The 57671-nt window shown below is 52.2% G+C and carries 45 protein-coding genes (2 of these 45 only partly in view); 13 read left to right on the forward strand and 32 right to left on the reverse strand.

Going from position 1 to position 57671, the window contains the following annotated elements:
* Both J2T37_RS00555 and J2T37_RS00560 read left to right on the forward strand, forming a co-directional pair.
* On the forward strand, window positions 1-955 hold the 3' portion of the coding sequence (locus J2T37_RS00555) for a YihY family inner membrane protein (protein WP_253353240.1). It extends 287 nt beyond the left edge of the window; 955 of the gene's 1242 nt are visible here — the last part of the coding sequence; the start codon falls outside the window, past its left edge; the stop codon is at window positions 953-955.
* Window positions 956-1031: 76 nt separating this feature from the next.
* Window positions 1032-2810, forward strand: coding sequence for an extracellular solute-binding protein (locus J2T37_RS00560; RefSeq protein WP_253353241.1), 1779 nt, complete (start codon window positions 1032-1034; stop codon window positions 2808-2810).
* A 90-nt stretch (window positions 2811-2900) separates the two neighbouring features.
* On the opposite strand, the gene prmA is transcribed toward J2T37_RS00560, so the two are convergent.
* The 3 genes from prmA to accB form a co-directional block, all read right to left on the reverse strand.
* Complete coding sequence (gene prmA / locus J2T37_RS00565) at window positions 2901-3791, reverse strand: 50S ribosomal protein L11 methyltransferase (protein ID WP_253353242.1); 891 nt, start codon at window positions 3789-3791, stop codon at window positions 2901-2903.
* Between the two features lie 212 nt (window positions 3792-4003).
* Complete coding sequence (gene accC / locus J2T37_RS00570) at window positions 4004-5371, reverse strand: acetyl-CoA carboxylase biotin carboxylase subunit (protein WP_253353243.1); 1368 nt, start codon at window positions 5369-5371, stop codon at window positions 4004-4006.
* 129 nt (window positions 5372-5500) lie between these two features.
* Entirely contained in the window at window positions 5501-5968 is a 468-nt protein-coding gene (gene accB, locus J2T37_RS00575) for an acetyl-CoA carboxylase biotin carboxyl carrier protein (RefSeq protein ID WP_253353244.1), read from the reverse strand.
* Between the two features lie 352 nt (window positions 5969-6320).
* On the opposite strand from accB, the gene queA reads away from it, so the two are divergent.
* Complete coding sequence (gene queA, locus J2T37_RS00580; RefSeq protein ID WP_253353245.1) at window positions 6321-7349, forward strand: tRNA preQ1(34) S-adenosylmethionine ribosyltransferase-isomerase QueA; 1029 nt, start codon at window positions 6321-6323, stop codon at window positions 7347-7349.
* Between the two features lie 84 nt (window positions 7350-7433).
* Here queA and J2T37_RS00585 read toward each other — a convergent pair whose 3' ends face one another.
* The 24 genes from J2T37_RS00585 to pilM all read right to left on the reverse strand — a co-directional run bounded on the left by J2T37_RS00585 (window position 7434) and on the right by pilM (window position 35282).
* Window positions 7434-9626, reverse strand: a complete 2193-nt coding sequence (locus tag J2T37_RS00585) for a polysaccharide biosynthesis tyrosine autokinase (protein WP_253353246.1) — start codon at window positions 9624-9626, stop codon at window positions 7434-7436.
* Window positions 9627-9710: 84 nt separating this feature from the next.
* Entirely contained in the window at window positions 9711-10151 is a 441-nt protein-coding gene (locus J2T37_RS00590; RefSeq protein ID WP_253353247.1) for a low molecular weight protein-tyrosine-phosphatase, read from the reverse strand.
* A gap of 33 nt (window positions 10152-10184) precedes the next feature.
* The gene (locus tag J2T37_RS00595; RefSeq protein WP_253353248.1) at window positions 10185-11321 is read right to left on the reverse strand and encodes a polysaccharide export protein; all 1137 of its coding nucleotides are present in this window, start codon (window positions 11319-11321) and stop codon (window positions 10185-10187) included.
* A gap of 110 nt (window positions 11322-11431) precedes the next feature.
* On the reverse strand, window positions 11432-13333 hold the full coding sequence (locus J2T37_RS00600; RefSeq protein ID WP_253353249.1) for a polysaccharide biosynthesis protein: 1902 nt from the start codon (window positions 13331-13333) through the stop codon (window positions 11432-11434).
* Between the two features lie 261 nt (window positions 13334-13594).
* Window positions 13595-14770, reverse strand: coding sequence for a DegT/DnrJ/EryC1/StrS family aminotransferase (locus J2T37_RS00605; protein ID WP_253353250.1), 1176 nt, complete (start codon window positions 14768-14770; stop codon window positions 13595-13597).
* 37 nt (window positions 14771-14807) lie between these two features.
* Window positions 14808-15485 carry an HAD family hydrolase gene (locus tag J2T37_RS00610; RefSeq protein ID WP_253353251.1) on the reverse strand — a complete coding sequence of 226 codons (678 nt, stop codon included), beginning with the start codon at window positions 15483-15485 and terminating at the stop codon, window positions 14808-14810.
* A complete protein-coding gene (locus J2T37_RS00615; RefSeq protein WP_253353252.1) occupies window positions 15472-16446 on the reverse strand; it encodes an ATP-grasp domain-containing protein in 975 nt (324 codons plus the stop codon). The genes J2T37_RS00610 and J2T37_RS00615 overlap by 14 nt, the downstream gene beginning before the upstream one ends.
* Window positions 16433-17050: a sugar transferase gene (locus J2T37_RS00620; protein WP_253353253.1), complete on the reverse strand. Its 618-nt coding sequence runs from the start codon at window positions 17048-17050 to the stop codon at window positions 16433-16435. The genes J2T37_RS00615 and J2T37_RS00620 overlap by 14 nt, the downstream gene beginning before the upstream one ends.
* The gene (locus J2T37_RS00625) at window positions 17043-18215 is read right to left on the reverse strand and encodes a glycosyltransferase (RefSeq protein ID WP_253353254.1); all 1173 of its coding nucleotides are present in this window, start codon (window positions 18213-18215) and stop codon (window positions 17043-17045) included. The genes J2T37_RS00620 and J2T37_RS00625 overlap by 8 nt, the downstream gene beginning before the upstream one ends.
* A 13-nt stretch (window positions 18216-18228) precedes the next feature.
* Entirely contained in the window at window positions 18229-19299 is a 1071-nt protein-coding gene (locus J2T37_RS00630; RefSeq protein ID WP_253353255.1) for a glycosyltransferase family 4 protein, read from the reverse strand.
* A 25-nt stretch (window positions 19300-19324) separates the two neighbouring features.
* Complete coding sequence (locus J2T37_RS00635; protein ID WP_253353256.1) at window positions 19325-20587, reverse strand: O-antigen ligase family protein; 1263 nt, start codon at window positions 20585-20587, stop codon at window positions 19325-19327.
* Window positions 20588-20600: 13 nt separating this feature from the next.
* Complete coding sequence (locus J2T37_RS00640; RefSeq protein ID WP_253353257.1) at window positions 20601-21776, reverse strand: glycosyltransferase; 1176 nt, start codon at window positions 21774-21776, stop codon at window positions 20601-20603.
* 13 nt (window positions 21777-21789) lie between these two features.
* Entirely contained in the window at window positions 21790-23217 is a 1428-nt protein-coding gene (locus J2T37_RS00645; protein ID WP_253353258.1) for a lipopolysaccharide biosynthesis protein, read from the reverse strand.
* A gap of 207 nt (window positions 23218-23424) precedes the next feature.
* Entirely contained in the window at window positions 23425-24732 is a 1308-nt protein-coding gene (locus J2T37_RS00650) for a nucleotide sugar dehydrogenase (RefSeq protein WP_253353259.1), read from the reverse strand.
* A 537-nt stretch (window positions 24733-25269) separates the two neighbouring features.
* Complete coding sequence (ribD, locus tag J2T37_RS00655) at window positions 25270-26370, reverse strand: bifunctional diaminohydroxyphosphoribosylaminopyrimidine deaminase/5-amino-6-(5-phosphoribosylamino)uracil reductase RibD (RefSeq protein ID WP_253353260.1); 1101 nt, start codon at window positions 26368-26370, stop codon at window positions 25270-25272.
* Window positions 26371-26384: 14 nt separating this feature from the next.
* On the reverse strand, window positions 26385-26855 hold the full coding sequence (gene nrdR, locus J2T37_RS00660) for a transcriptional regulator NrdR (protein WP_253353261.1): 471 nt from the start codon (window positions 26853-26855) through the stop codon (window positions 26385-26387).
* A gap of 141 nt (window positions 26856-26996) precedes the next feature.
* Entirely contained in the window at window positions 26997-27839 is an 843-nt protein-coding gene (locus J2T37_RS00665) for a class II glutamine amidotransferase (RefSeq protein ID WP_253353262.1), read from the reverse strand.
* A gap of 145 nt (window positions 27840-27984) precedes the next feature.
* The gene (gene aroB, locus J2T37_RS00670; RefSeq protein WP_253353263.1) at window positions 27985-29064 is read right to left on the reverse strand and encodes a 3-dehydroquinate synthase; all 1080 of its coding nucleotides are present in this window, start codon (window positions 29062-29064) and stop codon (window positions 27985-27987) included.
* A 414-nt stretch (window positions 29065-29478) separates the two neighbouring features.
* Window positions 29479-30003, reverse strand: a complete 525-nt coding sequence (locus J2T37_RS00675; protein ID WP_253353264.1) for a shikimate kinase — start codon at window positions 30001-30003, stop codon at window positions 29479-29481.
* Window positions 30004-30123: 120 nt separating this feature from the next.
* A complete protein-coding gene (gene pilQ, locus J2T37_RS00680; protein WP_253353265.1) occupies window positions 30124-32229 on the reverse strand; it encodes a type IV pilus secretin family protein in 2106 nt (701 codons plus the stop codon).
* A gap of 20 nt (window positions 32230-32249) precedes the next feature.
* Entirely contained in the window at window positions 32250-32855 is a 606-nt protein-coding gene (locus tag J2T37_RS00685) for a pilus assembly protein PilP (RefSeq protein ID WP_253353294.1), read from the reverse strand.
* Between the two features lie 6 nt (window positions 32856-32861).
* On the reverse strand, window positions 32862-33560 hold the full coding sequence (locus tag J2T37_RS00690; RefSeq protein WP_253353266.1) for a type 4a pilus biogenesis protein PilO: 699 nt from the start codon (window positions 33558-33560) through the stop codon (window positions 32862-32864).
* Window positions 33560-34171 (reverse strand): PilN domain-containing protein, encoded by a 612-nt coding sequence (locus tag J2T37_RS00695; RefSeq protein WP_253353267.1) that lies wholly within the window; start codon window positions 34169-34171, stop codon window positions 33560-33562. The genes J2T37_RS00690 and J2T37_RS00695 overlap by 1 nt, the downstream gene beginning before the upstream one ends.
* Before the next feature lie 4 nt (window positions 34172-34175).
* Complete coding sequence (gene pilM, locus J2T37_RS00700; RefSeq protein WP_253353295.1) at window positions 34176-35282, reverse strand: type IV pilus assembly protein PilM; 1107 nt, start codon at window positions 35280-35282, stop codon at window positions 34176-34178.
* Window positions 35283-35434: 152 nt separating this feature from the next.
* On the opposite strand from pilM, the gene J2T37_RS00705 reads away from it, so the two are divergent.
* On the forward strand, window positions 35435-37840 hold the full coding sequence (locus J2T37_RS00705) for a penicillin-binding protein 1A (RefSeq protein ID WP_253353268.1): 2406 nt from the start codon (window positions 35435-35437) through the stop codon (window positions 37838-37840).
* Window positions 37841-37929: 89 nt separating this feature from the next.
* Here J2T37_RS00705 and yihA read toward each other — a convergent pair whose 3' ends face one another.
* Entirely contained in the window at window positions 37930-38589 is a 660-nt protein-coding gene (yihA, locus tag J2T37_RS00710) for a ribosome biogenesis GTP-binding protein YihA/YsxC (protein WP_253353269.1), read from the reverse strand.
* 137 nt (window positions 38590-38726) lie between these two features.
* Here yihA and J2T37_RS00715 point away from each other — a divergent pair, with 137 nt between their 5' ends.
* From J2T37_RS00715 to ccsB, 3 genes are all read left to right on the forward strand, one after another.
* Window positions 38727-39350, forward strand: a complete 624-nt coding sequence (locus J2T37_RS00715; RefSeq protein WP_253353270.1) for a c-type cytochrome — start codon at window positions 38727-38729, stop codon at window positions 39348-39350.
* A 270-nt stretch (window positions 39351-39620) separates the two neighbouring features.
* Window positions 39621-41582: a cytochrome c biogenesis protein ResB gene (locus J2T37_RS00720; protein WP_253353296.1), complete on the forward strand. Its 1962-nt coding sequence runs from the start codon at window positions 39621-39623 to the stop codon at window positions 41580-41582.
* Window positions 41566-42768: a c-type cytochrome biogenesis protein CcsB gene (gene ccsB, locus J2T37_RS00725; protein ID WP_253353271.1), complete on the forward strand. Its 1203-nt coding sequence runs from the start codon at window positions 41566-41568 to the stop codon at window positions 42766-42768. Before J2T37_RS00720 ends, ccsB begins: the two co-directional genes overlap by 17 nt.
* A 312-nt stretch (window positions 42769-43080) precedes the next feature.
* On the opposite strand, the gene J2T37_RS00730 is transcribed toward ccsB, so the two are convergent.
* The 3 genes from J2T37_RS00730 to ptsP are packed head-to-tail and all read right to left on the reverse strand — an operon-like array spanning window position 43081 to window position 48612.
* Window positions 43081-44814: a fructose-specific PTS transporter subunit EIIC gene (locus J2T37_RS00730; RefSeq protein WP_253353272.1), complete on the reverse strand. Its 1734-nt coding sequence runs from the start codon at window positions 44812-44814 to the stop codon at window positions 43081-43083.
* Window positions 44811-45752: a 1-phosphofructokinase gene (pfkB, locus tag J2T37_RS00735; RefSeq protein WP_253353273.1), complete on the reverse strand. Its 942-nt coding sequence runs from the start codon at window positions 45750-45752 to the stop codon at window positions 44811-44813. The genes J2T37_RS00730 and pfkB overlap by 4 nt, the downstream gene beginning before the upstream one ends.
* Before the next feature lie 4 nt (window positions 45753-45756).
* A complete protein-coding gene (gene ptsP, locus J2T37_RS00740) occupies window positions 45757-48612 on the reverse strand; it encodes a phosphoenolpyruvate--protein phosphotransferase (RefSeq protein WP_253353274.1) in 2856 nt (951 codons plus the stop codon).
* Window positions 48613-49569: 957 nt separating this feature from the next.
* On the opposite strand from ptsP, the gene prpB reads away from it, so the two are divergent.
* From prpB to J2T37_RS00765, 5 genes are all read left to right on the forward strand, one after another.
* Window positions 49570-50451, forward strand: a complete 882-nt coding sequence (gene prpB / locus J2T37_RS00745) for a methylisocitrate lyase (protein ID WP_253353275.1) — start codon at window positions 49570-49572, stop codon at window positions 50449-50451.
* Window positions 50452-50628: 177 nt separating this feature from the next.
* Window positions 50629-51777: a bifunctional 2-methylcitrate synthase/citrate synthase gene (prpC, locus tag J2T37_RS00750; RefSeq protein WP_253353276.1), complete on the forward strand. Its 1149-nt coding sequence runs from the start codon at window positions 50629-50631 to the stop codon at window positions 51775-51777.
* A gap of 106 nt (window positions 51778-51883) precedes the next feature.
* Window positions 51884-54490, forward strand: coding sequence for a Fe/S-dependent 2-methylisocitrate dehydratase AcnD (gene acnD, locus J2T37_RS00755; protein ID WP_253353277.1), 2607 nt, complete (start codon window positions 51884-51886; stop codon window positions 54488-54490).
* A 73-nt stretch (window positions 54491-54563) separates the two neighbouring features.
* Window positions 54564-55742, forward strand: a complete 1179-nt coding sequence (gene prpF, locus J2T37_RS00760; RefSeq protein WP_253353278.1) for a 2-methylaconitate cis-trans isomerase PrpF — start codon at window positions 54564-54566, stop codon at window positions 55740-55742.
* 110 nt (window positions 55743-55852) lie between these two features.
* Entirely contained in the window at window positions 55853-57061 is a 1209-nt protein-coding gene (locus J2T37_RS00765) for an acetate kinase (protein WP_253353279.1), read from the forward strand.
* An 86-nt stretch (window positions 57062-57147) separates the two neighbouring features.
* On the opposite strand, the gene J2T37_RS00770 is transcribed toward J2T37_RS00765, so the two are convergent.
* On the reverse strand, window positions 57148-57519 hold the full coding sequence (locus J2T37_RS00770; RefSeq protein WP_253353280.1) for a hypothetical protein: 372 nt from the start codon (window positions 57517-57519) through the stop codon (window positions 57148-57150).
* A 70-nt stretch (window positions 57520-57589) separates the two neighbouring features.
* Here J2T37_RS00770 and J2T37_RS00775 point away from each other — a divergent pair, with 70 nt between their 5' ends.
* A protein-coding gene (locus J2T37_RS00775) for a hypothetical protein (protein ID WP_253353281.1) crosses the window boundary here: on the forward strand, window positions 57590-57671 show its 5' portion. The gene runs 65 nt beyond the window's last position; only the first 82 of its 147 coding nucleotides appear in the window; the start codon lies at window positions 57590-57592; its stop codon lies off the right edge, out of view.

Raw genomic sequence — 57671 nt, forward strand, 5'->3', positions numbered from 1 at the left:
GGCCAAGGGGCTGACGGCCATCGGCAGCGTGATGTTGCTGTTTACCTCGCTGATGTTGATTCAGACCATTGATAATACGTTTAACCGCATTTGGCGCGTTTCGACCCGCCGCCCGCTGCTCATGCAGTTTTTGGTGTATTGGGCGCTGTTGACCTTCGGGCCGCTGTCGCTGGGTATCGGCGTGTCGCTGATGATAGGGGCGCTGGGCAGCAGCGGTTTGGAGCAGACTTCGCCTGAACTGGCCGAATGGCTGCGTATGGGCGCGTCTCTGCTGTTTAGCACGCTGCTATTGTGGGCGCTGTACCGCTTTGTGCCCAACCGCTTCGTTCCGGCGCGGCAGGCGCTGGCGGGAGCGTTTGTGACGGCGCTGTGTCTGGAAGTGGCGCGGGCGCTGTTTGCCTGGTATATGGGGCGGTTCAACGGCTACACCTCGATTTACGGCGCGTTTGCCGCCGTGCCGTTTTTCCTGTTGTGGCTCAATCTGCTGTGGTCGCTGATACTGGCTGGGGCGGTGCTAACTTCGTCGCTGTCATATTGGCAGGGCGAGGCGTTCCGCCGCAGCTTTGATTCGCGCGGGCGTTTTGACGATGTGTTGAAAATCCTGCTGCTCTTAGACGATGCGCAGCAAAACGGCAAAGCCTTGCCGGTTCAGGCGTTCAGACGGCATATCAATATGGGCTACGACGAATTGGGCGAACTGCTGGAAAAATTGGCGCGGCACGGCTATGTGTATAACGGCAAACAGGGCTGGGTGTTGAAAACCGGCGCGGACGCCATTGAGGTGGCGGAGCTGTTTAAATTGTTTGTTTACCGTCCGGCAGCGGCGGGGCAGGATCAGGTCAATGAGGCGGTGAACACCATTATGCAGCCGTGTCTGAACGCGCTGGATATGTCGCTGGCGGAATTCAGCCAACATGCGAAACGGCAGCTGAAAGGCGGCGATAAGGCCGTCTGAAAACCAATGATTCCGAGGCTGTTTTCAGACGGCCTTGTTATATAATCCCTTTTGTTCCGCCTTCTTATTTTCTACCATGAATTTCCGTTTATTCTTTTTCGCCCTACTTGCCGCACTCAGCGCCTCAGCCTACGCCGCCCACGGCATAGGTTTGGGGCAGACGCCGCAGTATCCGGCCGGTTTTACCGCATTTCGCTACGCCAATCCGAATGCCCCGAAGGGCGGCACGTTTACCCTGCCCATGCAGGGCGGCTTCGATACGCTCAATCCGTTTACCCTCAAAGGCGATCACGAAGCAGGCGTATCGCTGATGCTGGACACGCTGACGGAAAAAAGCTGGGACGAGCCTTTTGCCGTGTACGGCCTGCTGGCCGAAGACATTGCCGTGGCTTCAGACGGCCTTTCCGTAACCTTTAAACTCAACCCTAAAGCGCGTTTTCACAACGGTGATCCGGTGTTGGCCAAAGACGTGGCGGCTTCGTTTAACACCTTAACGCAAGACAAAGCTGCCTCGCCGATGTACCGCTTTTATTGGGCGGATGTGGTGAAGGTGGAAACCCCCGCGCCGCGCACGGTCGTCTTCCACTTTAAAAAGCGCAATGCCGAGCTGCCGCTGATTTTGGGCGAACTGCAAGTGTTTTCGCACAAAAGCTACCCTAAAGGTTTGGTGGCGGGCGCGGACAAATTGCCCATCGGCTCGGGGCCGTACCGTTTCGGCAAGGCAGAGAGCGGGCGCATGAGCGAATACCGCCGCGATAAGCATTATTGGGCGCAGAATCTGCCCGTGCGCAAAGGGCGCTATAACTTCGATACCGTGCGCTTCAAATATTACAAAGACGACAGCGTGCGAATTGAAGGCATCAAGGGCGGCCAATACGATTTTATGCAGGAAAACGTCGCCCGCAACTGGGCGCGCGCTTATCCCGCCGCCGTGTTGCAAAAGCGCGGTTTGTCCAAACACGAATGGGTGCACCACAGCGCCGCCGGTATGCAGGGCTTTGTGATGAACCTGCGCAGAAAGCCGTTTGACGACATCCGCGTGCGGCAGGCGATGGTGGAAAGTTTCGATTTTGAAAGCACCAACAGCCGCCTGTTTTACGGCCTCTACCGCCGCAGCAACAGCTTTTTTACCAACAGCCCGATGGCGGCAAGCGGCAAACCGCAGGGCGCGGAGCTGGCCTTGCTGAACACGGTGCGCACACAGCTGCCGAGTGCCGTGTTCACGCAAAACGTGCCCGAGCCGCCGGTGGTCAATCCGCAAACCGGCGTGCGCCCGAACTTGCTTAAAGCGCGCGCTTTGCTGTTGCAGGCCGGTTACCGCTATCAAAACGGCGTATTGGTGGACAAACAGGGCAAGCTGCTGGCGTTTGAATTTCTCAGCCCGAGCAAAACCTATGAGCGCGTGACCGCCAAATGGCAGCGCGATTTGGCGAAAATCGGTGTCACCATGACGGTGCGCGTGGTGGATTCGGCGGTGTACCAAAAGCGGATGAACGCGTTTGATTTTTATATGACGATTGTGGTGTACGCCAATTCCGACAGCCCGGGCAACGAGCAGACGGCCTATTTCGGCTGCGCCGCCGCCAAAACCGATGGCAGCCGCAACTGGGCGGGCGTATGCCAACCGGCGGTGGAAACCCTGCTCAAACGCTTTGAGAATTTCAGCAGCCGCAAAGAGCTGACCGTATCCGCCCGCGCCCTTGACCGCGTGATACGCCATCAATATATCGTCGTGCCCAACTGGTATGCCGACAGATACCGCGTGGTGTACCGCGATACTTTGGGTATGCCGCAAACCCTGCCGCTGTATTACAGCCCAATCGAATGGGCGTTGAGTACGGGTTGGCGCAAATAGGGTTTGATGTTCGGATTGAGATTACAACAAAGCAAAGGCCGTCTGAATTCAGACGGCCTTTGCTTTTCAGAGAATCAAGGATTTGGACGGTTAGCGTTTGACACCGCTCAAACGTGCCCAGCCGTCGATGATTTCGGCCGGTTCGATGTTGAACCATTGGCTGTAAATTCTGCCCAGTTCGTCCACTTGCTCGTCTAAGAGGCCGGATAAGACAATGCGGCCGCCTTGTTTGGTGCGTCCGGCCAGCATTTCGCCCAGCATACGCAGCGGGTTGGCGAGGATGTTGGCAACGACAACATCAAATTGGCCTTCCGGCAGGGCATCGGGCAGGTAAAAATGCGCGTTGACCTGGTTTTGCGCGGCGTTGTCGTTGCTGGATTTGATGGCCTGCTCGTCGATGTCCACGCCGGTGGCGGAGCCTGCGCCCAGTTTCAGGGCGGCGATGGTCAGAATGCCGGAGCCGCAGCCGTAATCCAATACGCTTTCGCCGCCTTTCAATTCGCTGTCCAGCCATTGCAGGCACAGGCGAGTGGTTGGATGGCTGCCGGTGCCGAACGCCAGACCGGGGTCGAGTTGCAGATTGACGGCTTCGGGATCGGGGGCTTCATGCCAAGAGGGGGTAATCCACAGGCGGTTGGAAATCTGAATCGGGTCAAACTGGGATTGGGTCAGGCGTACCCAGTCTTGGTCATCGAGAATCTCGCGGCTGTAAGGCGGCGGTTCGTCAAAGCCGCAGTCGGCGGAGGCTTGGGCGACGATGGTGTCGGGTTCGTCTTCGTTGGCGATGATGGCGATGATTTTGCTTTGGTGCCAAATCTGCTCGGCCGGCATACCCGGCTCGCCGAAGATGGCCTGCTCGTTGTCCGTACCGGCATAAGCGTCTTCAAGGGCGGCGGAGAGTGCGCCGTGATCCATCAGGGCGTCGGAGAGGCGTTCGGCCAGGTTGTCGGTGACGGCGATGGTAATCTGTTGATAGGGCATAATGGGTCTTTCTTTGGCTGAGGCCGTCAGAAAAAAGCGGGTCAACCGGTTTTCAGACGGCAAGGATGGTTTGGGCTTATATGTTTTAAGATAAGGCTGGTTTGGGGAAAAGCAAGGGTGGAACGGGTATGCCGCTGCGCAGACAAAGGCCGTCTGAAAAGCAAAAACGGTATCGTTCTACATTTCAGACGGCCTTTTCAGCCTGTTAAGGCTTATTTTTCTTTATCCAGCTTGGCTTTGCGCTCTTCCAGCCAGTGTTCCAGATAGTGAATGCTCACGCCGCCTTCGGAGAAGCCCGGATCGCGGAACAAATCGCGGTGCAGCGGGGTATTGGTTTTGATGCCGGTAATCGCCAGCTCTGCCAGCGCCACGCGCATTTTCGCCATCGCCTGCTCGCGGGTTTTGCCGTGTACGCAGATTTTACCGATTAGGCTGTCGTAGTTGGGCGGAATGCGGTAGCCTTGATAAATGTGGCTGTCCACGCGCACGCCCGGGCCGCCTGGCAGGTGGCAGGAGTCAATCAGGCCGGGGCTGGGAATAAAGTTGTACGGGTCTTCGGCATTGATACGGCACTCAAAAGCATGGCCGTCCAACACAATATCTTCCTGCGTGTATTGCAACGGCAGGCCGGCGGCTACGCGCAGCTGCTCTTGCACAATATCCACGCCGCTGATGAGCTCGGTGATAGGGTGTTCGACCTGTACGCGGGTGTTCATCTCGATAAAGAAAAACTCGCCGTCTTCATACAGAAATTCAAACGTACCCGCGCCGCGATAACCGATACGCTTACACGCTTCTACGCAGGCTGCACCGATTTTGGCACGCTCTTCGGGCGTAATGCCGGGTGCAGGCGCTTCTTCGATGACTTTTTGGTGGCGGCGCTGCATGGAGCAGTCGCGCTCGCCTAGATAAATCGCGTTGCCGTGTTCATCGGCCAAAACTTGGATTTCCACGTGGCGCGGGCGTTGCAGATAACGCTCCATATACACCATCGGATTGCCGAACGCAGCACCGGCTTCAGTTTTGGTCATTTCCACCGAGCGCAGCAGGTCTTCTTTTTTCTCCACCACGCGCATACCGCGCCCGCCGCCGCCGCCGGAGGCTTTGATGATGACGGGAAAACCGACTTGGTCGGCGATTTTCAGAATTTCCGCTTCATCGTCGGGTAGCGCGCCTTCAGAACCGGGCACGCAAGGTACGCCCGCTTCAATCATGGCGTGTTTGGCGGAAACTTTGTCGCCCATCAAGCGGATGGTTTCGGCGCGCGGGCCGATGAAGGTAAAGCCGGATTCTTCCACCTGCTCGGCAAAGTCGGCGCGTTCGGCCAAGAAGCCGTAACCCGGGTGGATGGCGTCGGCGCCGGTTACTTCGGCGGCGGCGATGATGGCGGGAATCAGCAGGTAGCTTTGCGGGGAGGGTGCCGAGCCGATACAGACGGATTCGTCGGCCAGCTTGACATGCAGGCTGTCTTTGTCGGCCTCGGAGTGGACGGCGACAGTGGCAATGCCCATTTCGCGGCAGGCGCGTAAAATGCGCAGCGCGATTTCACCACGGTTGGCGATGAGTACTTTTTTCAACATAATGATTTTCCTGTGGTTTCAGACGGCCTTTGTGCAAACAGACCTGCGGCAGACACCATGCGCCCGCCGGGAGGGAGCACAGACGTTTTCAGACGGCCTTTTGCGGGAAAAGGCCGTCTGAAAACGGGATTATTCGATGATAAACAGCGGTTCGCCGTATTCGACCGGTAAGCCGTTTTCCACCAAAATGGCGGTTACAGTGCCGGATTTTTCCGCTTCGATTTCGTTCATCAGCTTCATGGCTTCGATGATACACAGGGTGTCACCAGCTTTCACGCTTTGGCCGACTTCGACGAAAGCCGGAGTGTTCGGGCCGGGAGCACGGTAGAATGTGCCGACCATCGGTGATTTTTGCGCGTTGCTCAAATCAGGGCCGGCGGCAGCCGGTGCAGCGGGCGCCGGCGCAGCGGCGGCAGAAGCAGGCGCGGCAACCGGAGCGGGAGCAGCAGCGGCAGGCGCAGCGGCGGCGTAAACTACGGGTTGCGTTGCGGTGGCGCGGGTAATGCGGACTTTTTCTTCGCCCTCGGTCACTTCGATTTCGGCAATACCGGATTCTTCAACCAAATCAATCAGTTTTTTCAGTTTGCGCAAATCCATTTTTCATTCCTTGTTGAGACGGCGCAGCGGCCGTGTGATAGGGGTCTGGAGGTTTGACCATTCGGGGGTCGGCGCATAAGGCGGAAGTTTCCAGCCCCATGCGGCAACGGAAAGAAGACGGCCAATCGACCGGATTTAATCGGACTATTTTCCCGAACTTGCTGGTAAATGTCCAGTAAAATCTGTAAAAAAGACAGAATTTGGCTGTAAAACGCGGATTTCGGAAAAGTGTGCCGGAAGCGTGCCGCTAAGAGAGCATTTATTCTAATTTATTGGTTTTAGAAGCAAAGAGGCCGTCTGAAAAAAGCAAACATGCGTATAATGGCGGCTGTTTTGTAAGATGAATATAAAGATGGACATTTCTGATTTTGATTTCGAACTGCCGGAAAAACTGATTGCGCAACATCCGCCCGAAGTGCGCGGCAGTAGCCGCTTACTGGTGGCTTTGCCAAACATGCCGTTGCAAGACAGGCATTTTGCCGACGTAGCGGACTACATCGAAGCGGGCGACGTGCTGGTGTTTAACAATACCAAAGTGATGAAGGCACGCCTCTTCGGGCAGAAAGCCAGCGGCGGCAAAATCGAAGCCTTGATTGAACGTGTGTTGGACAACCATACGGCGTTGGCGCATGTGCGCTCGTCCAAATCGCCCAAAGCGGGTACGGCATTATGCTTTGAAGGCGGTATTCAGGCCGAAATGGTGGAGCGGGTAGGCGAGCTGTTCTGCTTGCGTTTTGCGGGCGAACAAACGGTTTACGAGCTGTTGGAGCAAAACGGCTACTTGCCGCTGCCGCCGTATATCGAACGGGCGGCCGATGAAGATGACGACAGCCGCTATCAGACGGTATATGCCAAACATCAGGGCGCGGTTGCGGCGCCGACGGCGGGGCTGCATTTTACCGATGAATTGCTGGCGGCTTTACGCGCGCAGGGCGTGGTGACGGCGGAAGTGACCCTGCACGTCGGTGCGGGTACGTTCCAGCCTGTGCGCGAGGATAAGATTGAAGAGCATAAAATGCACAGCGAGTGGTTTAATGTGCCGTCTGAAACCGTGGCGGCGATTGAGGCGGCGCAGGCGCGCGGCAATAAAATCTGGTCGGTCGGCACGACTTCCATGCGCGCATTGGAATCGGCAGCGCGGCAAACCGGCCGTTTGCAGGCGGGTATGGGAGACACGGATATTTTTATTACGCCGGGCTATCGGTTTAATGTGATTGACCGCCTGATTACCAATTTCCATCTGCCCAAATCTACCTTGCTGATGTTGGTCAGTGCATTTTCCGGAATGGAACACATTCGAGCGGTGTACCGCCACGGGGTTGAACAGGAATACCGCTTTTTCAGCTATGGCGATGCGATGGTATTGGGGCGTAAAGACTAATTAAAAGGTAATTATGTTGAAAAGGCCGTCTGAATAAATTTTCTTTTATTCAGACGGCCTTTTTATATCGACTTTACGGGTCGTTTAGCTTTTGGTGTTTTTTGCATACTTTTTGGCGTATTTCCTGCCTTCTTCGGTATTGCGATAACCGGCATAGCTGTAATAATCATAGCTGCTGCCCGCTTCACGCTGCATACCGTTGAGGATAACGCCTTTGATGCTGACTTTGCTTTGTTGCAAACGATCGACGCTGGTGTCCAACTCTTGTGCTGTGGTGTAGCCATAGCGAGCCACCATCAAGGTTGTGCCGGCATATTGGCCGACAATGGCGGCATCGGTGACAGCCAAAATCGGCGGCGTATCAATGATGACGTAATCGTATTTTTCCGAAGCGTAAGCGACCAATTCGCTGAAACGCTTGTCCATCAGCAGCTCAGACGGTTTTTTCGGATAACCGCCGTTGGAAATCAGGCTGAGGTTTTCTACATTGGTGGCTTGAACAGCTTTCGCCGGTGAAATGTTACCGGACAAAATATCAACCAAACCTGAACCGGTATTCATGCCAAACATTTGTTCCAAATAACCCTTACGCATGTCGGTGTCAATCAGCAAAACGGTTTTGCCGGATTGGGCGATAACGGTAGCTAAGTTAGCGGAAATAAAGGATTTACCTGCTTCCGGCGCCGCACCGGTAATCATCAATACATTATTTTTAGCCTCCATCATGGAGAAATAAATGTTAGTACGCAGTGCGCGGATGGCTTCGACGGCGATATCGGTTGGATCGTCTTCCGCGAGCAGGTAATTGGTGCGGTTGGCTAAAGATTTGAGTTTATTGGTGCGTACGTCGCGTTTTTGTTGCACTTTAGACAGCGGTACCAAAGCCGATACTTCCAGATCCAATTCTTCGATTTCATCAATGGAATTAATGGTCGGACGCGGACGGTTACGCATCAAAATCCAAACGGCCATCAACGCAGCCGCGCCCAGCGCGCTTAACAGCGTGATGATTTTTTTGCGCGGCGCAACCGGAATTTCCGGCTCAATGGCGTAATCGACAATGCGCACGTTACCCTGCGCACTGGCGCGCATGATGTTTAGTTCTTGCTGTTTGCCCAGCAGTTGCACGTAAGTGGCCTGATTGGTATCCACATCACGAGTCAGGCGGATGACTTCCTGTTGGGTATTGGGCAACTCGGCGATTTGTTGGTTAATTTTGTTCTTGGCATTTTCCAATACGGTCAATTTATCCAATACCGCTTTATAAGAAGGATGTTCGGGCGTATAGAGTTCTGCCAGACCAGCTTCTTCGGTGCGCAACAGGGTAATCTGGGTTTCAATGGAAGTCAGGCTTTCCAATGCTCCTTTAGATTCCAAAGGAATATCCAGAGAACCGGTTTTTTCACGATAATCGTTCAAACGGTTTTCCGCTTCTTGCAAACGCTCTTTCAAGCGGGGCAACTCTTCGCTGATAAAGGCTAAGCCGCTGGAGGCCACTTGTACGTCACGTTCGCGGTTTTGACCCACATAATTGTCGGCAATACTGTTTAACACGCGGGTAGTTTTTTCCGGATCGGTACCGTTGTAAGTCAGATTAATAATCGGACTGGTTTTGCCCTTGCTGATTACGCCCAAGTTCTTTTTGACGTTTTCAATCGCATTTAGGGTCGAATATTTGGTTAATACGAAATCTTGACCAGGCTCAGCCAAAATCGTATCAATTTTTAAAACGGTGTCTTTGTCAATTTTTAAAGCTGTACCAACGCGGCCTTCAACGGTTTTGTCATCTGGCAGGGTCAGGGTATAGGTTTTGCTGTCTTTAACTGTCAAGGCAAATGGCTCGTTCAGCCATTTTTCTCGTACATGAAAATCAGAAATTTTCAGTTCAGGTTTGACCCCACCGCCTAAGTTATAGAATAAGCGCCCTAAGATAGGGAAAAATTTAGGTGTGACCTGTTGATCCAGTTGCAAATCATCAACGGTTTTGTTGATAACCAAACGAGATTGCACCAAATCCACCTCAGCTTCAGAAGGTGATTGATCCGTAGAAAAAATACTGTTGATTTCTGTCAGGATCTGGTTTTGTTTGGTTTCGATTTCCAGCATGGCGTCCGCACGGTAAACAGGCGTGGCACTCAGGCTGTACAGGGCACCAAGAACACCGCCTGCCAGCAAAGCTAGGGCAAGCTTGGTTTTATGCGACCACAGACTGCGGAATTGCTGACCCAGGTCGATTTCGTCATGATTATTGGGTGCTGATGCGGTTTGTTTGCTCATCAGTAAAACTTTCTATCTAACTAAACTTGGATTAATACAGAATCACTATTGATGGATTCTGTCATTTTGACCGGTAGAAGCCAATCAGGACTGTCCGGTTAATTTTTGTACCCAGCTGTCGGCTGCTTCATCCAGTTGCTGATAAACAGCCTCAAACATCTCGGCGCTTTGGTGAAATGGGTCGGGTATGCTTTTTTTAGGCATCCATTGCGCAAAAAGCATGGTTTTGCTGCGTGCCGAAGGTTGGATATCTGCGACGCTGTCGATATGTTCCGGCTCCATCACCAATATCAAATCAGCCTGGTCACACATTTCCGGCGTTAATTGCCGGGCAGTATGACCGGCCACAACAACACCGTGTGCCAATGCTGTCTTAATGGCTTGAAAGTCGGCATCTTTGCCAACCAATGCTTTTATCCCTGCTGAGATAATATGCTGTTTGGGTAATTTCTGCTGCAAAATCCGTTCGGCAGTCGGAGAACGGCAGATGTTGCCGACACATACAACAAGAATATTTTGGAACATAGTTTCAGGTAGTTAAAAGGTTATAGAATCAAATCAGCCGCCTAAAGTATCGTCAACAGAGTTGACGTTGGTAACCGTATTGGTCAGATGGGAAATGACACGACCCCAACGCGCAACAGGAGCCGCTGTTACATAAACGACATCGTCAGATTTCAGTTTAAATTCATTACCCAACGCGAAGGCGGTTGCATCTTTCAGATTTAATTGGTAAATATGAATCGGTTTTTCTAAATCTTCCGGTGCGCGACGGACAACGAATACACCGGTTGCATCGGAATAACTTTGGTTCATACCGCCTGCATTACCCAAAGCTTGAGTCAGGTTTAAGCCAAGATTGCCAATCGGCAGGGTGGTTTGTTGTCCAACCTCACCCATAACATAAACTTTGCTGTTGCTGTTGTTCGGGATGTAAACAATGTCTCCGTCACTTAACAAATGGTTTTGCGACATGTCGCCGTATTGCAGAATTTTTTGCAGCGAAATGGTGCGATCCACACCGTTATGCGTCCATTTGATATGTTGGGTATCGGCATTGGAAGCTGCGCCACCGGCCAAATTGACAGCATCCAAGATGGTCATGGGCACGTTGGTAATCGGCAGTTCGCCCGCTTGCGCCACCGCGCCGGCAATGGAAACACGTTGTGAGCGGAAATCAGTCACGTTAATACTGACTTGGGGGTTTTTCAGATATTGGCGCAAACGGGTAGTCATGGCATTTTGCAGTTCGGCAATGGTTTTGCCTTTGGCGTACATTTGGCCGATTAAGGGGTAAGCGATGTAGCCACGCTCGTCAACCCATGTACCTCGGCTGACTTGGTGTGTTTGCGGATTACTCTGTTGAACCGGCGAGTTCAGGTCGTTGTGCGCCCAAACCATGATGTTCAATACATCACCGTTACCGATGCGGTATTGGTAATTGGCACGGCGCTGCGCAAGGATTGGGTTGTGTTGCGCCGTTACTTCCGGTTCGCGCATGCGTTCAATCAAACCCAAGGTAATGGGATAAACAGCGACACGGCTGTCTAGGTTGGTATCGGCTTTGCTTTCGTTTTCGCCATAAACGATGGTTTTATTGCGGGTGCTGATGTTTGAACCCGGGATGATGGTTGTGCTGCTACAACCGCTGATAAAAACCAGCAGGGACAGGCTAATAACGATAAGCTTTTTCATAAGAAAAGGTCCTTGTGAATCTTTTTAAGTCTTTTTCAGGCCGTCTGAAAAACGGCCGGGTCTGTTTGCCATGCACTTTGACGCGCCGTAACAAATAGACCCTATGCCGTTCAGACGGCCTTTTTATTTTCAGTCCAAACCAAATCGCAGATGTCGTCTTTGGGATTGAATCCGGCCGGCGCTTCCAATAAGAGTGCGCGTAGGGCGGTTTGGTTCATTTCTGTACAGGCGGTGTCCATGCGTGACAGTATGTCAGATAATTGTGACCACGGCAGCATGACTTCGCTGGCGGTCATAATGCGCGGATGAGTGGTCTTTTGCACTTCATCGCCGATGAGCAGCTCTTCATACAATTTCTCACCTGGGCGCAGACCGGTAATCTTGATTTCGATATCGCCGTCGGGATGGTTTTCGTCTTTCAGCGTCAGACCGCTCAACTTAATCATTTGTTTGGCCAGGTCGATAATCTTGACCGATTCGCCCATGTCCAATACAAACACATCTCCACCTTTGCCCATCGCACCGGCTTGGATAACCAGTTGTGCCGCTTCCGGAATGGTCATGAAGTAGCGGGTAATGTCTTGGTGGGTCAGGGTAATCGGGCCGCCTTCGGCGATTTGTTTTTCAAATACCGGCACAACCGAGCCGGAAGAACCCAGTACATTACCGAAACGCACCATGCAAAAACGGGTTTTTTGCCCGGCTTCGGCAGCCAGTGCCTGCAAACACAGCTCTGCCATGCGTTTGCTCGCACCCATGGTGTTGGTCGGTCGCACGGCTTTGTCGGTAGAAATCAGCACAAAAGTATCTACATTTGATTCAACAGCCGCTTCGGCGCACATCAGCGTGCCGAATACATTGTTGCGGATGCCTTCGATGGTATTAAATTCAACCATCGGCACATGCTTGTAGGCAGCGGCATGGTAAACCGTTTCGATACGGTAGGCCTGCATGACGGAAATCAGGCGGGCTTTGTTTTGTACCGAACCCAAAAGCGGCACGACTTCGACATCGGTACCGTGTTCCGCTTGGCTTTCGCGCAGCTCTTTATCAATGCTGTACAAAGAAAATTCAGATAATTCAAACAGCAGCAGTTTGGACGGTTTGCAACGCAAAATCTGACGACACAATTCCGAACCAATCGACCCGCCTGCACCTGTTACCATCACGACTTTGCCGGTTACGTCGGCACTCATCAATTCGGGAACCGGATCAACAGGGTCGCGGCCGAGTAAATCTACTACGGAGATTTTTTTCAACGAGCTGACGTTGATTTTGCCGTCCACCAAGTCTTTCATGCCGGGGATAGCCAAAACTTCGCAGTGGTACTGTTCCAAATTATTGATGATGGCTTTGCGCTCTTCTTGGGAAGCACTCGGAATCGCCAGCAGGATTTTTTCTACGCCGTAGCGGTCAATCAGCGTAGGAATTTCCTCAGGGCTGTACACGGCCAAGTCGTAAATCACGCTGCGGCGCAATTTCGGGTTGTCATCGACAAAGGCGATGGCGTTGTATTCTTTAACTTGTTTGATGGCTTCCAGCAGTTGGCGGCCGGAACGTCCGGCACCATAGATGATGACCGGCGCCATTTGTTTTTTGTGGCGGTCGGACAAAATCGCACGCACAATCATGCGCGAGCTGGTCACCAATACCACCAGCAGCAGGAAATAAACGATGGGCAGCGCCAAACGCAGGCGTTGCTCGAAAATCAGAATGCTGACGAAAAATACCACGGCGGATACCGCGCTGCCGAATACGGCCGCAGTCAGCACGCGGACGCTGACGAAGCGGGTAACGGCGCGGTACAAGCCCAAACGGACAAACAGCAAAATTGTGATGACGGCGGTACTGCCGAAAGCCAGCCAGTTGGCGGCGTTTGCCCACTCGTCCGAATAATTGACTTTCAGGCTTTGTGCAAACCAGAAAGCAATGAAAATCATCAGCACATCGTGAATCACAAAAAAGGTTTTTTTGAGATTCCGGGGGAGGCGTAATAAGGTTTCCAAATTCATTTTGGTATTTTCTGAGTAGTGTTTAAGCGGTGCGTATGTGGGGAAATATTGTTTTTTTCAGACGGCCTCAATCTAGGGTCTGTTGATATTTCATCACGCGGCATTTTTTCAGCGAAAAAACACAGCTGCTGTGTTGAAAATGCTCGCAAGGTGTCCAACCTTGCTGTGCTTTTCGCCTTGCATCCGCGTTCTTTCACTCGAAAATCTGCTTCTCGGATGAAATATCAACAGACCCTGGCGAGGCCGTCTGAATTTTGGTGCTTAGGCAGTTGCTTCGTTCAAAACGGCAGCAATGTGTTGGCAGCAGAGCGCGATTTCATCGTCGGTCAGGGTCGGGTGAACCAGGAACATCAGGCTGGTTTCGCCCAGCTCGACGGCGTTTTTCAAACGCTCTTGCGGACGCCACGGTGTGTTGTCGAAGGCTTTTTCCAAATACACTTCGGAGCAGCTGCCTTGATAGCACGGTACTTTCAACGCATTCAATTCATTGACGATACGGTCGCGCGTCCAACCTTCTTTCAGGTTTTCCGGTTTCACAAACGCATAGAATTTGTATTGCGCGTGTTCGATGTAATCGGCAACTTCGGTCAGGCGGATGCTGCTGAATTTGCCCAAGGTTTCGGCTAATTTAGCGGCGTGCGCTTGGCGTTTGGCGGTCCAGTCCGGCATACGTTTCAACTGGATACGGCCGATAATGGCTTGCATTTCCAACATGCGCCAGTTGGTACCGAAACTTTCGTGCAACCAGCGGAAGCCCGGCGCGTGTTCGCGGTGGTACACGGCATCGTAGCTTTTGCCGTGGTCTTTGTATGACCACATTTTGTCCCACAAGGCTTTGTCGTTGGTTGTGACCATGCCGCCTTCGCCGCCGGTGGTCATGATTTTGTCTTGGCAGAACGACCAGGCGCCGATATGGCCGATGGAGCCGACGGCTTTGCCTTTGTATTTCGCGCCGTGCGCTTGGGCGCAGTCTTCGATGACATACAGGTTATGTTCTTGCGACAGCGCCATGATGTCGTCCATTTCGGCAGGCATACCGGCCAAATGCACCACGATGATGGCTTTGGTGTTGGGGGTCAGCGCGGCTTTGATGGTTTCGGCGCTGATGTTTTGGCTGTTTAAATCTACATCGGCAAATACGGGATTGGCACCGGCGGTCACGATACAGGAAGCGGAGGCCAAGAAAGTGCGCGAGGTCACAATGACATCATCGCCTGCGCCGATACCCAAGGCTTTCAGGGCAACGTCCAGCGCCAGCGTGCCGTTGGACAGGGCGACGGCGTATTCTGTGCCGACGTAGGCGGCGAATTCTTTTTCAAATTCGCGGCATTCGGTGCCGGTCCAATAGTTGACTTTGTTGGACAGCAAAACGCGGGAAACGGCATCGGCTTCTTCTTGGGTGAAGCACGGCCACGGGGAGAGGGCGGTATTCAACATGTGTTTTTCCTTAAGAAGGTCGCTGCTTGAAAATGTTTCAAGCAATCAGACCGGATAATTCGTCTAATGTTCCAATCCAGCGGTGCGGCTGGTGTTCGGGCGGAAAATCAGCGGCACTATGGCGGTGGATATTGCGGGACGAGGCTTGCAGACCGATGGTCAGCCAGCCCAGCTGGTTGGGGGTGACAAAATCTTTTTTGATGTTGTCGCCGATGTAAATAAAGCGGCGGTTGTCAGCAGCATATTTATTTTGGAGCAGGACAAAACGCTTGTCACAAGGTTTTTCCGAGCGGTAGGCTTCCGAGATAAGGATGTCGTCAAACAACGGCAACAAGCCCAACGCTTCCAATTTGAGCCGCTGGCTGATGCTGCGGCCGTCTGAAATCAAGGCGGTGGCGGCAAAGTCTCGGGTCAGGTTTTCCAAAAATGACACGCTGCAATACGGCTTGATGTCGGGTTGGTGCAGGCGGTATTGCCACAGCAAGACCTGTTTTTCCGAATCGTTGAAACCGCACAGGCGGCACAAATCGTCCAGCCAGTCTTTACTGTCCGCAACAATCTGCTGCGCCAGCGCTGCCGCGTTAAATTCGGGATACAGCTCGGCTACGCGGCGGATAACGGCGCGGATACCGGATACTTTGTAATCGTATTCGGCGTACAGCGTGTCGTCCAAATCGAAGACAATCACGCTGTTGCGCGGATTAATCGTTTCCATGTACCAGCACCTTGGCATCATAGCGCAACATCATCAGGTTGTTTTCCCAACCGTCGAAAAACGGGATTTCTTCGCCGTAGAGGTATTCGCGGATGAGCCAGTTGGGGTAGTTGCCGCCGGCGGCGTAGGTCAGCGGGAAGCCGCCGCCGAAGCGTGGGTTGATTTCCACGCTGTAAAATTCGCCGGTGGCGTTGTTGTAGAAAAACTGTGCCGTCAGGCAGCCGCGCGCGCCTTCGACTTCGGCCATTTTTTCTACCAATACGTCATACAGATGGTTGCGGCGGGTAATGCCTTTGCTCACTTCACCGGTGCGCACTTCCAAGCGCTCGCGCGGCACAACGCATTTCAGACGGCCTTCGCGGGTGTAATACATATCCACGGTGAATTCGGTAAATTCATTGACGATGTCGATCAGTTGGCAGAACATCAGTTTTTCGTCGGCCATCATTTCCGGCGTGATGTCGGCGGCGGTATCGACACGTTTGGCGCCGATGGCGCGGCTGCCGTCGTAAGGTTTGACGAAGCAGGGCAGGGTCGGGTTGTTGCGGTCGTAAATGGCGGGCGACTGGATGCCGTATTGTTGGAACAGGCCGGCGGTCAGGCGTTTGTCGCGGCACAAATCAATCAAGGCCACGTCAGACACGATGATGTGGATACCGGCAGCTTCAAAACGGTCACGTGCTTCGGCCAGTTTTTTCAACTCGGTGTCGATGGTCGGGATAATCAGGCCGACATTTTGCGCCACGGCCAAATCGTAAATGCTGTCGATGTAGTTGTCGGCCTTAATCGCGGGCACGCTGAAAAAGCCGTCTGAAATGCGGCAGGCGGACGACATTTCCGGGTGCATATCGGTTGTTAATACTTTGATGCCGTCTGAAAACTTGGTGGCTTCGATTTTGAAGTCCTGCACCAGCTCGACGCGGCGGCCGGCAGAGAGAATAAGTACGTTATTTTTCTTCATTGTTGTTGCTTCCTGTAAAAAAAGGCATGGTGGCTTCGCCGGCGGCAGAAATGCCTTCGCGGACAAATACTTTTTTAACGGTTAAAAATAAAATCTTGATGTCGAGCCAAAAGCTGTAATGGTCGATGTACCAAACATCCAAGGCGAATTTTTCGTCCCACGAAATCGCATTGCGGCCGTTGACCTGCGCCCAACCGGTTACGCCCGGTTTCATTTCGTGGCGGCGGTATTGGAATTCGTTGTAAAGCGGCAGATAGCTCATCAAAAGCGGACGCGGGCCGACCAAGCTCATGTCGCCTTTCAAGACGTTCCACAATTCCGGCAGCTCGTCCAAGCTGGTGGCGCGCAGCTTTTTGCCGAACGGGGTCAGGCGTTCGCTGTCGGGCAGCGGATTGCCGTCTGAATCCACCGCATCGCGCATGGAGCGGAATTTAATCATCTTAAACGGCTTACCGTCTTTACCCGGTCGCTCTTGGGTAAAAAACACGGGCGAACCCAAGTTTTTGCGGATTAAGTAAATCAGCAGCAGAAATACAGGCGACAGGATAATCAGCCCGACAGCCGAGGCGATGATGTCAAACAAGCGTTTGAAAAGTTTACTCATTACCTAATCTCTCAATCATGGATACGATCTTCTGATACGCCACATCACGCTTGAAGCGGCGCACGATTTCTTCGGATTGGACGGGGTCGTCCTTGTGCGCCAAGATTTCTTTGGCGGCTTTGACAAAGCTGTCCACATCGCCCGATGTATAGTCGGCATGCGGCAGCAGGGTCAGGACTTCGGCCACTTCGTCATTGACTTGGCTGTTTAAAATCGGTTTTTGCAAAGCCATATAGTCGGACAGCTTGTTGGTAATCGACTGCATGGCATACGAATGAATCGGATTTACGGCAATATCGCAGCCTTTGGCTACCGACATCATTTCCGAATAAGGAATGTAGCCGTAAAACTTAATCGAATCATTGGCGTATTGTTTCAACTTTTCCAAGTCGGGGCCGCCGCCCATGATATGCAATTCAACGTTTTCGCCGGCATCCAGCAGCTTTTGCACACCTTTGCAGACAGTTTCGACGTCATAGCTGTAACTCAATGTACCCAAATAGAAAAAGCGGGTTTTGTCGTCACCGAAATCTTTGGCAACAGCCGTATTCAATTTTGGAAAATCGGCACCGATATACACCACTTCGCCGGGTACGTTCGGATTGGCTTCTTTGGCACGGTCAAGGTAGGTCTGTGATACGGCGACCAAACCATCGGCATAGTGGTAAGCCTGATTCGCACGGCCGGAAAACGGCAGCAGGTTGTGCGGAATCTTTTTTAATACCGGAATGACGGCGGAAAACGATTCCGGCCAAACATCCTGCACGTCGATAATCAGCTTGTAACCCAAACGGGCTTTGTGTTTGCCCAGCAAAATATTGGTGGCAATCAGCGGATAAGCTGAAAACACCACATCCTGTTCACCCGGTTGGCATTGTTCCAACCAACGCTCAAAGTCTTTGACGAAAACATGGTGGCTTTTCACGCGGTCAAGCGATACATTTTTGCTGTAACCGCTTTCATTCAACATCATCACTTTCAGACGGCCTTGTGAAGCAGCAACGGCATCTTCAGGCCGTCTGAACGATTTGTCGTAATGTTTGAAATTGCTGGTAATCAGCAATACATCGTGTTTTTCCGCCAAAAGCTCTGCCAAATACCAAAAACGGTTGAAATGCGGCTCGCTCGGCAACGAACAATAAGGCGCAACAATGGTAATCTTCATTTTTCAGACGGCCTTACATTGCATACGCAGCCATAGTGGTGCGGTAAATTTCTTCGTCGGAGCAGAGGGTGGCAACGTGTTGGTGCAACGCTTTACCCAGCTCGCTACGCAGTTCGGGGTTGGCAACCAGTTTTTCCACAGCTTCAACAAATTGTTCGTCTTCACCAAACGGAATGCAGAAACCGGTTTTGCCGTTAATAACCATTTCGGAAATACCGGCCATGTCGTAGGTCACGACAGGCGTATCGTATAAGCCTGCTTCCAAAATATTGTTGCCGACACCTGCGCCGTGGTCGCCGACGCAGTGAGGTGTGTTTACCAAAATATCGACGTCTTTGAAGTAAGCGGTCAAATCGCGCACACCGCCCAAGAAGGTAACTTTATCGTCAATGCCCAAACGCTTGGCTTGCGCTTTGAGGTTGTCCATTTCTTCGCCGATACCGGCCACATTCAGGCGCACGGGTACATTGCGGTCAACCAGTTTTTTGAAAATATCCAACATCAGATTCACAGCACGGACGGTGTCCAAACGCGACAGCGTACCCAGCATGATGTAGTCTTTGGGTGTTTTTTCAGGCACATAATCCGGTTTATGCAATGCGTTATAGGTATAGGTAATGCGGTTTGCCGGGAAACCGTAGCGAATCAGTTTTTCACGTTCGTGTTTGCAGTTGCCGATGATGTACACGCCTAATTTGTCAAACAATTTAGCGATTTTCGGATAGGTTTCCGGATCAAGGCCGCGCGCATGATAGAACACTTTGGTTTTCGGCGAAGCAATTTTGGCGGCAATGGCGCAAGCCGGTACGATACGTGCCATTTGGCAGTGGATAATGTCGGGCTGCTCGCGTTTGAGCATTTTCATGTAAGCCATCATGCCTTTGAAATAACCGAGCATACCACCTTGGTAAAAATCAATCGGTTGCCATTTGATGCCCAGTTGTTGCGCTTCTTTAATTAGAGGGCCGTCTGAAGAAGCCAATACAACTTCAACGCCTTCGTGGTTGAGCAAACGGCCCAAGCGGAAGGTTGCATTTTCAGTACCGCCCAAACCGGCCATGGATGTAGTTAAAATGACTTTCATAATGTCATGTTCTCTTAAAATTTAATTAAACTTTTTCGTTTTTCTGCACAATGCAGCTGCTGTAAATAAAAATCAGGAAGCAAGGTAACCAAATAAAAGGGATACGCAAAATGGTAGAGGGAATAAATCCTGCTAACAGAAAAATACCCATGCACACAAGCGCAATCACCCGTGATTTTGATTTCAAGTAACGGTTTATCAATATATTTTTTAAGTAAGTGACAACGTAAGCAATAAAACCCAGAAGGGAAAGTAGGCCAAATCCCAAATACAGCTCAATAACAAAACTGTGCGGGTTTTGGAAACCTAAACTGTCACTCAAGTGACCGCCAAAGTATTCGCGGAAATTTTTTGGACCGTAGCCAACGCCCAATAAGGGCGGATTTTCCCAGAAATAATTATAAATTTCTTGGCGGTAAGACACCGAGCTGTCACTGCCCATATCATATAAAAACAGGTATAGACGTGAAGAAAAACGCTCTAAGAATTGATTACTGTTCAGTGAAAGTAAAAATTCTTGGATGACCTGTGATGGAATGAGTGACAGCAATACAAATAACAGTCCGGCTACTAAAACGGTAATAAATCCATTTTTTTGATAAGCAATATAAACAAATAAAATCAGTAGGTAACAGCCGATGGCTGTGCGGGAAACGCTGGCAAAAATTGCCATTCCCAGTAATACAAATAAAAGCCATCCGAAAAGGATTTCTTTCTTGTTTCTTCCTTCCAGTTGAAAGAAAAACAAAATGGCAGGTGTAATACAAACTGCGGTCGTGGCCAGATTGTTTGGGTTAAAAAACAATCCCTTAAGCGAACCGGCATCAATAGCAAGTTCCTCGCTGGCTGTAACGAATTGGAAGCCGGTTGCTAATTCTAAAAATGGAGGAATCGCAACATACAGTACAAAGATCGTAAGAAATTTTTGAATACGTTTTAATGGATCCTCTTCACGAATCAATACCTGATAAAACAGATAGAAAAATCCAGGCAATACCATGAAAAACATGATATCCATGAATTGTGTCGGCGTTAATGAGGATATGGCTAAGTGTATGCCCGGCCAAAAGCACATGACGCATAACGCCAATAACATGTTGTAAATTTTTTTCGGTATCTGTTTGCTTTCAGCACAGAATACGATAAAGGTTCCAACGATGAACAATATTGATAACGGATTGTCGATACGCGGTACCCCGGCTCGGTATGCCAGCGTAGGGCCTAGCATATAGCCGAACAACATCAGGTATAAAACACCAACATAAAGACTAAGACGTTTGAATTTCACAACAGTCCTCAAATTAAGATATGGATGTCGTTATTTTTTCATAGGCTGCCGTAATTTGGCTGATAACGACATTTTCACCAAATTCGTTCAATGCATTTTTTCGTAAGGTCTGTGCATCGTATTTTTTTTGATTTTCATATAGAGAAATCAATGCTGCCGTTAATGCTGCTTGGCCTTCTACCGGCACAATAAGACCGTTGCTATCATTTACAATTGATTCAGGCCCGCCGCAACGGGTTGCAATAACAGGCAATCCTTGTGATAAGGCTTCAATGAAGACAACGCCGAAAGTTTCATGTCGGCTGGCCAATACAAATGCATCGCTGTGATACATCAAATCTAATACTTCATCGTTTTTTAATTTGCCTAGAAAAGTAACATTGTTTTGTAAGTTAAGTTCTTTAGCAAGGCCGTGCAATTTGGTTTCTTCATAACCGCCGCCACCGATTTTGAGCTGAAGATGAGGATATTCTTTTAAAGCTTCAGAAAAGGCGGGCAGTAGGATATCGTAGCCTTTTTTGTGCTGTAAGTGAGCCACCGAACAAAAAGTGAAATTTTCGTTGGGTACTTTATTGATTAAATCGACAGGTGCTTCAAATTTTGCGGATAAGATATTAGGGATATATTCCCATTTTAGGCCTTTGAACTCCTGCTCTAATAGTGCTGCAAAATCACGGCTGACAGCTGCACGTGCTCCGGCATGACTTGCTGCCTGTTGCATCATCGGGCGTTCCCAATCATGAATTAATTTACGGGCATAGGTTGTACTATGCTCGGTAATCATATAAGGAATGCCGGTTTGCTTGTGGATCTGGTAGGCAATCAGGCCGCCGTTATTGACACAATGGGCATGAATAACATCCGGCATCCCATGTTCGGCAACATAACGACGGAACAGTTTCATTCCGGCTAAAATCATGCGGTTGCGGTCAATATACGGAATATGAGGAAAGTAAAGCATACTTTGGTAGGTATAAGTAGGGATACCTGCCTCCACATATTCCTTCATTCCATGTTGTTTGCGGTCAAGCACAATAGAAGCATGAGTACGCAAGGAGCGAAATTGCGGTGCAATTACGCCAACTTTGACGCCTGCCCGTTGTAATGCTTGAGCCTGTAAGCGGAAGAAGATACCGTTTACATCATCAGGCGTTTCAGGATACCAAGAAGGGATAATGAGAGCGTGCATAATCAAATCTCTGTTAGTTATTATTTTTTTTCAGACGGCCTTTAATCATTTGTAAGGCATTTGCCAACTGTTGCTTGTGGGACATCACTAAAACGATTAAGCCGATAAGCCAAATAATGGCAAATAGCCAATAATTGCTGCTGTTACCCCAGTAGGTATAGCTTAGGCAAATCAATAGACAAACGGTTACGTTGCTGTAAATTTTCAACCGTGGCAGGGGTTGCCACAATAAAGAAGATAACTCTGTCTTACAGATGAAAAACAGCCAAAATGAGATGGCACTGGCCATTGCTGCACCTCTGGCTCCTAAGGATGGAATAAGCAAGTGGAGCAAGCTGAAATTGCAGGCAAATGCGACTAAGTTGACTAAGGTAATCAACCAAGTTTTACGGACAACATTCAAACCGATACCGCTGACTTCGGTGAGGGTGTACAGCAAGGGGAACAGCATGCTGGAGAGCAAAATAAACTGTACCGGTGCATATTGTTTGGGCAATATCCATGTCACAACCGGTGAGAAAATACCGACAAAGCAAACAATGCCGCTAATCAGCGCGGTCATCGAAAGGGTAATCCCGCCGATTTTATCTAAATTGGTATTTTCTTTAACCCATTTAAAAACCAGTGGCGCCCAGATAGTTGAAAAAACACTTTGAAAAATCAAAGCGACAGCGCCAAAGCTGACGGCCATGGAGTAAACGCCTAATTCTTCTAAGCTGGCCAATTCTTTCAGCGCGAAACGGTCAACCGAAGTAAAACCCCAGTAGGCTAAGTTACCGATGGCCAAAGGCATACCGTATTTCAAACCAGACTTTAAGATATCTGCTGATAGTGGTGCTTTGTGAATAGCCCGCAAATCTGTTTTAGTTTGAAAAATTAATACGGCCACCGTAATGACTTGCGCTGCGGAATAAGCAAAAACCAAGCTGACTGTATTTGTGGGTAAACTTAATACCACATAGGCCAAGACAAATACCAAAATAAAGAATTTAGGTGTTAATTGGCTGAATGAAAATGCTACAGCTCGTTCCTGCATTCGTAGGATTAAGGCTAAAAAACGGGCAAACAGTGAAGTTGCCAAAAAAACCAGGAATAAAATACCTAGCGAGTGATTATTTAAAGAAAAAACAATTTCAGACGGCCAAGCTGCGTTCCATAAGGCAATAATAATCGTCACTGCCGCAATAAACAGGCAAGGGAGGTAAGATAAAGATTTAAATAACGAGGCCTTGTGCTCGGAAGCGTAATATTCTCTGATATAAGCTTGATCAAGACCAAGTCCCAAAATCAAAATTGACAGAGAAGAAACCGTTTGCAATAAAACAATACGGCCAATGTCTTCAGCAGGGAAATACCATGAAATCAGCGGCAACGACACAATACCGAAAGCAGCGCTTCCGATAGGGCCAAGTGCGTAACCGAGTATTTTCCGTGCGTTCATAATGGTGGTTTCAGACGGCCTGAAAAGTTTAGGCGTAAGGGTTTATTAAAAATTTTATTATAATAAATATGATGATGGTTGTTGCGCCGAAGGATTTTATTTCAGCGGCTTTCTTTGAACGACCATTACTACAACTGCTGTTCAAAGAAAGCCGACTGGCCGTTTGTAAAGCAGGCCAATCAGCTTTTTGGAGGTCAATCCGGAGAATTATGCTTTTACAACGTTCGCATGTTTACCGGAGAATTTACCACGGGTATCTACAATCAGTTTTGCATGTTTTTGCAGAAGATCATAGTCAAATTTGTCATGGTCGGTAGTCAATACCACGCAATCGAATTTGGCGATGTTTTCAGCTGTCAGCGGTTCGCTCTGCAAATCGAAGTAGGTATGTTCCGGAATATGCGGGAATACCGGTACGTGCGGGTCAGAGTAGGCAACATCTGCGCCCAAGTTTGCCAAGCGCTCCATCACTTCAAGAGATGGGCTCTCACGCATATCATCTACGTTTTTCTTGTAAGCGATACCCAGTACCAAGACTTTGCTGTCTTTGATAGAACGATTATGTTCATTCAATGCCAAACCTACTTTGCTGATAACATAGTCGGGCATGTGGGAGTTTACTTCGCCGGCCAATTCGATGAAGCGGGTATTGACACCGTATTCACGTGCTTTCCAAGTCAGATAGAACGGGTCAATCGGGATACAGTGACCGCCCAAGCCCGGGCCCGGGTAGTATGCAACGAAGCCGAATGGTTTGGTTGCCGCAGCATCAATCACTTCATGGATGTCGATGTCCATTTTGTCGGCAACGATTTTCATCTCGTTGACCAAGCCGATGTTGACGGCGCGGTGGATGTTTTCCAGCAGTTTGGTCAATTCTGCGGCTCGGGTTGAGCTAACCGGTACGACTTTTTCAATTGCCGGTTGGTACAACGCAATGCCGACTTCCAAACATGCAGGCGTATGGCCGCCAATAACTTTCGGGATGGTGCGGGTTTCAAAGTTGGGGTTACCCGGATCTTCACGTTCGGGAGAGTAAACCAAGAATACGTCTTTGCCGACTTTCAAGCCTTTTTCTTCCATACGAGGCAGCAGCTCTTCTTCGGTTGTACCCGGGTAGGTAGTGGATTCCAAAGACAGAACTTGACCTGCGCGCAGATAAGGTTTCACGGCATCGGTAGTATCTACAACGTAGCTGATATCCGGTTCGCGGTATTTGTTCAACGGAGTCGGTACGCACAGGATAATGGCTTCTACTTCGCCAATGCGAGAGAAGTCGGTAGTGGCTTCAAACAGGCTGTTGCTGGCGGCAGCAATTTTATCGGCAGAAATATGCTCGATATAGCTTTCGCCTTTGTTGAGCTTGTTGACTTTGGTTTCGTCAATGTCGAAGCCTAAGACTTGGTAGCCGACTTCAACATAACGCAGCATCAGGGGCAAACCGACATAGCCCAAACCGACGATACCGATTTTTGCAGTTTTATCGGCAAATTTTTGAATGGTGGTATTTTTCATGATATTTTCTCATGTTATGGATAAAAACTTGGTCAATACGGGTACTGATGGTTGATGAGCGAATCCATGCCGGATATTGAATCCGATAGCCAGGAAAACTTCAGGTTTATTACTCACAGAAGAGAAATAGAACCGGAGTGTCTCTCTCTCATAGTATCGAAGCCATCATAAACATTCGTAAGATTCATCTCAAACGAAAAAGTTTTATCGCGCAAAAAAACAGTTATTCGGTAGTTATGCCTTCGGTTTAGGCTATTTGGATAAGGAAATTGGCAAAAATGACAAAGCAACCTTTTGATAAGAATGTAAAATTTGTTAATTGGAACAAATTGGTAAAAAGCGCTTCTGAATTTGAAAGGTTATAGTAAGTAATGATATTGTACTTTTATTTACTTTGGTTAACGAAGATTAATCTTTGCTTTGATTATTTATGAATAAAAATAAAGAAATTTATTTGGAATGACAAAGTAAATGCAAAAAAGCATGGCGATATTGTTGTCGCCATGCTTTTTTATAAGGATATTTTCTGAAGCCGGGTTATTTCAAACGTAAGACCCATTTGATGTCATTACCTAAAATTTCAGCGGATTGGCTGCGCCACTTACTGTCTTGTATCAGGGACGATGGGTTTTCCGGCAGGTCAAACAATCCGCGTCCGGGATTGCCCAAGATTTTGGGTGCTTGGTACAGCACGATTTCATCCACCAGCTCTTCCTGAATCAGGGCAGAAGATAAAGTAGCGCCGGTTTCTGCCATGACTTCGCCGTAGCCGAGTTCGGCCATTTGACGCAAGAGGTCGGGCAAGTCGATTTGCCCAGTAGCGTTTTCAGACGGCCTGATGATGCGGATGTGCGGGTGTGCCAGATAAGGGCGTAGGCGGTTTTCGTCGTCAACCAGGGTAGCGATGATAGTGGGGCTGCTGCCGTCTGAAACCAAGTGGCAGTCAAGCGGTGTGCGCAGTCGGCTGTCGAGTACCACACGGGCGGGTTGGCGCAGGGTGGGGAAGGCGCGCACGTTCAAGTAGGGATTATCGGCGAGTACGGTGCCGATGCCGGTCAAGACGGCGCAGCTTTCGGCGCGCAGCATTTGCACGTCGGCACGGGCGGCTTCGCCGGTAATCCATTGGCTGCGGCCGTCTGAAAGGGCAGTTTTGCCGTCGAGACTGGCGGCGCATTTGAGGCGTACAAACGGACGACCGCGTTCGATACGCGATAGAAAGCCTCGGTTGAGTTCGCGTGCTTCGGCTTCCAGTAAACCGCTTTCGGTTTGAATCCCGGCGGCTTGCAGCATGGCCAGCCCTTTGCCGCCAACCAGCGGATTGGGGTCGGTCATGGCGGCGACGACGCGGGCGACTCCGGCTTGAATCAGCGCTTCGGCGCAGGGCGGGGTGCGCCCGTAATGGCTGCAAGGCTCGAGCGTGACATAGGCTGTCGCGCCTTGGGCTGCCGCGCCTGCCTGCCGCAGGGCGTGTACTTCGGCGTGCGGTTCGCCCGCTTTGACATGAAAACCCTGGCCGACAATCTGGCGGCCTCGGGCAATAACGCAGCCGACACGCGGATTGGGAGAAGTGGAAAACCGCCCTTGTCCGGCAAGCTCAAGGGCGGTTTTCATCATTTGGGTATCGGTTTCGGTAAACATATTTTCAGACGGCCTTATTCAGCTTCATCGGTTTGGATTTGCGGCAGGGTGGCGATGGCCTGGGTAAATTCGGATACGTCGTTGAAACTTTTATACACCGAGGCAAAGCGCACATAGGCGACTTGGTCGATTTTTGCCAGCTCTTCCATTGCCATTTCGCCGACCATTTGTGAGGGGATTTCTTTTTTGCCCAGCCGGTATAAGCGCTGCTCGATTAGGGCGACGGTTTCGTCGATTTTTTCGGCAGAGACGGGGCGTTTGTGCAACGCCCGCTCCAAGCTGGTGCGCAATTTGTGCGGATTAAACCCCACGCGTGAGCCGCTGGTTTTGATGACCTGCGGCATGCGCATTTCGATGGTTTCAAAGGTGCTGAAACGCTGGCCGCAGCTCAGACAGCGCCGACGGCGGCGGATGCTGTTGGTTTCTTCCAGCAGGCGCGAGTCGGTCACTTGGGTGTTGGCGTTTTGGCAAAACGGACATTTCATGGCGGTCAAATCAAGGGGTTACGAGCAGTTATTGTAACGGATATGCGAATACCCGTATAGGGGACAGGGTTTTTGCTGCGTTGGCCGTCTGAAAATAAAAATAGGATGTTTTTTCAGACGGCCTCGGCATACCGTAAGCGGTTACACCGACACGCCGACGGCGCGCGCAATGCGCAAACCTTCTTCCGCACTTATATACACAGGATTTTCCGGCCGGTCGCGGTGGACGATGTCGCCTTGGCGGAACATCACCAATTCGTCCACCGCCAGCTGCTGCCAGGTTTCGTTGCAGGTCAGCGGCAGGGTTGCGATGACGGCCACTTTGTCGCTCGGTGTGGTGACTTCGGCAAAATCGACCATAATGTCTTCGTCCAGCAGGCGGGCTTGGCCGAACGGAGCTTTGCGCACGATGTAGTGCAGCAGCGTACTGGCGTGTGCAATCAGGGAATCGCCGTTGGACATGACGAAATTAAACAGGCCGTAGCTGCGGATTTCATGCGTCAACTCGGTAACGGCGGCGAAGAGGGTATCTTCGTCGGGCTTACGGTCGAAGCGGCAGCGCAGGCGGTTGAGCAGGTAGCAGAACGCGCGTTCGGAATCGGTATCGCCGACGGGGTGGTAAAATTCGCCCTCTTTGGGGAAAAAATCAAACAGATGGCCGTTGTGGGCAAACAGCCAGTATTCGCCCCACATTTCGCGCATAAACGGGTGGGTGTTGGCTAGCGAAGTCTGCCCCTGCGAGGCTTTGCGGATATGGGCGATGACGTTTTCGGATTTGATGGGGTAGGCGCGGATAAGGTCGGCCACGGGCGATTTGGCGCTGGGTTTGTCGTCGTGAAACAGGCGCACGCCCTTGCCCTCGAAGAAGCCGATACCGAAGCCGTCGGCGTGGTGGTCGGTAATGCCGCCGCGTCTGCGGAAACCTTCAAAGGAAAACATGATGTCGGTGGGGGTATTGCAATTCATGCCGAGCAGCTGGCACATGGTGTACGCCTTGTTGTGAAGTCTGTATAAACAAACGGAATAGCTAAAGTGTAGCAGTTTCAGCGTATTTAAGCGATAGGCCGTCTGAAAAGGTATGACAGAAATCATGGATTTCGTTTTCACACCTATTCAGACGGCCTTGTGTTTAGACATACGGTTGCAAAGTGCGGCGCAGAATGTCCATATCGGTGATTTCGGTAATATTGGCACGCCCCAAGCAGTCGAGACCGATAAAGCGCATCACGCCGCTACTGACTTTTTTATCGTGGCTCATGTGGGCAATCCATTTGTCGAACGCAAATTTCGGCGGCGCAGACGGTAAATTGGCGGCTTCGAGCAAGGCGGCAATGCGGGCGGTATCAGCGGCGGTCGTTTTGCCAAGCTCTTCCGACAAACGTCCTGCCAACACGCAGCCGGCGGCCACGGCTTCGCCGTGCAGCCACACGCCGTAGCCCATTTCGGCTTCGATGGCATGGCCGAACGTGTGGCCGAGGTTGAGCCAAGCGCGGATACCCTGTTCGGTTTCATCTTGCGACACGATGTCGGCTTTCATTTTGCAGCAGTGATACACGGCCTGCGCCAGCTTGTATTGGTCTTGTGCCATCAGGTCGGCCATGTTTTGCTCTAGCCACTCGAAAAATTCAATGTCGCCGAGTGTGCCATATTTGATGACTTCGGCCATGCCCGCTGACAATTCGCGCGGCGGCAGGGTTTGCAGCGTGGTCAAATCGGCCAACACCGCCTGCGGTTGGTAAAACGCGCCTATCATGTTTTTGCCGAGCGGGTGGTTGATGGCGGTTTTGCCGCCGACAGACGAATCCACCTGACTCAACAGCGTGGTCGGTACTTGGATAAACGGCGCACCGCGCTGGTAAGTCGCCGCCGCAAAACCGACCATATCGCCGATGACGCCGCCGCCGAGCGCAATCAGCGTGGTTTTGCGTTCGGCGCGGTGTTGCATTAGGCCATCGAAAATCAGGTTGAGTGTTTGCCAGTTTTTATATTCCTCGCCGTCGGGCAGGATAATGCTGAAATGTTCGACGCCCGCTTTATCCAAGGCCGTCTGAATTTTTTCCAAATACAGCGGTGCGACGGTTTCGTTGGTCACAATGGCGGCCTTTTTACCCAAATACGGCTTGAGCAGGGTGTCGGCTTCATCCAACAGATTTTGCCCGATGAAAATCGGATAGGGGTGGGATGGGGTTTGAACGGTCAAGGTGTGCATAATCAATCCTAAAAATCGGAATCGGGATTCAGAGGCAAATTCATTAATGTGGATTCGGGAAGTAACCAATAGCCCGTAGCTTGGGATGAAATGCCCAATGGAACGAGGCAATGTCGGGTTCAACACAACCTACACGGCTTAGTTGATTCTACTAAACGTGAGTTCGGGATAAGCGTTTTAAATATTTTCAGAACTATATACGATATCTCGGCAGATAGAAAATCGCCAGATTTTCGTCATTCCTGCGCAGGCGGGAATGATGAATCCTCGCGGATTCCGTCTGCAAAAAGAAACACGTTTCTGAAATTTAAAAAGATATTCTATCTGCTTATCCCGAACTCACGTTACTAAAGTAGATAAGGCCGTCTGAAAACAGCGTATTTTCAGACGGCCTTTGCTAAGGTCGCCGCCGGTTTAAGCGTCGGCAGGTTGTTTTAATGCGTCCAGCACATGTTGGATGGTTTTTTGATAATTGCCCGACTCAATTACCACATGCGCGGTATCGCGGTAGATTTTATCGCGCACGTTATACAGCTCTTGCAATTTCGCTAACGGATTTTCCACGCGCAGCAGCGGACGGTTGGTGTCGTAGCGGGTACGTTCCAACAAGACTTCGGGCAGGGTGTGCAGATAAATGACCGTACCGTGTTCGCGCAGACAGCGGCGGTTTTCCTCGCGCAAAACCGAGCCGCCGCCGGTGGAGAGCACGATATTTTCCTGCTGCGCCAGTTTTTTCAAAATGGCGCTTTCACGGTTGCGGAAGCCCTCTTCGCCTTCCATTTCGAAAATGGTCGGAATAGATACACCGGAAGCCACGCAGATTTCGTGGTCGCTGTCGTAAAACTGCCGCCCGAGCAGTTGGGCAATATGTTTGCCCAAGGTGGTTTTGCCCGCGCCCATCAGCCCGACTAAGATTAAGTTGCCATTGATTTTTTCCATGTGAAAGATTCTATATGATATTGGCAGGAAAATGTTTGATTTGGGCGATTGCCTGATATTAATGCAATAGTTTATCAAAAAAGGCATGCTTTTTGTTATAAGCATGCCTTTTTATGGGTTTTAGTAGCGCAAGTTGTTACCGTGGCCGTCCATAATGCGAGGAGTCAGGAAGACCAACAGCTCTTTGCGGGTTTCTTCACGGGAGCGAGATTTAAACAAATTGCCTAATACCGGAATATCGCCTAGCAAAGGAACTTTATTAGTGGTATTACTGTTTTCCTCTTCATAAATACCACCGATAATTAATGTACCACCGTCTTCTACCATGGCCTGCGTATTCAGGTTTTTGGTGCTGATACACAGCGTGGTCACGCCATCAGTAGTGCAGGATATAGGCGTGTCTTTGTTGATTTTTACGGTCATGATAATTTGACCGTCAGGTGTGATATTCGGCGTAACGGTTAAACCCAATACAGCTTTTTTAAAGGTCACGGAAGTGGAGCCGCTAGAAGTAGATTCTTGGTAAGGAATCTCCTGGCCGGATTCAATGGTGGCTTCTTTGCGGTCTTGGGTTAATACACGCGGATTAGAGATGGTTTTGCTTTTGTTTTGTGTTTCGGCTGCGGATAATTCTAATCCTAATGCACCGGAGGCAAAAGAGCGCACCAAGGCAATAGAGGTTGTTGCGGTATTGGTTGTCGGCAGACTGATGTTTGGGCTGCTGCTGGAAACGGAATATCCGCTCGTACTGCCAGACAAACTAGAGCCCCAACTATTCGAGCCGTTGGTACCGCTATAACCAAATTTAACCCCTAAATCACGTGAAAAACCTTCTTCTGCTTCCACAATACGCGCTTCGACCATTACCTGACGGGCAGGCACGTCCAGCTCATCAACCAGTTTGCGGAATTTCTCAATCACGCTGCGGTTATCGGTAATAATCAGCGTATTGGTGGCAGGGTCGATCAGAGCGCTGCCTCGGTTGCTCAACAGGGTGTTGCGGCCGTTGCCGGAATTACCACTACTGCTGCCGTTTTCTTCCAAGCGCAGGATTTTACGGAATTCTTCGACGTTTTTGTATTTCAGTTGGAAGGTTTGCGAATACAGCGGGCCGAGTTCGGCGATTTCTTTTTCGGCTTGCAAAAAGGCTTTGTCTTTTGCCAGCAGCTCTTCGCGCGGGGCAATGTTGATAATATTACCTTGGCGGCGCATATCCAAATTACGCGCCTGCATGACCAAATCCAAAGCCTGATCCCAAGGTACATCTTTCAACGACAAAGTCATTTTGCCGTTGACGGTATCGCTGGCGACGATATTGATACCGGACTCTTTGGCTAAAATCTGCAAAATTGTCCGCACTTCTACGTCTTGGAAATCTAAAGAAATGCGGCGTCCGTTGAAGGACTTGTTGGCGTTGGCATTCAAACCGCGCGACTCAGCAGGCGTGGCTTTGGCGGCAATTTCAAAGGTAAAGCGGCCGGCTGCGGAGCGTGTGGTAACGTCCCAATTACCGTTGTTGCGGATAATCAGTTGGGTGGCATTGCCAATGCGTTTGAGCGTAACATTTTGTACCGGCGTGTTGAAATCGCCTACATCCAAGCTGCGCTGGGCTTGAGTTGGCAAAGGATGGTTTTTCAGCGTGATAACCAGGCGGTCATTTTGCTTTTTGATTTCCGGGTCGCCAGAGAAGGTCGGGGCGGTCAGCTCAATAATGCCGGAATTGCGTGTACCTTTGCGAAAGTCGATATTGGCCGAGGTTACGGTTTGGCTGGTTTGAGTGGCGCGAGGTGCCGGTTGCGGGACATATTCAGCGGTTTGCGCCGGAATAGCGGCAGTTTGGTCGGCGGTTTCGCTAACGAATACCCATACTTCGTTGCCGCGAATTTCGGTATTGTATTGGCTGCTTTTGTTTAAACCCAGCATGATACGGGCGCGGTTGTTGTTTTGCGCTGCTGTGATTTGGTTTAGCAGCGGGTCGGCATATTCTAAAACGGGTTGCGGTAGCTGGATGGTGGTGTTGGCAAAATCCAATGCAATACGCGCGGGAGTAGTGGTGACAAACCCGCTGGGGCTGGTTACGTCGCGGTCAAAGCGGATTTTGATGATTTTTTGGTTATCCGGCAAAGTGGAAACATTGATGTCGGTAATGTTGCCCGCAAAGGCCGTCTGAAGCATGGAGCTCATGCTCAGGCCGGCTAGGAATTTGGTAATGTACTTGGTTTTCATAAAAGTGAGACCCCTTAAAATCAATTTGGAACCGGTGCGGCATGATTGGCAACGGCAGGCGCTTGTTCCGGCGGATTGGCCGGTGCCGCTGAATTGGGAACGGGCATGGCAGCGCCGTTTTTATCGGATGGGCTGCTTAATGGTAATTCCGCTTTCCGGTGCACCCAGTTGCCGTAGCTGTCTTCAATCAGCTCGGTCAGGATGATTTTGTCTTCGGTAATGCTTTGGATACGACCGTGATTTTGACCGATATAATTGCCGGGTGCAACTGTATAGACGTGACTATCCGCTTGAACAAAACCGGAGATTCTGCCGTTGCTGGAAAGGTTGCCGACATAACGCAGGCTGTCAAGGCTAAAGGATTCCAACACTTCTTTGCGGCGGTTGGGATTCGGGGCATTGCCGCCTTTGGGTGCGGATTCCAAACGTCTGGGATCAAAGGCATTCAAACCGCTATATGCGGGAGGATTGTAGGCTGCAGGCGGTGTGACGGTAGGTGCTTCAAACGGAATGGTTTGGGATTTTGCCTGTTTGCGGGTTTCCTTCATCCATTGGTTTAAATCGTCGTAAGTGGGTGTGCAGGCTGTAATGCAGAGGACGCTTGCGAGTAAGAAAGTATGTTTCATCATTGCCTAGCCTTTTTTCTTTTTATTTTTCTTGGATTTATTTGAGCCTTTTCCATTAGCCTTGTCTTGCTTTTCTTGGGTTGCTGCTAATTCAGCAGCTACTTCTTCCGCTGGACGGGCTTTATAGGTCGTCGCTGTGGCACTGAGTGTCAGCGAGTCATTTTTACTGTCTTTATTGTTTTTTCCGATGTTGGGTTGAATTTTGATGGAATCCAAGGTAATAATGCGCGACAGTTCGCCAACATCTCGGGTAAATTGGCTGATTTGCTGGTATTTGCCGGTTACAGCGATTTCATAAGGCAGCTTTTGAATCGGGCCGTCGTTAGACGGGCTTTGAGGAATAACGCTATCAAGGCGCAATCCGTTATCCGAACCCGCTTGATGCAACTCTTGAATCAGGTTCGGGATTTCTGCATCAGTGGGTAATTGGCGCAATAAAACATCGAATGCGGAACGAATAGAGGAGAGCTCGGCTTTTAAGTTGTTCAAGCTACCCGCTTCAATGCTTTTTTGGGTATAGGTTTCTTTGAGTTTGGTTTCTTTGTCTTGCTGTTGCGTCAGGGTATCCAGCTGGCTGCGAAACAATGCGGCATAGCCTAAAGCTAATACGATGACAACAATGAGGCCTGCCAAAGCTAATTGTGATGGCATATTGAGCTGGTATAAGTTTTGCACATCTAGATTTTTTAATTTCTTCGCGGCCATTATTCTTGCTCCTGTTCCGGCTGTTCAACCGTAGCGTCCTCAGGGAAGGCCGCAGGTGTGGCTGGTGTGCTATTTTGGTTGAGCGAAACTTTTAATGTAAACTCCTGATACCTATCTACTTTTTTAATGCTGATTAACTCAGGTTGAGAGAAAATACCGGTGCTGGGTAAGGTGCGCATAAACATAGCGATTTTGTTGTCGCTGACTGCTTTGCCGGTAATTTTGTAGAGGGTTGGTGTTTCGGCTTCCAACGAGGTCAGGTAGGTGTTGTCAGGTGTCAGGACATTCAATGCATCCATGATTTGAGCGGCTTGATAGCGTTTTTTCTGTAATTCTTCAACTTTTTGCTTTTTGGCTAAGAAGCTTTCTTTTTCCTGTTTTAATTTTTTAATTTCGCCCAAGTCTTTATCGAGCTTTTCAATTTCGGTTTCTAAGAAACGGTTACGACCTTCTTGGTTGTCAATGGCGCTGTTGATGAAGAGGTAGGTCAGCACAGACAAACCTAAGCCTGCCAGCAATCCGCACAGCATTAAAATTTTGAATTTTTGCTTTTGGTGTTGTCTGATTTCTTCCCGGTAGGGGAGAAGGTTGATTTTGGTAAGTTCTATCATGCTGTTACAGCCCCCTTAAGGCCAGGCCGAATGCCAAAGTTAAAGACGGTACGTCCAGTTGTAATTGCGGTAAGTCGATTTTGCTGCTTCTTTCGGCATACGCAGCGGGATGGGCGCATTGTGTTGCCGTATTGGTTTGGGAAAAGATACTTTCCGCCAATCCGCTTTGTTGAGCCGCCAACCCTGTTAACAAGATATGTTTAATACCGGAGAAGGTATCAGAGGATTGGGTGGTGTAGTAAAACTGCAATACGCGTTGGATTTCTTGGGCAACTTGTACGTTGAAGCGGTCGGTAATCTGCGTTTGGTAGTCGGACGGTTTGGTCGGCGAAGAAATTATCTGCGCGGCTTGTTCTTCCGTTACCTGATAGGTACGCTGGATAAGCTGGTTAAGCTGCTCGGTGCTGACAGGTGTTTCTTGCTTGTAGAGGATTTGATCATTTTGCATGATTAATGCATACATCTGCGTTGCGTAAATACCGAAGATGGCAATTTTTTCATTGGTCAGCTCCGGCGCATGGTTGTTTATCCAAAAAGCAAAGGCATTTCGTTGTGCCAATAAATCCAAATCCATTGCTGATAAGGTCAACCCTGCATTTTCAAACATCTCAATGCGGGGTTCTACGTCATCTTTTTTGGCGGCTACGGTCAGCAGTTGTTGGCCTGCGGGTGAAACGGAAGTGCCGGTAATCTGGTAGTCATAATTGAGCTCTTCAACCGGGCCGATTTGCGCCACTTCGGATTCGGCAAACGCTTCCAAATCCAAACCGGTATGGTTCGGATTGTAGATGGCTTGTTCAACCGTTGCTTGGCTATTAGGGATGGCAGCAATAAAATTTTTACAAGAACTGCGTAATTGGGTGTAAGTATGTTGCAGATATGTAACAAGATGGTCATAATCTTGAATTTTGTTGCCTTTAACAATATTCTTAGGCAGTTTGGTAATAACGTATTTTTCCAACTGGATTTGGTTTAAACTACGGCTTGTCAGCTGTACCATTTTGATGGTGTGCTGGCTGATGTCAATGCCGATGGCCGTGCGGCTGCCTTGTCCGCCCGTTGTTTTATTGGTTTGGGCGGTGGTATTTTTTGTGCTTTTAAATAAGCGCATCATATGACTTCCCTGTATCATTAGAGTCGTGGGTTACGATTCCAGTATCCGTAAGCGATGGAGTCTCTTTGCACGGTAGTAACTGTGTTTTATCGAAACCGTCAGCTATTTTACTTTATTTAATGCTTGTAATGGCAAAATATTAATTAGTCATGATTAAAAAGATTATAACGACCTGTATCGGTCTGATGTTCGGTTTGGCTCTTTTCGGAGTAGGGCTGATTGCCATCGCAATCTTGGTCACTTACCCGAAGCTGCCCTCATTAGACAGTTTGCGGCACTACCAGCCCAAGATGCCTTTAACCGTTTATTCTTCAGACGGCCAAGTAATTGGTTTGTATGGTGAAGAGCGGCGGGAGTTTACCAAAATCGAAGACTTCCCGAAAGTGTTGAAAGATGCCGTGATTGCGGCGGAAGACAAACGCTTCTACGAACACTGGGGCGTTGATGTGTTTGGGGTGGCGCGTGCGCTTGTCAGCAATTTGGTGGCAGGCGGTGTGCAATCGGGTGCCAGTACGATTACCCAGCAAGTTGCCAAAAACTTCTATCTGAGCAGCGAACGCACCTTTACGCGTAAATTTAACGAGGCGCTGCTGGCTTATAAAATCGAGCAGTCTTTCAGCAAAGATCAGATTTTGGAGCTGTATTTCAATCAGATTTATTTGGGACAGCGCGCTTACGGTTTCGCTTCGGCCGCCCAAATTTATTTTAATAAAAATGTCAAAGACCTGACTTTGGCTGAGGCTTCTATGCTGGCAGGTTTGCCTAAAGCGCCTTCTGCTTATAATCCGATTGTGAATCCGGAACGTGCCAAATTACGCCAAACCTATATCCTGAATAATATGCTCGAAGAGGGCATGATTAATGTGCAACAGCGCGATCAAGCATTGAAAGAAGAGTTGCACTACGAGCGCTTTGTCCAAAAAATCGATCAAAGCGCATTGTATGTTGCGGAAATGGTACGTCAGGAACTGTATGAGAAATATGGCGAAGACGCTTACACCCAAGGCTTTAAGGTCTATACCACCGTCAACACCGAAAATCAGAAAGTCGCTACCGCCGCCTTGCGTAGGGCTTTGCGCAATTTTGACCGGGGCAGCAGTTACCGTGGTGCGGAAGATTATATTGATTTGAGCCAGTCGGACGACGTGGAAGAAACCATCAGCCAACATCTTTCCACTTTATATACGGTGGACGGTATGGTGCCGACCGTGGTGGTGGATACTTCGCGCAAGGGGGTGCAAATTCAGCTGCCGAGCGGCCGCAGGGTTTTGTTGGGCAGCGGCTCGTTGGGTTTTGCCGCTTCTGCGGTTAATAACAAAAAATTAGGCGACAACCGTATCCGTCGCGGTTCGGTGATTCGTGTCAAAGGCAGTGGAGATAGCTGGTCTGTCGTACAAGAGCCGTTGCTGCAAGGTGCATTGGTGTCTTTGGATGCCAAAACCGGTGCTATCCGTGCGCTGGTCGGCGGTTACGATTACCACAGCAAAACATTTAACCGTGCAACACAAGCCATGCGCCAACCGGGTTCGACGTTCAAACCGTTTGTGTATTCCGCCGCTTTAGCCAAAGGGATGACGGCCAGCACCCAAATCAACGACGCGCCGATTTCCCTGCCGGGCAAAGGGCCGAACGGCTCGGTATGGCAGCCGAAAAATTCAGACGGCCGTTATTCGGGTTATATTACGCTGCGTCAAGCTTTGGTGGCTTCCAAAAATATGGTTTCTATCCGTATCTTGATGTCCATCGGTGTGGGTTATGCGCAACAGTATATCCAGCGGTTCGGCTTTAAGCCGTCTGAAATTCCGGCTACTTTGTCGATGGCTCTGGGTGCAGGTGAAACTACGCCGTTGAAAATGACGGAAGCGTATGCCGTGTTTGCCAATGGCGGCTACAAAGTCTCCGCGTATGTGATTGATAAGATTTATGACAGCCAAGGCCGTCTGAGAGCGCAAATGCAGCCTTTGGTCGCCGGTGAAAATGCGCCGCAGGCGATTGATCCGCGCAATGCGTATATCATGTACAAAATCTTGCAAGACGTTGTGCGTTTGGGTACGGCAAAAGGTGCCAATGCCGTTGGCCGCTCCGATGTGGCGGGTAAAACCGGTACCACCAACGACAATAAAGACGCATGGTTTGTCGGCTTTAATCCGAGCGTGGTGACGACCGTGTATATCGGCTTTGACAAACCGAAAAGCATGGGGCGCGCAGGTTATGGTGGTACGATTGCTGTGCCGGTATGGGTTGAATACATGCGCTTTGCGCTCAAAGGTACAGACAGCAAAGGCATGAAAGCACCTGACGGTATCGTGACCAAGGGCGGTGACTACTACATGAAAGAGCGCCAAGTCACCAATGCGGATTTGGCGTTGGATAACGGCGGCAATGCCCCGCGCCCGAGTGTGCGCCGCAGCCGACCATCATCGAATAGCGAAACCCGTTCGCCGTCTCGCAGTGCAGGTTCATCCAAACCTTCCGCTGCGGCTCCGGCCGGTGAAACACCTGTTTTGCCGAGCAATATCGGTGGTGGCAGCAAACAGTTGGATTCCTTGTTTTAAACTGTCAAAAAGGCCGTCTGAAAATTTTTCAGACGGCCTTTTTTATAGCATGTCGAGTAAAAGACTAATGCAGAAATGTAATTATCATATTACAATTCAAGAGGCTTTTCCGCTGCCGTTTCCGCCTGCTGCAAACCGGCTGTTTCCGCGTCATGAGCCGCGAACCAAGCGCCGACTACTTCGTTGACCTCGTCCATACCTTGTTTTTTCAGGCTGGAAAAAAGTTGCACGCTGATGGTTTGGCGTTCCATATACGGCTTGAGGGCTTTTTTTACTGCGCCCAGCGTTTTGATTTGGTCGTTTTTAGAAAGTTTGTCGGCTTTTGACAACAGAATATGCACGGGGCGGCCGGTAATGTGGAAAAAGTCCAACATCTGAATGTCCAGCGCTTTGAGCGGATGGCGCGTGTCCATAATCAACACCAAACCAATGAGTTGGCGGCGTTGTTGCAGGTAGTCGCCTAGGAGTTTCACCCAATGCGCGCGCACGGCTTCGGGTACTTGCGCGTAGCCGTAGCCCGGTAAATCGACCATAAAATGACCGCTGGATAGCTCGAAAAAGTTGATGTGTTGCGTGCGGCCGGGGGTTTTGGAAACGTAGGCCAGGCGAACATGATTGGTTAACGTATTGATGGCGCTGGATTTACCTGCATTACTGCGGCCGACGAAAGCGATTTCGGCCGGAGTATCGGGCAGATCTTTCAAATGGTTAACTGTGGTGAAGAATTTTGCGTTTTGAAAGAGATTCATAGTAGTAATTTAATGTAAATTTAGTATAGAATACCATGTTTATAGAATTATCGGTTTTAATCGGGTAAAATTTTACCCGGTATTTGAATATAAAAAGGGCATTGGCACGGTAGCAATGCTGTAATCAGGAGCACTCCATGAAACGATTGACTTTATTGGCGTTGGCCGTGGCCGCCGGCGCGGTAACAGCCGCGCCGAAAGCCGATGTAAACAAAGGCAAAGAAATTGCCACCAACATCTGCGCGGCCTGCCACGCTGTTGACGGCAACAGCGGCATCGCCATGTATCCGAAACTCTCGGCGCAACACACTGCCTATATTTACCGACAAACCGCCGACATCAAAGACGGCAAGCGCACCACCGGCGCGGCAGCTTCCATGCGCCCGATGGTGATGAATCTATCTGAGCAAGACATGCGCGATGTGGCTGCTTATTATGCCAAACAACAGCCGAAAGCAGGCGAGGCCAACCCGAAAGAAAATCCCGAGTTAGGCGCGAAAATCTATCGCGGCGGCATTGCCGATAAGAAAATCCCGGCCTGTATGTCCTGTCACGGCCCGAGCGGTGCTGGTATTCCGGGCGGCGGTACCGATATCGTGGCTTACCCGCGCTTGGGCGGTCAACACAAGGCTTACATTGTCGAGCAGTTGAATGCCTATAAATCCGGCCAACGTACCAACACCATCATGGCCGATATTGCCAACCGCATGTCTAACGACGAAGTTAACGCTGTGGCCAACTTTATCCAAGGTTTGCAATAATCCCGCCGGAATTGCCATCCTGCCTGAAGGCCGTCTGAAAAATGTGTTTACACAGGTTTTTCAGACGGCTTTCATGCAGTTTCAAGGTAATAGATTGTAATCGGAATGATTGGCTTTTTTGCCGGACAAGACCCGCAAGCTGTTTTACCGATTTGCTTTTCTGCCTGCCATTCTTTAGATAACTTTATCTTTTAAACGCCATTTGCTATGACCCGACCTGCCCAAACCGTTCCGCTTATCCGTCACCCGTGGTTCGCTTTTTTAAGCTCCATGCGCTTTGCCGTGGCTTTGCTCAGCCTGTTGGGTATCGCCTCGATTATTGGCACGGTGTTGCAGCAAAATCAGGCGCCGGTGAATTATGTGGTGAAATTCGGGCCGTTTTGGGCACCGATTTTTGATTTTCTCGGCCTGTATGATGTGTATGCCTCAGCGTGGTTTGTGGTGATTATGCTGTTTTTGGTGTTGTCCACCAGCCTGTGTCTGATTCGCAACGTACCGCCGTTTTTGCGTGAAGCGCGTTCCTACCGCGAGCAGGCTAAAGAGAAATCGTTGGCGGCCATGCGCCATTCGGTGTTGCTGAACGAGCCGTTAGCGCCGCAGATTGCGCAGCGTTATCTGGAAGTGCAGGGCTTTGCCGCCAAAACCGTTACCCGCGATGACGGCTCGGTATTGGTGGCGGCGAAAAAAGGTGCGATGAATAAATGGGGCTATATTTTTGCTCACGTTGCGCTGATTGTGATTTGTTTGGGCGGTCTGATTGACAGTAATCTGCTGCTGAAAATCGGTATTCTCACCGGCAAAATCGTGCCGGACAACAACGCCGTTTATGCCAAAGATTTCAAACCCGAAAGCGTGTTGGGTACGGGCAATATCTCGTTTCGCGGCAATGTGAACATTACCGAAGGCCAAAGCGCCGATGTGGTGTTTCTCAACAGCGGCAACGGTCTGCTGGTGCAGGATTTGCCGTTTGAAGTGAAGCTGAAAAAATTCCACATTGATTTTTACAATACCGGTATGCCGCGCGATTTTGCAAGCGACTTGGAAGTAACCGACAAGGCCAGCGGTAAAAAAATCGAGCAGACCATCCGCGTCAACCATCCGCTGACGCTGCACGGCATTACCATCTATCAGGCCAGCTTTGCCGACGGCGGCTCCGATTTGAAATTCAAAGCTTGGAATCTGGCCGACCCGAGCCACGAGCCGGTGACGCTCAAAGCCACCTCTATGCGCAGTTTCCCGCTGGATTTGGGCGGGGCGCAGTATCAGCTGGAATTTGATCAGTTTACCGCCATGAACGTGGAAGACATGAGTACGCCGTCTGAAAAAAATCATAATCTTCAGACGGCCATCAACGATGTCCGCGCCGTGTCGCAGGAAGGTAAAAAATACACCAATATCGGCCCGTCGATTGTTTATCGCGTGCGCGACAAAGCAGGGCAGGCGGTTGAGTATAAAAACTTTATGCTTCCGCTCAGACAAGACCAAGATGATTTTTTCATTACCGGTACGCGCAGCGGCCTAGACCAACAATACCGCTGGCTGCGCATTCCTGCTGACAAAGCCGGTAAAGCCGATACCTTTATGGCCTTGCGCGAACTCTTGCGCGATGAAGGGGCGCGTAAAAAGGTGGTGCAGCAGGCAACCGCCGGTGCGCCGGCCGAAATCCGCGGGCCGTTTACCCAAGCAGCCGAAAACACCTTGAATATTTTTGCCCAAGGCGGCTATTTGGCGCTGGATGCGTTTGTGACACAAAACATTCCGCAGGCCGAGCAGGAAAAAATGAAAGGGTATTTCTATCAAATGCTGTTTGGCGTGATGAACGCCGCGCTGGACGAAACCCTGACCCGTTACGGATTACCTGCCTGGCCGCAAGATGAAGCGCGCAACCGCTTCCTGCTCAACAGCATGGATGCCTACACCGGCCTGACTGAATACCCCGCACCCATGCTGCTCCAGCTCGACGGTTATAAAGAAGTACGCTCTTCCGGCCTGCAAATGACCCGTTCGCCCGGCGCCTCACTGGTGTATTTGGGTTCGGTATTGCTGGTATTGGGCACGATTTTTATGTTTTACATCCGCGAAAAACGCGCCTGGCTGCTGTTTTCAGACGGCAAAGTCCGCTTTGCCATGTCATCCAGCCGCAACGAGCGCGACCTACAAAAAGAATTTCCACAACACACCCAACGCCTGCAACAGCTGGCTCAGGATTTGAACCATGACCACACCACATAAAGCCTTGTCCGAAAAGGGCGTGCCGCAGCACGAACTTTTAACGCAGCGCTCCTTTATCCGCAGCCTCGGCGCAGCCGACTGGCTGTTTGCTCTTGTTATCGCCGCCGTTGCCCTGTTTGCGCAAAGCCAAATCAGTCATCAGATGGACGTTTACGAAACCGTCATCCTGTGGGCAAGCGCGGGCATTACCGTATTGCTGGGCTGGTTTTTCAAACCCATGCGCTGGTTTGTGCCGCTGTGTCTGCTCTTGGCTTACGCCGCCCTGGGGCTCTACGGCGGCGACATCAAACACGGCGACAGCTTTTTGCTGAAATATTTTCTCAGCAGCCAATCGGCGATTATGTGGCAGTGCGCCTTTATCGTATTTGCCCTGTTTGCCTATATTGCAGGCGGCCTCTTGGCGGTGAAACAAAAAAACGAGCGCAATACCCTGCTCGGTATGGGCACGGCTTTTGCCTGGGTGTCGGCCGTGGCCGGATTTACCGGTTTGCTGGTGCGCTGGCACGAAAGCTATTTGCTGCGACCGGATGCGGGGCATATCCCCGTGTCCAATTTATATGAAGTATTTATCCTGTTTTTGGTGATTACCGCGTTGATGTATCTGTATTACGAAGGAAAATTCGCCGTGCAGAAGTTGGGCGGTTTCGTGTTTACCTTTATGGCCGTGGTGGTGGGGTTTGTGTTGTGGTACAGCGTATCGCGCGAGGCGCACACCATACAACCGCTGATTCCTGCGCTGCAATCGTGGTGGATGAAGATTCATGTCCCCGCCAACTTTATCGGCTACGGCGCGTTTTGTATTGCCGCCATGCTCGGCATAGCCGAATTGTGGGCGATTCGGCGTGAAGAAGCGGGCAAAGCCACTTCGCTGCCCGCCTCGCAGGTGATTGAAGAAGTGATGTACAAAGCCATCGCCGTGGGTTTCCTGTTTTTCACCATCGCCACTATTTTGGGTGCATTGTGGGCAGCCGACGCTTGGGGGCGCTACTGGAGCTGGGATCCGAAAGAAACCTGGGCCTTTATCGTCTGGCTCAACTACGCCGTGTGGCTGCACCTGCGCCTCGTCGCCGGCTGGCGCGGCAAAGTGTTGGCATGGTGGGCGGTGGTCGGCCTGTTTGTAACCGCCTTCGCCTTTATCGGCGTGAATATGTTCTTAAGCGGGCTGCATTCTTACGGAACGCTGTAAGGCCATTGGCTTGAGACAGAAAAATGCCGTCTGAAAACGATTGGGTTTTCAGACGGCATTTTCATTTTTATGCAGACAGTCAGAACAAATGGTTGCAGAGAAAGTATGTGGCTAAGGTACTTATCACCAAGAAACACTATTTTGCATACAGTTGGCTGAGCGTAGTCAAAGTCGCAGACAGGGCTTCGACTACGCTCAGCCAACTGATGTTTGTATGCATTTCAAGATTTTTAGTTGCATTATTTGTTATTAGCAAGAAGGCCGTCTGAAACGGAATTCCGTTTCAGACGGCCTTGGTCTCTACAAATTCGATTAGATTACTGTCGCGCTTTCGGCTTCGGCTGCTGCCTGTTCGCTGTCTTTACGTTTCAACAGCGCGTACAACACGCCGGTGAGCAGGCTGCCTGCGGCAATCGCCAGCAGGTACATCAGCGGTTTGTTGATGGCATTGGGAATCAGCAAGACGAAAATACCGCCGTGCGGGGCGTGCAGCTCGTTTTGGAATACAGCCACCAGCGCACCGGTCAGGGCACCACCGGCGATACAGCTCGGAATCACGCGCACAGGGTCTTTGGCGGCAAACGGAATCGCGCCTTCGGAAATAAAGCACAAACCTAAGACAAACGAGGCTTTGCCCGCGTTGACTTCGTTGTCGCTGAATTTGCCTTTGGCAAACATGGTTGCCAGCGCAATGCCGATGGCCGGTACCATGCCGGCCGCCATCGCCGCCGCCATCGGGAAATAGCTTTGGGTGGTGAGGAGGCCGACGGAGAAGGTGTAGGCCGCTTTGTTAATCGGGCCGCCCAAGTCCACGCACATCATCGCGCCGATAATCACGCCCAGCAACACCGCATTGGCCGTGCCCATGCTGCTCAAAAAGGCATTCATGGCGGCGAAGAGCTGCGCCACCGGTTCGCCGACGATGTAGAACATAATCAGGCCGACCGCCAGCGTGCTGAGGAGCGGCACAATCAAAATTGGTTTCAAGGCTTCCATCGTTACCGGCAGCTTGATGTATTTCACCAGTGCCAGCGCGAGATAACCGGCGAGGAAACCGGCGACAATGCCGCCCAAAAAGCCCGATTGCAGCTCAACCGCCAAAAAGCCGCCGATTAAGCCGGGCGCGAGGCCGGGGCGGTCGGCGATGGAATAGGCGATGTAACCGGCCAATACCGGCACCATCAGGCCGAAGGCGGCCTTACCCGTGCTCATCAATACCGCCGCCAGCGAGCCTTTGTCTTCAAAGGCATTAATACCGAACACAAACGACAGCGCAATCAAGAGGCCGCCCGCTACCACTAAGGGCAGCATAAAGGATACGCCGGTGAGCAAATGTTTATACACGCCGGATTTTTCTTTGGTCTTTACTGCGCCCGCAGCGGCGGCGGTATCGGCTGCGCCGCCTTGCAGTTTGGCGGTACTGACCGCTTCGGCAAAAGCCTTGTCGGTTTGTTTCAGGGCAAAGCCGGTGGCGCAGCGGTACACTTTTTTCCCGGCAAAACGCGAGGCATCCACTTCAATATCGGTGGCGAGAATCACAAAATCGGCGCGCGCGATGGATTCGGGCGAGAGAATGCTTTTCGCGCCGACCGAACCTTGCGTTTCCACGTCTATGGTGTAGCCGAGTTTGGCCGCGCCCTGCTTGAGCGCGTCGGCGGCCATAAAGGTATGCGCGACACCGGTGGGGCAGGCGGTGATGGCGACAAAATGCAGCGCACGGCCGTCTGAAACGGCGGCGCTTGCTGCTCCGGCTGCGCCGTCGGCAGCTTGTCCGCACAAAGCGCGTTGCAGCGCGGCTTGCGCGTCGGCGGCGGCTTCGTCCAGCGTGACCACGCTGACTTTGTCTTCTGGATAACCGGCATTGTCGGCGGGGCGGCTGCCGACGAAGACGACGCGGTCAAATTCTTCCGGAATCACGCCGTCGTCTTGGATAACGCGGGCGCTCAAGCCTTGATTTTGCGCCAGCGCAGCCAGCTTGTGCGCCCAAACCAGCGCGTTGGCAGCCTTCTCGGGGAAAGGAATGAATAAAACAGATTGGATGGTCATGATGGAATACTCTCTGTTTGAATGGTGACGGATTGTTTGAGTTCGTTCAGACGGCCTGCGTCGGGTACGCGGAAGCCGACCTGAGAGACGGCGTTGGCGGCCAGTGCGGCGGCGGTGCGCAAGGTGTCTTCGGGGGTAAAGCCCGAAGCGAGGCCGTGCAGCATACCCGCCATCAGCGTATCGCCCGCGCCGACAGTGCTTTTCACTTCAACTTTGGCGGCGGAGGCGTGCAGGCACAGGCCGTCATGCAGCCAGTTGACACCGTGTTCCCCCATAGACACGACGGCATGGGTAATCTCGGCGCCGGTATCAGCCAGCAACGCAGCTTGTTCGGCTGCATTGCCGGCCGCGCCGCCGAAGCTCTCGTGTAATTCGTCGGTATTGGGTTTAATCAGATACGGATTGCAGGCCACGGCTGCGGTCAGCGCCGCGCCGCTGGTGTCAACGGCAATGTGCGGATTGGTGTTTTTCAGACGGCCTAACAATTCCTGCAAATCCTGCGGCGCAAACTGCTGCGGCAGGCTGCCGGAAACGGCGACAAAATCGGCTGCGGCGGCTAGTTCTTCTGCTAGCGCCAAAAGCGCGGCTTTATCGGCGGCGGAAACGGCAAAACCCTTGCCGTTGATGTCGGTCATGCGTCCGTTGGCCTCGGCGATTTTGACGTTGGTACGGGTTTCGCCGTCAACATACACAAAGCGGTCGGAAAAGCCCATCGCGGCAAAATGCACTTGGAACACGGCGGCGTTATCACGGCCGAGAAAGCCGGACACGGTAATCTCGTGCCCCAAATCGCGCAACACCTGCGCCACGTTCAGCCCTTTGCCTGCGGCATGGCTTTGCGCCGACTGCTGGCGGTTGACTTCGCCGACGCGCAGGCTGTCGAGGCTGACGGTAAAGTCGATGGCCGGATTGAGGGTGATACACAAAAATTTAGCCATGATGTTATCCGTTTCTGCTGCTCAAGGAGCGCACTTCGGCGGCAGTGGCGCAGGTCAGCGCTTGTTGCGCCATTTGGCGGCATTCGATCAGATTCAGCGTGCGCACTTTGGCTTTCACCAGCGGAATGCTGGCGGCGGACACGCTCAATTCGTCCACGCCCAAGCCCAGCAAGACCGGCACGGCTTTGCTGTCGGCAGCTAATTCGCCGCACACGCCCACCCATTTGCCGTGCGCATGCGCGGCTTTGACGGTACGGTCAATCAGCGCCAATACGCTTGGGTGCAGGCCGTCGGCTTCGGCCGACAAAGCCGGATGGCCGCGGTCGATGGCGAGGGTGTATTGGGTCAGGTCGTTGGTGCCGACACTGAAGAAATCCACTTCTTTAGCCAAATGTTCGGCAATCAGCGCAGCAGAAGGCACTTCAATCATAATGCCCACTTGCAGGTTGTCGCACGGCACTTGCGCGCGCACGTCATCCAAAATCGCTTTAGCCGCGTGCCATTCTTCCAGGCGGCCGATCATCGGGAACATCACGCGCAGCGGGCGGCCGTCGGCGGCTTTAAACAGCGCGGCCAACTGCATACGCAACAGTTGCGGGCGGCGCAGCGTCAGGCGGATACCGCGTTCGCCCAAGAAGGGGTTGGCTTCTTTGGGCATGGGCAGGTAGGGCAGCGGCTTGTCGCCGCCGACATCCAGCGTGCGCACCACAATCGGTTTGCCGTCCATCGCGTCAAACACCACGCGGTAGTCTTTTTCCTGCTTCGCCTCATCGGGCGCGTTGGCGTGCGCCATAAACACCAATTCGGTGCGCAACAAGCCGACGGCTTCTGCGCCGCGTGTGACGGCTGCGGCAGCGTCCTGCACTTTGCCCAAGTTGACCGCTACTTCTACGCGGTGGCCGTCTGACGTGACCGCTGCTTCCATGCAGTGCGCTTCGGCTGCTGCGCGCTGCTGCTGCATGATGTCGCGCTGGCGCATGGCTTCTTCCACGCGGGCGGGCGCGGGGTTGACGAAAAACGCGCCGTCTTCGCCGTTGAGCAATAAGGTGGTTTTTTCAGACGGCAGCGCCAACACCGCTTCGCCCGCGCCGACTACGGCGGGCATGCCCAGCGCACGAGCAACAATCGCGCTGTGCGAGCTGGCACCGCCGGCGGCTGTCAGAATACCGGCCACGCGGTTTTTATCCAAACGCGCCACCACGCTGGGCACCACGTCTTCCATCACCAAAATATACGGCTCGTCGGGCTCGGAGGCCGTCTGAACGCCGCACAACACCGCCATTACTTTATTGCCCACGTCGCGCAAATCGGCGGCGCGTTCGGCCAGCAGGGCGTTGTTGAGCGATTCCTGCTCTTTGGCTAAGGCTTCGATACGGCTGTGCCAAGCTGCGGCGGCGGTCAGATTTTCCTGCAAACCGTCGTTTACCTGTTGCAGCAGTTCGGGGTCGTCGAGCAAGGCGGCATGCGCTTTGAAAATCTGGCGCACGGCTTTGACTTCGGTGTCTTGGATGGTTTTGCCCAAATCGGCTTTGACCTGCGCAATCGCGTCTTGCAGCTTAATCCGTTCGGCAGCGGCATCACGCGCCACGCGCTCGTAAGTGAAATGCTGCTCGGCCACTAGATGGATTTTGCCGAAGGCCAAACCCGCAGAAGCGGCCACGCCCTGATTACGCACGTCGTCCTGCAATTTTACCGGTTCGACAAACAGCGCGGCGGTGTCGGCATTGCTGCCGTCGTTTTCTTCCAGCGCTTCCACTTCGTCGCCCAAACCGCTTTTCACCGCCTGCACGATTTGCGCCAAAGCCGCATCGGTATCGCCGACCGGTTCGATGATAAAGGTCAGCGTCTGGCCGCGTACTGCGCCCAGCGACAATAATTTGGTCAGGCTTTTGGCCGACACATACGCGCCGCCGTCCACGCTCACGCGTACTTCGCCCGGAAATTCTTGGCACAGGTTCGCCAGCGCCGTCGCAGGGCGGGCGTGCAGCCCCAGCGGGTTGGGCAATACCACCGACACCGACTGCCAGTCGGGGACGGTTTCCGCACCCACCGCCAGCGCGATGTCGCGGCGGGTATGGCTGTTTTGCAGCTCGGACTGGCCGAACAAAATGCCCATCAGTTTGGATAATTGCGTCATGTCCAGCTTGTCGTTGGCGGCAATGCACACCAATACCGTCAGCTTGCCGCCGTTAAACGGCACGGCCTGTTTCGGCTTCACAATCGCCACCGCCGGTTGCAATACATGCTTTTCGCCGGTCACGCACCAAATCTCGCCTTGCACATTAACCGCGTCGGCCGGATTGAGGCTGCTGATAAAGCCAGCCTCCACCATTTTTTGTTTTTTCAATAAGTTGGCGGCTTGATACAGCACGTCATCAGCGTCGGCGGCCTCGGTATCGGCGGCAATCAGATTTTCATGCAGGGTCAGCGTTTCTTGTTCGGCGTTGAGCAGCGACAGGATTTCTTGCGGCGTTTGCGCCGCGCTGAGTTTGTCGGCAATGTCTTCCGACAGAGCGCGGGTTAAGAGTTGCAGGATTTGCAGGTGTTCGTCGGACTTGGCGGCGATGGCGACCGCCAAATAAATTTTGTTGACCCCGTCCCACACCACGCCTTCGGGAAAATGCACCAAACGCACGCCGGTGGTGAGGATGGAGCTGCGCGATTCGGGCGTGCCGTGGGGGATGGCAATGCCCTGACCGAGGTAGGTGGAAGTCTGCGCTTCGCGGGCTTTGAGGCCGCCCAGGTATTCGGGCAGGGTCAGGCCGTCTGAAGAGAGCGTATCGGCAATGATTTGCAGGGCTTCTTCTTTGTCGGCCGCACGGCGGTTCATGCGGATGTGTTCGGGTAACAGGGTCAGCATGGGTATCCTTTCGTTTGACAAGGGAGTAAGTGAAGCGGGCTGATTCGGCGTAGTGCGCCGTAACTTTACAACTTGTGCGTTATACCAATGATTCGGGAAAAAGGGAATGGGAAAAGATTAACGTCGGTCAAATGTGATGAAACAAATTGCCAAAGTCCGAACGGCAAGACCATGCGCTAGCAAGGAGGGAGGAAATCCGGCATACCGTGCGGATATTAATGATTAGGCGGGCGGGCAGGAAAATGCCGTCTGAAACAGCGTATTGTTGCAAACGGCATGACTTCAGAAAGCGCAAACAGTAAGTGCGGACCAAAAGCGGGGCAGGCGTTATTCCACTGATGTTTGACCGGTATGCTATCCCATACGCAGTTTTTGAGTGGCGCATTATCGGGCAAACGGCTGCTGTTTCTGCGGATATTATCAATTTTCAGACGGCCTCGAGTTTGGCGGATACCGCTTGGCAATCAGGTTTTTCGTTTACTATCATTCCGCCTGCTTCCATTCGCATGTTAAATCATTAATATCGAATAAAAAATTTCTGCCGAAATCTTGCAAAAAGTGTTTGACAGCGTGGAAATTATCGCTTAGATTTTTCAAAACATAAAACTACATCAAACTACAAAGGAACATCATCATGACCGCCAAGCTCATTTTCCCTTTCTCGCCGCCAATCTTCCGCATGGCGGTTGCTTCCGCAGTCGTCCGTTCCGCCGCCATCCGAGCGGCCTGTCTGCCGGTCTGACCGACATTCCCTTCCTGACTTCCAACCGTCCCTATAGGGCATAATCGTATCTGTTGTATTTGGTAATACATTGTTTTAAAATAGAAAAATAATTTAACCAGAGATTATTGCCGCTTCTCTGTTTCACATATTGTTTGAATGAATCCGCACTACTTGCCGTTACAGTGGCGGCAAGCTGTTTCAATAAAAACCGATATATCAAAGGAGAAAACATCATGACCCGACCATCCGCTGGCCTGCTGTTCTGTCAAGCCGTTGAAACGTCGCATCCCTTAGCCGTCGCCGGCTGCGTCAACGCCTATTTTGCGCGTTTGGCCGAGCAGAGCGGTTTCAAAGCCATCTACCTTTCCGGCGGCGGCGTGGCGGCCTGCTCGTGCGGCATTCCCGATTTGGGCATTACCACCATGGAAGACGTGCTGACCGATGCGCGGCGCATTACCGACAATGTCGCCACGCCCTTGTTGGTGGACATTGATGTCGGTTGGGGCGGGGCGTTTAACATTGCCCGCACCATCCGCCAGTTTGAACGCGCAGGCGTGGCAGCGGTACACATCGAAGACCAAGTGGCGCAAAAGCGTTGCGGCCACCGTCCGAATAAAGCGATTGTTTCTAAAGAAGAAATGGTTGACCGCATTAAGGCTGCCGTGGATGCCCGCACCGATGATAATTTTGTGATTATGGCGCGAACCGATGCGCTGGCGGTGGAGGGGTTGGAAGCGGCGCTTGAGCGGGCGCAGGCTTGTGTGGAGGCGGGCGCGGATATGATTTTCCCCGAAGCCATTACCGAATTGGGCATGTACCGGCAGTTTGCCGACGCAGTCGGCGTGCCGGTATTGGCAAACATTACCGAATTCGGCGCGACGCCGCTTTATACCCAAAGCGAGCTGGCGGACAACGGTGTGAAGCTGGTGCTGTATCCGCTGTCGAGCTTCCGCGCCGCCAGCAAAGCCGCGCTGAATGTGTATCAGGCGATTTTGCGCGACGGTACGCAGGCAAACGTGGTCGATACCATGCAGACACGCGCCGAACTGTACGAACATTTGGGCTACCACGATTTCGAGCAGAAACTCGACCGCCTGTTCAGCAGTAAATCCTAAACGACAATTATCCAAAACCGCGCGGTAGGGATACCGCAGACAACGGCATAACCGTTGGTGTGTTTGAGCTTCGCAGAACCCGCAAGCCCGCTTTCAGACGGCCTCGGCCATCATTCAAGGCCGTCTGAAAATTGAAAGCCAAGCTGCAAAAAGAAGAGAAACCATAGGAGAAAAATTATGACAACCGCCATCCAAACCCCGAAACCGAAAAAATCCGTTGCCTTGTCAGGCGTGGCGGCGGGCAATACCGCGCTGTGCACCGTCGGCCGCAGCGGTAACGATTTGAGCTATCGCGGCTACGACATTCTCGATTTGGCGCGTTATTGCGAATTTGAAGAAGTGGCGCACCTGCTGATTCACGGCCACCTGCCGACCAAACACGAGTTGGCGGCCTACAAAGCCAAGCTCCGCGCCATGCGCAATCTGCCCATCCGCGTGATTAAGGTGTTGGAAAACCTGCCCGCCCACACCCACCCGATGGACGTATTGCGTTCCGGCGTATCCATGCTCGGCTGCGTACATCCCGAGCGCGAAAGCCAGCCGGTGAGCGAGGCGCGGGACATCGCCGACAAGCTGATTGCCTGTTTGGGCAGCATTCTGCTGTATTGGTACCAATATTCCCACAACGGCAAAACCATTTCGCTGGAGAGCGATGAAGACAGCATCGGCGGCCATTTCCTGCATTTGCTGCACGGCCGCCGTCCGAGCGAATCGCAAATCAAGGCCATGCATATTTCGCTGATTCTGTATGCGGAACACGAGTTTAATGCTTCCACCTTTACCGCCCGCGTGATTGCCGGTACCGGCTCGGACATCTATTCCTGCATTACCGGCGCCATCGGTGCGCTCAAAGGCCCGAAACACGGCGGTGCCAACGAAGTGGCCTACGACATCCAAAAACGCTACCGCAACGCCGTCGAAGCCGAAGCCGACATCCGCGAACGCTTGGCGCGTAAGGAAATCGTCATCGGATTCGGCCACCCTGTTTACACCATTGCCGACCCACGCAATGTGGTGATTAAGGAAGTGGCGCGCGAGCTGTCCGAAGAAAAAGGCGATATGCGCCTCTTCGACATCGCCGAACGCTTGGAAACGCTGATGAGGGAAGAGAAACACATGTTCCCCAATCTCGACTGGTTCTCCGCCGTGTCGTATCAGAAACTGAGCGTGCCGACCGCCATGTTTACCCCGCTGTTTGTGATTTCGCGCACCACCGGCTGGGCGGCGCACGTCATCGAGCAGCGGCAGGACGGCAAAATCATCCGCCCGAGCGCCAATTACACCGGCCCCGACGATTTGGCGTTTGTTTCGCTGGACGAGCGTTAACACCGGTATTTCAGACGGCCTCAGGGTCTGTTGACAGCAAAGGCCGTCTGAAAAGCAGCACCGCAACACCGACCATAAGAAAAACAGCATACAAAGGAAAACCACCATGAGCACCAACGCCGCCTACCGCAAACCGCTTGCCGATACCGGTTTGGATTACTACGATGCCCGCGCCGCCTGCGACGGCATCCGCGCCGGCGCATATGACAGGCTGCCTTACACAAGCCGCATTCTGGCGGAAAATCTGGTCAACCGCGCCGATGACGTGGATTTGCCGACCTTGCAGTCTTGGCTGTCCCAACTGATTGACAATAAGCAGGATTTGGATTTCCCTTGGTATCCCGCCCGCGTGGTGTGCCACGATATTTTGGGGCAGACTGCGCTGGTTGACTTGGCCGGACTGCGCGACGCGATTGCCGAAAAAGGCGGCGATCCGAGCAAGGTCAATCCGGTGGTGCAGACGCAGCTTATCGTCGATCATTCTTTGGCTGTGGAATACGGCGGCTACGATCCCGACGCGTTCTGCAAAAACCGCGAAATCGAAGACCGGCGCAACGCCGACCGTTTCCACTTTATCAACTGGACGAAAACCGCCTTTGAAAACGTGGATGTGATTCCGGCAGGCAACGGCATTATGCACCAAATCAATTTGGAAAAAATGTCGCCCGTGGTTCAGGTGAAAGACGGCGTGGCTTTTCCCGATACCTGCGTGGGCACGGATTCGCACACGCCGCATGTGGACGCGCTGGGCGTGATTTCTGTGGGCGTGGGCGGATTGGAAGCGGAAACCGTCATGCTCGGCCGCGCCTCCATGATGCGCCTGCCGGATATTGTCGGCGTGGAGCTGACCGGGCAGCGGCAGGCGGGGATTACCGCCACCGATATTGTGCTGGCTTTGACCGAATTTTTGCGCAAAGAGCGGGTTGTCGGCGCGTTTGTCGAATTTTTCGGCGCGGGCGCGCGCAGCCTGTCGGTGGGCGACCGCGCCACCATTTCCAATATGACCCCCGAATTCGGCGCGACCGCTGCGCTGTTTTATATTGATGAGCAAACCATAGATTATCTGCGTTTGACCGGTCGCGACGACGCGCAGGTCAAATTGGTGGAAACCTACGCCAAAACTGCCGGATTGTGGGCGGATGCGCTGGAAACCGCCGAATATCCGCGCGTATTGCGTTTCGATTTATCCACCGTCGGCCGCAATATGGCGGGGCCTTCCAATCCGCATGCCCGTTTTTCTACCGGTGATTTGGCCGCCAAAGGCTTGGCTGCGCCGTATGAAGAACCTGCCGACGGCAGCCTGCCCAACGGCGCGGTGGTGATTGCCGCGATTACCTCGTGCACCAATACTTCCAACCCGCGCAACGTCGTCGCCGCCGCCTTGCTTGCCCGCAACGCCAACCGCTTGGGGCTGAAACGCAAACCGTGGGTCAAAACCTCATTTGCCCCCGGCTCGAAAGTGGCGGAAATCTATCTGCGCGAAGCGGGGCTGTTGGCGGAGATGGAGCAGCTCGGCTTCGGCATTGTCGCCTTTGCCTGCACCACCTGCAACGGCATGTCGGGCGCACTCGACCCGAAAATCCAGCAGGAAATCATAGACCGCGATGTGTATGCCACGGCGGTGTTGTCGGGCAACCGCAATTTCGACGGGCGCATCCATCCCTATGCCAAACAAGCGTTTCTCGCCAGCCCGCCGCTGGTGGTGGCTTACGCGCTGGCGGGCAGTATCCGTTTTGACATTGAAAACGACGTACTCGGCGTTTCAGACGGCCGTGAAATCCGCCTGAAAGACCTGTGGCCGTCTGATGAAGAAATCGACGCCGTGGTGGTCGAATACGTCAAACCGCAGCAGTTCCGCGATGTTTATATTCCCATGTTTGACCACGGCGCGGCGGCAAAAGCCGAAAGTCCGCTCTACGACTGGCGGCCGCAATCCACCTACATCCGCCGTCCGCCGTATTGGGAAGGCGCATTGGCGGGCGAACGTACCCTTAAAGGTATGCGCCCGCTGGCGATTCTGCCCGACAACATCACCACCGACCACCTGTCGCCTTCCAACGCCATCCTGCCCACCAGCGCGGCAGGCGAATATCTGGCGAAAATGGGTTTGCCGGAAGAAGACTTCAACAGCTACGCCACGCACAGGGGCGACCACCTGACCGCGCAGCGAGCGACTTTTGCCAACCCCAAACTGTTTAACGAAATGGTGAAAAACGCAGACGGCACGGTCAAACAAGGTTCGCTGGCACGAATCGAGCCGGAGGGCAAAGTCACGCGCATGTGGGAAGCCATCGAAACCTATATGAACCGCAAACAGCCGCTGATTATCATCGCCGGCGCGGATTACGGGCAGGGTTCGAGCCGCGACTGGGCGGCCAAAGGCGTAAGGCTGGCAGGCGTGGAAGCGATTGTGGCCGAAGGTTTCGAGCGCATCCACCGCACCAACCTCATCGGCATGGGCGTATTGCCGCTGCAATTTAAAGCCGGTGTCAACCGCCATACTTTGGCATTGGACGGCACGGAAACCTACGATGTGGTCGGCGAACGTATCCCGCGCGGCGATTTGACTTTGGTTATCCACCGCACAAACGGCGAAACGGTAGAAGTACCCGTGACCAGCCGCTTGGACACCGCCGAAGAAGTGTTGATTTACGAAGCGGGCGGCGTATTGCAACGCTTTGCGCAGGATTTTTTGGAAGGGAATGCGGCGTAATACGCTGTTTTCAGACGGCCTCGCAATGCAAGGCCGTCTGAAAAACAAAATAAAAACACAAAGGAGAACCACCATGCCGACCGTGAAAATCCCCGCCGTGTATATGCGCGGCGGCACGTCCAAGGGCGTGATGTTCAAACTCGACGATTTGCCTGCGGCGGCGCAGCAGGCAGGCAGGGTGCGCGACCAGATTCTGCTGCGCGTGTTGGGCAGCCCCGACCCCTACAAGCAGCAAATCGACGGTTTGGGCAATGCCAGTTCATCGACCAGCAAGGCGCTGATTTTGAGTAAATCAGAGCGGCCGAATCATGATGTGGATTATTTGTTTGGCCAAGTTTCCATCGACAAACCCTTCGTGGATTGGAGCGGCAACTGCGGCAATATGACGGCGGCAGTGGGCGCGTTTGCCATTACGCAGGGCTTGCTGGATGCGGACAAGATTCCGGAAAACGGTATCTGCACCGTGCGGATTTGGCAGCAGAATATTCAGAAAACCATCATCGCGCATGTGCCGGTGAAAGACGGCGCGGTGCAGGAAGAGGGCGATTTTGTGTTGGACGGTGTGGCCTTTCCCGCCGCCGAAATTGTGGTGGAATTTCTCGACCCCGCCGACGGCGAAGGCAGCATGTTTCCGACCGGTAATGTCGTTGATGAATTGGAGATTCCCGGCATAGGCCGTCTGAAAGCTACGCTGATTAATGCGGGTATTCCGACCGTGTTTGTCAACGCTGCCGACATCGGCTACACCGCCACCGAGTCGCAGGCCGATATCAACGGTGATGCGGACAAGCTGGCGTTTTTCGAGCAAATCCGCGCCTACGGTGCGCTGAAAATGGGTTTGATTGACGATTTGACCCAAGCGCAAACGCGCCAGCACACGCCGAAAATCGCCTTTGTCGCGCGGCCGGCGGATTATACGGCTTCCAGCGGCAAGGCGGTTCGGGCGCAAGACATTGATTTGCTGGTGCGCGCGCTCTCAATGGGCAAGCTGCACCATGCGATGATGGGCACGGCTTCCGTGGCCATCGCCACCGCTGCCGCCGTGCCGGATACGTTGGTGAACTTGGCGGCGGGCGGCGGCGTGCGCGAGGCGGTGAGCTTCGGTCATCCGTCGGGTACGCTGCGCGTCGGCGCGGCGGCGGTGTATGAAAACGGGCAATGGACGGCAACCAAAGCTGTGATGAGCCGCAGCGCGCGCGTCATCATGGAAGGGCAGGTCAGCATACCGGTGGCCTGTTTGCAGGAAAACTGAATAATTTTCAGACGGCATGGCAAAGGCCGTCTGAAAGCAGGAGAAAAAAGCGGTAGCAAAACCGCCTGTTAAAAAAGCACGCAAAAGTGTGCCAACCAAGGAGAAACATCATGTCCAAGCAACTGATTTTGGTTTTAAACTGCGGCAGCTCTTCCCTCAAAGGCGCGGTCATCGACCCGCAAAACGGCCGTATGCTGGCCAGTTGTCTGGCCGAACGCCTGACCACGCCGCAAGCGTTTATCACCTTTAAAAAAGACGGCGAAAAGCTGGAGGTGTCGCTGGCCTCGCGTTTCGACCATGCGGGCGCAGTCGGCGCTTTGATGAACGAATTAGAAAAACACAGTATGCACGACCGCATTGCCGCCATCGGCCACCGCGTGGCGCACGGCGGCGAGCGTTACCATGAATCGGTGTTGGTCAACGAAGCCGTGTTGCAGGGCTTGAAAGACTGTATTCCGCTGGCGCCGCTGCACAATCCCGCCAACATCAGCGGCATACTCGCCGCGCAGGAGCATTTTCCTGGTCTGCCGAATGTGGCGGTGTTGGATACTTCGTTTCACCAAAGCATCCCCGAGCGCGCCTATACCTACGCCGTGCCGCGTGAGTTGCGCAAAAAATATGCCTTCCGCCGCTACGGTTTCCACGGCACGAGTATGCGCTACGTTGCGCCGGAAGCCGTGCGTTTGCTGGACGGCAGGCCGTCTGAACGCCTGATTATCGCCCACTTGGGCAACGGCGCGTCGATTACCGCCGTTAAAAACGGCAAATCCGTGGATACCAGCATGGGCTTCACCCCGCTGGAAGGTTTGGTGATGGGCACGCGCAGCGGCGATGTGGATGCGGGTATTTACGATTACCTGACCGCTCACACCGGCATGAGCGTTAACCAAGTCAGCGATATGCTGAACAAAAAATCCGGTCTGCTGGGGATTTCCGAGTTGTCCAACGACTGCCGCACGTTGGAGCAGGCCGCCGCCGAAGGGCACGAGGGCGCGGCCTTGGCTTTGGACGTGATGACTTACCGTTTGGCCAAATACATCGCTTCGATGGCGGTGGCGGCGGGCGGTATCGACGCGCTGGTGTTTACCGGCGGCATAGGCGAAAACTCGGCGCTGGTGCGCGGCAAAACCGTTGCCCATCTCGGCTTTTTGGGTTTGCACATCGACGAACAGGCCAATCTGGCTACCCGTTTCGGCGCGGAAGGCATTATCAGCCCGGCGGGGATAGAGCCTGCGGTATTGGTGGTGCCGACCGATGAAGAAGCGATGATTGCCAGCGACACGGCGGCCTTGGCCGGACTGCTGGCCGAGGCATGCTGACGGTAAAAACGTTAAGCTGCCGATAATAAAATGCCGTCTGAAAATATTTTTCAGACGGCATTTGTGTTGCGATGGATATAAACGGTTTAGTTTTTATCCAAGTCCAAATCGGCTTTGTATTCGATACGGCCATGGTCTTTGTCTTCGATGGATACGTCCAATTCCTGATTGCCGCGTTTGAATTTCAGGTCGGCGTCATCGCGTTTGATTTCGGATTCCACCACGCGGAAGCCTTTGCTTTTGGCGTGGGCGATGACTTTTTTCGCCAAGGCGGGGATGGAGGTATTGCGGGCAGAGAGTTCGGCTTCGTATTCAAACTCGCCGTCGCCTTGTTTGTCGGCCTTCACGGTTTTGGCGCCGGCCGGCTGGTAGATTTCAGACGGCAGGTGCGCGGCGAAGGCGGAGGCGGAGAACAGCGCCAAAATACCGGTCAACATCAGGGATTTGGTTTTAGACATAGCGGATTCCTTCTTCAATAAAACGGTTCGGATAAAAGAAATTTTGCGCCATCTTAGCGAGGCCGTCTGAATGGGGCAAGCGCTTAAACTTGCTTTTACCTATGTCAATGCCGCTGTCCGCGCCGCTTACCGCTCTTTGCAAAAATCTGCTG

The organism is Neisseria perflava (assembly GCF_024170405.1).
Taxonomy (GTDB): domain Bacteria; phylum Pseudomonadota; class Gammaproteobacteria; order Burkholderiales; family Neisseriaceae; genus Neisseria; species Neisseria perflava_B.

Excerpts from the sequence above, each read along its gene's own strand:
- J2T37_RS00560 (WP_253353241.1), top strand. The coding sequence starts at position 1,032 with ATGAATTTCCGTTTATTCTTTTTCGCCCTACTTGCCGCACTCAGCGCC.
- prmA (WP_253353242.1), bottom strand. The coding sequence starts at position 3,791 with ATGCCCTATCAACAGATTACCATCGCCGTCACCGACAACCTGGCCGAA.
- accC (WP_253353243.1), bottom strand. The coding sequence starts at position 5,371 with ATGTTGAAAAAAGTACTCATCGCCAACCGTGGTGAAATCGCGCTGCGC.
- accB (WP_253353244.1), bottom strand. The coding sequence starts at position 5,968 with ATGGATTTGCGCAAACTGAAAAAACTGATTGATTTGGTTGAAGAATCC.
- queA (WP_253353245.1), top strand. The coding sequence starts at position 6,321 with ATGGACATTTCTGATTTTGATTTCGAACTGCCGGAAAAACTGATTGCG.
- J2T37_RS00585 (WP_253353246.1), bottom strand. The coding sequence starts at position 9,626 with ATGAGCAAACAAACCGCATCAGCACCCAATAATCATGACGAAATCGAC.
- J2T37_RS00590 (WP_253353247.1), bottom strand. The coding sequence starts at position 10,151 with ATGTTCCAAAATATTCTTGTTGTATGTGTCGGCAACATCTGCCGTTCT.
- J2T37_RS00595 (WP_253353248.1), bottom strand. The coding sequence starts at position 11,321 with ATGAAAAAGCTTATCGTTATTAGCCTGTCCCTGCTGGTTTTTATCAGC.
- J2T37_RS00600 (WP_253353249.1), bottom strand. The coding sequence starts at position 13,333 with ATGAATTTGGAAACCTTATTACGCCTCCCCCGGAATCTCAAAAAAACC.
- J2T37_RS00605 (WP_253353250.1), bottom strand. The coding sequence starts at position 14,770 with ATGTTGAATACCGCCCTCTCCCCGTGGCCGTGCTTCACCCAAGAAGAA.
- J2T37_RS00610 (WP_253353251.1), bottom strand. The coding sequence starts at position 15,485 with ATGGAAACGATTAATCCGCGCAACAGCGTGATTGTCTTCGATTTGGAC.
- J2T37_RS00615 (WP_253353252.1), bottom strand. The coding sequence starts at position 16,446 with ATGAAGAAAAATAACGTACTTATTCTCTCTGCCGGCCGCCGCGTCGAG.
- J2T37_RS00620 (WP_253353253.1), bottom strand. The coding sequence starts at position 17,050 with ATGAGTAAACTTTTCAAACGCTTGTTTGACATCATCGCCTCGGCTGTC.
- J2T37_RS00625 (WP_253353254.1), bottom strand. The coding sequence starts at position 18,215 with ATGAAGATTACCATTGTTGCGCCTTATTGTTCGTTGCCGAGCGAGCCG.
- J2T37_RS00630 (WP_253353255.1), bottom strand. The coding sequence starts at position 19,299 with ATGAAAGTCATTTTAACTACATCCATGGCCGGTTTGGGCGGTACTGAA.
- J2T37_RS00640 (WP_253353257.1), bottom strand. The coding sequence starts at position 21,776 with ATGCACGCTCTCATTATCCCTTCTTGGTATCCTGAAACGCCTGATGAT.
- J2T37_RS00645 (WP_253353258.1), bottom strand. The coding sequence starts at position 23,217 with ATGAACGCACGGAAAATACTCGGTTACGCACTTGGCCCTATCGGAAGC.
- J2T37_RS00650 (WP_253353259.1), bottom strand. The coding sequence starts at position 24,732 with ATGAAAAATACCACCATTCAAAAATTTGCCGATAAAACTGCAAAAATC.
- ribD (WP_253353260.1), bottom strand. The coding sequence starts at position 26,370 with ATGTTTACCGAAACCGATACCCAAATGATGAAAACCGCCCTTGAGCTT.
- nrdR (WP_253353261.1), bottom strand. The coding sequence starts at position 26,855 with ATGAAATGTCCGTTTTGCCAAAACGCCAACACCCAAGTGACCGACTCG.
- J2T37_RS00665 (WP_253353262.1), bottom strand. The coding sequence starts at position 27,839 with ATGTGCCAGCTGCTCGGCATGAATTGCAATACCCCCACCGACATCATG.
- aroB (WP_253353263.1), bottom strand. The coding sequence starts at position 29,064 with ATGCACACCTTGACCGTTCAAACCCCATCCCACCCCTATCCGATTTTC.
- J2T37_RS00675 (WP_253353264.1), bottom strand. The coding sequence starts at position 30,003 with ATGGAAAAAATCAATGGCAACTTAATCTTAGTCGGGCTGATGGGCGCG.
- pilQ (WP_253353265.1), bottom strand. The coding sequence starts at position 32,229 with ATGAAAACCAAGTACATTACCAAATTCCTAGCCGGCCTGAGCATGAGC.
- J2T37_RS00685 (WP_253353294.1), bottom strand. The coding sequence starts at position 32,855 with ATGAAACATACTTTCTTACTCGCAAGCGTCCTCTGCATTACAGCCTGC.
- J2T37_RS00690 (WP_253353266.1), bottom strand. The coding sequence starts at position 33,560 with ATGGCCGCGAAGAAATTAAAAAATCTAGATGTGCAAAACTTATACCAG.
- J2T37_RS00695 (WP_253353267.1), bottom strand. The coding sequence starts at position 34,171 with ATGATAGAACTTACCAAAATCAACCTTCTCCCCTACCGGGAAGAAATC.
- pilM (WP_253353295.1), bottom strand. The coding sequence starts at position 35,282 with ATGCGCTTATTTAAAAGCACAAAAAATACCACCGCCCAAACCAATAAA.
- J2T37_RS00705 (WP_253353268.1), top strand. The coding sequence starts at position 35,435 with ATGATTAAAAAGATTATAACGACCTGTATCGGTCTGATGTTCGGTTTG.
- yihA (WP_253353269.1), bottom strand. The coding sequence starts at position 38,589 with ATGAATCTCTTTCAAAACGCAAAATTCTTCACCACAGTTAACCATTTG.
- J2T37_RS00715 (WP_253353270.1), top strand. The coding sequence starts at position 38,727 with ATGAAACGATTGACTTTATTGGCGTTGGCCGTGGCCGCCGGCGCGGTA.
- J2T37_RS00720 (WP_253353296.1), top strand. The coding sequence starts at position 39,621 with ATGCGCTTTGCCGTGGCTTTGCTCAGCCTGTTGGGTATCGCCTCGATT.
- ccsB (WP_253353271.1), top strand. The coding sequence starts at position 41,566 with ATGACCACACCACATAAAGCCTTGTCCGAAAAGGGCGTGCCGCAGCAC.
- J2T37_RS00730 (WP_253353272.1), bottom strand. The coding sequence starts at position 44,814 with ATGACCATCCAATCTGTTTTATTCATTCCTTTCCCCGAGAAGGCTGCC.
- pfkB (WP_253353273.1), bottom strand. The coding sequence starts at position 45,752 with ATGGCTAAATTTTTGTGTATCACCCTCAATCCGGCCATCGACTTTACC.
- ptsP (WP_253353274.1), bottom strand. The coding sequence starts at position 48,612 with ATGCTGACCCTGTTACCCGAACACATCCGCATGAACCGCCGTGCGGCC.
- prpB (WP_253353275.1), top strand. The coding sequence starts at position 49,570 with ATGACCCGACCATCCGCTGGCCTGCTGTTCTGTCAAGCCGTTGAAACG.
- prpC (WP_253353276.1), top strand. The coding sequence starts at position 50,629 with ATGACAACCGCCATCCAAACCCCGAAACCGAAAAAATCCGTTGCCTTG.
- acnD (WP_253353277.1), top strand. The coding sequence starts at position 51,884 with ATGAGCACCAACGCCGCCTACCGCAAACCGCTTGCCGATACCGGTTTG.
- prpF (WP_253353278.1), top strand. The coding sequence starts at position 54,564 with ATGCCGACCGTGAAAATCCCCGCCGTGTATATGCGCGGCGGCACGTCC.
- J2T37_RS00765 (WP_253353279.1), top strand. The coding sequence starts at position 55,853 with ATGTCCAAGCAACTGATTTTGGTTTTAAACTGCGGCAGCTCTTCCCTC.
- J2T37_RS00770 (WP_253353280.1), bottom strand. The coding sequence starts at position 57,519 with ATGTCTAAAACCAAATCCCTGATGTTGACCGGTATTTTGGCGCTGTTC.